Source organism: Pollutimonas bauzanensis, assembly GCF_040393045.1.
GTDB lineage: Bacteria > Pseudomonadota > Gammaproteobacteria > Burkholderiales > Burkholderiaceae_B > Pollutimonas > Pollutimonas bauzanensis_A.
Genome location: NZ_JBEBUX010000019.1, coordinates 1 through 40880, shown reverse-complemented (window position 1 = coordinate 40880; position 40880 = coordinate 1). Strand labels below are relative to the sequence as shown.

Sequence of the window (40880 nt, the reverse complement as noted above, 5' to 3'; positions counted from 1 at the left end):
GCGCGTGAAGCCGAAACAGCCCCCGACACACCCGCCTTTCTCAAGAACGAAAAACGACACGCACACCACGCCAGCCATCAAGAACAAAAAGCCTTGGCACGCTTGCACGTCGGCAAGCCCTGGAAACACCTTGACCAAAAATGCTCCAATCCGGCCATCGGAAATTATCGCTTCGTGAAGTAAAGGGGATGCGCTTGCCGTATCTGGTCAGCATATTCCAGCGTCCCCGATAAATGCATGCGCAAGCAATTCTGGGCCTCCTGCGGATTGCCGTTCTCTATCGCGGCAAGTATCTGACTATGGTCGCTGACAATGCGGCTCAGTTTTCCACTGGCGGGCAAATGCAAACGACGCAAGCGGTCAATATGGCCGCTGCGGCTGTGCACCAGTTCCCATAACGCCTCTTTGCCCACCGCCCTGTACATGCATCGGTGAAAGGCCTGGTCGGTTTCAGTGAACCCACCCAAATCCGGCTTGTCGCGCAAGGCCTCTTGCCGGGTCAGCAAGGCTTTCAGTTCGGCGATCAGTTCCACCGGCTTATTCATGGCCAGTTCGCGCACAATTTCGAGTTCAATTGCCTTTCGCAGAAAATGGGTTTCTTGCGCAAAGGGAATATCGATGAGGCTGACACGGGTCGCCGCTTGCGGAAACACATCAATCAATCTTTCTTCGGCAAGCTTCAACAACGCTTCGCGCACCGGTGTTTGGCTAATGTTGAATTCGGCCGCCAATTGCACGCGCGACAACGGTGCGCCGGGCAATAGATCCAGCGATACGATCTGAGCCCGTAGCAACTCGTACAACTGAGGCACGGCATGCCGGGCGCGATCCAACTCCGTTAGCGGCTTCATAGTTAAAAACCATCACATATTATTGTTGATTGAAACTTAACACTTCAACTTTCATAACTAATATATTAGTATATTTCACGTTGACTTGCAGCACCTTTACACCATAACCGTACACAACGGAGAGAGACATGAGACTGACAAGCAAATACGCAGCAGCCTTTATGCTGATTGCGTTTACTGGCATAGGCGCCAGTTCCTATGCCCAGGAAAAGACCGAAATCACCATTACCAAGCAGCCCAGCATCCTGTATCTGCCTGCGCTGGTAATGCAAAAACAAGAACTCATCGAAAAAAGCGCAGCAAAGGAAGGCATCAACAATCTAAAGGTGAACTGGCGCTCATTCAGCAGCGGCGGTGCAGCCACCGACGCCTTGCTGTCCGACAATGTCGAGATCGTCAATAGCGGCTTGGGCAACTTGCTGTTGTTATGGGATCGCACCAAAGGCAAGGTCAAGGGCATCACAACCCACTCAGCGCTGCCTCTTACGCTGATCAGCCGCGATCCAAAAATCAAGACCTTGAAAGACTTCGGCCCAACCGACAAGATCGCCGTCCCGACAGTACGTGTATCCACCCAGGCCATTCTGCTGCAAATGGCAGCCGAAAAAGAATTCGGTAAAGATAACTGGTCCAAGCTGGATGCCAACACCGTGCAACTGGGCCACCCCGATGCTGCGGCCATGCTGGCCAACCCCAAAGGCGAAATCTCTACTCACTTCGCCGCACCACCCTTCTCTTACAAAGAGCTCAAAACCGTTCCCAACGCGCATATTCTCATGATGTCGAACGACATTATCGATGGGGGCCTGTCCCAATCCACGCTGTTTACCACCACCAAGTTCGCCGAAGCCAACCCCAAAATCATCAAGGCGGTTCTTGACGCATCTAAAGAAGCCATCGACTTCATCAAAGCCAATCCGGAAAAAGCAGTCGATATCTATCGCGAAGTCAGCGGTGACCAGACCAGCCCTGCCGAACTGCTGGACATGCTCAAGCAGCCCGGAATGATGGACTTCCAAATGGCACCTGCCGGCTCCATGAAGTTTGCCGAGCACATGAGCAAGGTAGGCATTCTCAAGACCAAGCCCACCAAATGGACTGATTACTTTCTGCCGGAATCGGCGGAACTTAACGGCAGTTAACGCAAGCTTCTGGAGAAACGAATGTCATACTTGCTGGAAGTCGACGCCGTCACCCTAAGGTACAAAACCCCGGAAAGCATCATTACCGCTACGAACCAGGTCAGCTTCAACGTCAACAGCGGTGACCGGTTCGTCTTGCTTGGGCCATCGGGTTGCGGCAAGTCGACCTTGCTAAAAGCTGTCGGCGGCTATTTGACTCCAGAAGAAGGCGAGATCCGCATCAAAGGCAAGACAGTAAAAAAGCCTGGTGCGGATCGGATGATGGTGTTCCAGGAATTCGATCAGTTGCTTCCCTGGAAGACCGTGCTCGAAAACGTCATGTTTCCACTCCTGGTTGCGCGCAAAATGCCCAAGAAAGAGGCAGAAGCGCGCGCCAGGGCTTACGTGGAAAAAGTGCATCTGGGCCAGTTCGCCGATAGCTATACCCACACCTTGTCAGGCGGCATGAAACAACGCGTGGCTATTGCACGAGGCATGTCGATGGAACCCGACATTCTGCTCATGGACGAGCCTTTTGCCGCCCTTGATGCGCTTACCCGTCGTCAAATGCAGGATGAGCTCCTGCAGCTATGGGACGACACCCGGTTCACCGTCATGTTCGTCACGCACTCCATTGCCGAAGCCATACGCATTGGCAACCGCATTTTGCTGCTGTCGCCGCACCCGGGCGAAGTCAAGGCCGAAGTCAGCGACGTCGAGGCTGTTGCCAACGATGCCGCGGCCGCAGCGGAACTGGAGCAAGAAATCCATGACTTGCTGTTTGACCAGGAAGGAGTCCATCCCGAATGACGCGCGCAACCATCACCATGAAGAAGGACGCAGCCGCCGAAGACAATGGATCCAAACCGGTTGTCGTTATCCGGGAACTGCCATTGATACAGAAGGTGTGGGGCGACGCGTTTGTGCGCAAGACCGTCATCATCTTGCTGCTGGCCGTGGCCTGGGAAATATACGGCCGGCTCCTCGACAACCCCTTGTTGTTCCCCACCCTGTCGGACACGATTGCCGCCTTCATCGACCGCATCGGCGATGGCGTGCTGGTCGACAGAGCCTGGACCTCGATCAAGGTGCTGCTTATTGGGTACGGGCTGGGTATTACCTTGGCCGCCATCATTACCATCCTGGCTATTAGTACACAAATAGGCACCGACTTTCTTGAAGTCATGACGGCCATGTTCAACCCGTTGCCTGCCATCGCCCTGCTTCCGCTGGCGCTTATCTGGTTCGGGCTGGGCACCACCAGTATCGTGTTTGTATTGCTGCATTCCGTGGTGTGGGTGGTGGCGTTGAATACGCAATCAGGTTTTCTGGCGGTCTCGCATACCTTGCGCATGGTGGGCCGAAATTATGAACTCACCGGACTGCGGTATGTGGCCAAAATCCTGATCCCCGCTGCCTTTCCGTCCATTCTTACCGGCCTGAAGATCGGCTGGGCTTTCGCCTGGCGCACGCTGATCGCGGCCGAACTGGTTTTCGGCGTCGCCTCGGGCCAGGGCGGCCTGGGCTGGTTCATATTCGAGAACCGCAACCTGCTGGACATCCCTGCCGTGTTTGCCGGCCTGCTCACCGTCATCATCATCGGACTCATCGTCGAAAACTTCGTTTTTCGCCTTATCGAAAAGAAAACGGTGCGCCGCTGGGGCATGCAAGGCTAGCTTAAGAACAGAAGGAACACATGAAAAATCCAGACTCACTACGTAGCGCGCGATGGTTCGCGCCCGACGACCTGCGTGGTTTCGGGCACCGTTCACGCATCATGCAAATGGGTTATGGGCCGCAAGACTGGGCCGGAAAGCCGGTAATAGCCATCATCAACACCTGGTCCGACATCAACCCATGCCATGCCCATTTCAAGCAACGGGTCGAAGACGTCAAGCGCGGCGTACTGCAGGCCGGGGGCTTTCCCTTGGAATTGCCAGCACTATCGCTGGCAGAACAATACGTCAAACCGTCGACCATGCTTTATCGAAACATGCTGGCCATGGATACCGAAGAGCTGATCCGCTGCCATCCCGTCGACGGCGCGGTATTGATGGGCGGCTGCGACAAAACGACGCCTGCCCTATTGATGGGGGCCACGAGTGCCGGCGTGCCGGCCATATACTTGCCCGCCGGACCCATGTTGCGCGGCAACTGGGAAGGCAAAACATTAGGTTCGGGTTCGGATGCCTGGAAGTACTGGGATGAACGCCGCGCAGGCAACATCACCCCTGTGCAATGGCTAGGCATAGAAGGCGGCATTGCCCGTTCCCACGGACACTGCATGACGATGGGAACGGCCAGCACCATGACGGCCATTGCCGAGGCGTTGGGCATGACGCTGCCCGGGGCGTCCTCGATTCCAGCGGCCGACGCCAACCACATCCGCATGTCTGCAGAAACTGGGCGCCGCATCGTCGACATGGTCTGGGAAGACCTGACCCCTGCCAAGGTGCAAACGACAGCCGCTTTCCGCAATGCCATCGTGGTGGCAATGGCCATGGGCTGCTCCACCAACGCCATCATTCATGTAGTCGCCCAAGCCAGGCGCGCTGGCTGCGACATCAGTCTTGATGACTTCGAGCGCGCCAGCCGCAAGATTCCCGTCATTGCCAATGTCCGGCCCAGCGGCGACAAGTACCTAATGGAAGATTTTTACTATGCCGGCGGCCTGCGCGCGCTGATGTCGGAGCTAAAAGAATACCTCGACCTGAATGTGCTGACCATCACCGGTAAAACGCTGCGGGAAAACCTTGCCGACGCCCAGGTGTATAACAAGGACGTCATCCGCAGCGTGAGCAACCCCATCTATGCCGAAGGGTCGTTGGCCGTGCTGAAAGGAAATCTGGCCCCGAACGGCTGCGTCATCAAGCCGGCCGCCTGTGAAAAACGCTTGTTGAAACACACCGGCAAAGCCTTGGTCTTCGACAATTATCCCGACATGAAAGCGCACATCAACCGCGCCGATCTCGATGTCACCCCCGACCATATCCTGATCCTGCGCAATGTCGGCCCGCAAGGCGGCCCCGGCATGCCGGAATGGGGCATGATCCCCATTCCGCAAAAGCTGATAGAACAAGGCGTGCGCGATATGCTGCGCATCTCCGATGCCCGCATGAGCGGCACCAGCTATGGCGCCTGCATCCTGCACGTCGCGCCAGAGGCCTATATCGGCGGTCCTTTAGGCTTGGTCAAGACCGGCGACAGTATCTCGGTAGACGTGGCCGCACGCACCATACACCTGGATGTGTCCGACGATGAACTGGCCGTTCGCCGCGCCGCCTACCAGCCCCCCGAGCCGCGGTACGAGCGCGGCTACGGCTGGATGTTTACACGCCATATTCAGCAAGCCGACATCGGCTGCGACTTTGATTTCTTGCAAACCAGCTTCGGCAAGACTGCTGGCGAACCCGATATATTCTAGGAGAACGCATGTCCGCACTTACCGACGCCCTGCGCCAGCAACTTGAACAGGTCAGTGTTGCAACGATTACCACTGCGCTTTTCAAGCGTGGCTTAAGAAACCAGTTGATTCAGGGCGTCTACCCTGTCGGCCCGGGAAAAAAAACGCGCATGATCGGCCCGGCGTTTACCCTGCGCTACATGCCGGCCCGCGAAGACCTGAATCAACTCAGCGTCTTTCGCGATAGGGAGCACCCCCAACGCAAAGCCATAGAAGAATGCCCGCCCGGCTCGGTCTTCGTTATCGACAGTCGCAAAGACGGCAGGGCCGCATCGGCGGGCGGGATTCTGGTAACGCGCCTGCAACAACGGGGCGTCGCCGGCATAGTCACCGACGGTGGGTTCCGCGACTCGGCCGAAATTGCAGGCTTGTCCATACCGGCCTACCATCACAACCCGGCGCCGCCCACCAATCTTACTCATCACCAGGCCATCGACATCAATGTACCAATAGGCTGCGGCGACGCACCGGTGTTTCCCGGCGACATCATTTTTGGGGATGAAGAAGGCGTGGTGGTGATTCCCGCGCATCTGGTTGAGGAAATCGCCCAGGAAGCCTTCGAGATGACCGCTTTTGAGGATTTCGTGACCGAGAAAGTCAAGGAAGGCAGGTCGGTGCTGGGCCTGTACCCGGCCACCGACCCTAACACGCTGGATGAATTCGCCGAATGGCGAAAGGCCAACCAGCGCTAAGCTTACCCGCGCACCTTGGTGATGACTTCGTCCAGGCGCTTGAGCATCAGGTCGATTTCATCGGCGGTCACATTCAGGGCTGGCATGAAGCGCAAGAGGCTGGGGCGTGGCGCATTCAACAACATGCCTTCCGGCGCCCAATCGCGCGCCGCTTCAACGATGGCAGCGCCGTCGTCCCGATCGAGCAACAAGGCACGCAACAAGCCTTCACCGCGCTCACCCTTCATGCCCCACTTGGCAGACAAGGCCAGCAAGCCTTCGGACAGCTGTTTGGCACGTGCGTTGACCGACTCCATAAAACCCGGAGCCGCCAGTGCATCGAACACAGCAACGCCAGCTGCGGTCATTAAAGGATTGCCGTTGTATGTACCGCCCTGGTCCCCGTGTTCGAAACACGACACGGCTTCGCGCGCGCAGAGGGCAGCCAATGGAACGCCGCCGCCAATGCCCTTGCCCAGCGTCATGATGTCAGGCGTAATACCCGACAGTTCGTAGGCAAACATCTTGCCGGTGCGGCCCATGCCGGTTTGCACTTCGTCGACGATCAGCAGCAAGCCTTTTTCGTCGGCAAGCTTGCGCAAGTCTTGCATGAATTCACGGGTGGCGGGAATAACCCCGGCTTCGCCCTGCACAGGCTCCAGCATGATCGCCACCGTCTGGTCGTCGATAAGCGCGCGCACCGACTCGAGGTCGTTCAAATTGGCCTTGGGGAAGCCATCTACCTGCGGTGCGAAAATCGTATCCCAGCCCGGCTTGCCCGATGCCGACATAGTCGCCAGCGTACGGCCGTGGAAACTATGATCGAACGTAATGATCTTGAAAGCGCCCTTGCGATGCAGGCGCCCCCATTTGCGTGCCAGCTTGATCGCACCTTCGTTGGCCTCGGCCCCGCTGTTGGTAAAAAAGATGCGGTCGAAACATGAAGCACCGGTCAGCCGCTTGGCAAGCTCCATGGAGGGCTCGTTGTAGAAAGCCGGTGATGGATTGATCAGGCGGGTGGATTGTTCGTTCATGGCCTTGACGACGTCAGGCGGGCAATGTCCCAGACTATTCACGGCCCAGCCCTGAACGAAATCCAGGTATCGCTTGCCAGTGTGGTCTTCCAGCCACGAGCCTTGCCCGCGTACAAACACCAGCTCGGGACGCGAAGTAATTTCCATTAACGCGTTTACACCCGACCGATCAAATTTCATGTTGGCATCCTGTATTCAAAAGAGGAGGTGATCGCAGCACACGCTGCAAGAGACGAATTTTAACGCAGTCGCTACCCAGCATTGCGCAGGCGCAACCATACCTGCAAGCCAAACACATTAATGGCCAAGCCGAGCATGACGATAACACCACCCAGCCACTGTATTGCCGCCAAGCGCTCATCCAGGAACCAGGCGGATGACAACAGCCCAATCACCGGCACCAACAGGCTAAGCGGAGCGACCTTGCTGGCCGGATGCCGGCTCAATAAACGCCCCCAAAGCACATAGCCCACAATAGTCGCGACCATTGCCAGGTAAAACACCGCCAGTACGCCCACGTAGGTTAGCCCCGCCAGACTGGCCTGTATCATTTCAGGGCCCTCGAATATCCATGACAAGACGAAAAACGGTACCGGCGGAATCAACGCACCCCACACGACAAGGCTCAGCATATCGATCTTGCCGGTGCCTTTGGTGACTATATTGCCCGCAGCCCAACTGAGTGCCGCCAGCAAGGTCAGTACAAAACCCAGTATGGGTACGCTGCCCGGCGCCGCACCCTGCTCGATAAAGCACAGACCGATCACCGCCACCACCATGCCCAGCACGTTATGGCGGCGCACTTTTTCGCTCAGGAACAACGCCGCCATCAATACGGTAAAGAAAGCCTGCGACTGCAGCACCAGCGAAGCCAGGCCTGCCGGCATGCCTACATACATTGCCGTAAATAGAAATATGAATTGCCCCAGGCTGATCGTGGCCCCATAAAGAACAATAATGCGCCATGGCACGGCCGGGCGCTTTATGAAGAACACGGCCGGAAAGGCCACCAGCGTAAAACGCAACGCGCCAAGCAGCAGAGGCGGGATCTCGGTCAGCCCCTGTTTGATCACGACAAAATTCAGGCCCCACGCAATAATCACTACCAACGCGGCCAGCCAGTCTTTCCCGGGCATGAGGATTCCTTCGCTACAAAATTCAGGGCACGCTATTATGCGCCAGATACGCTGTCATTCTGATCTATCTTCTATTCTGGCACCCGATCATGACCATTACCATCCTGAGCCTGCACAGTTACCCCGTTAAATCCTGCGCCGGACTTACCCATACCAACATCGCCATCAGCGAAGCCGGACTGGCATTCGACCGAGAATGGGTCATTGTGGACCGGCAAGGCATTTTCATGACCCAGCGCCGCTACCCCCGGATGGCGCTCATTCAGCCCGGCCTCAGCGACGGCACATTGCATTTGCAAGCGCCCGGCATGCCTGCGCTCGCGGTCACCCCGACGCCTGAAGCACCTGTGCCGCCGCCAGTGTCGGTACGCATCTGGAGCAACGACACCTTGGGCGCCGACGAGGGCGACAACGCGTCGCAATGGCTTAGCGAATTCCTGGACACCCCCTGCCGACTGTTGCGCGTACACCCCAAAGCGCAACGCAACGCCAGTCCGGATCATGTCAACGCCTGGCGCCGCAAGCATCACGATACCGCGCCGGCCTTCCCGGCCCAGCATCAGTTCGGCTTTGCCGACGGCTTTCCTTTCCTGGTCGCCAACCAGGGTTCCCTGGACGAGTTAAACCGCCAACTGCAGGCCAAAGGACAGCCCGCTGTACCCATGAATCGTTTCCGGCCCAATATTGTGTTGCAAGGCCTGGACGCCTACGAAGAAGACTACCTGGCCGGCATGCGCCTGGGCGCCATGACATTCGCTTTCGTCAAACGTTGCGCCCGCTGCCCCATACCCAATATCGACCAGGCTACTGCCATTTCGGCCCATGAACCCGGCCTTACCTTGGCCGCCCACCGTCAATTTCCCGAAGGCGTATTGTTTGGGGTTAACGCGGTGGTGGCTGGCGCAGGTACTGATGCGCAGCTTCACATCGGCAACGAGGCAGAACCCGAGTTCGATTTATAAACAGCATCAAGACGCTGCCGCTGTGCGGCCATAATGCCTCTCGAGGCGACGCTGCACGTGCTCCAGGCACAGGCTGAGCATCCAGTAGATGCCGGCCGCCGCCAGATACAAAGGCAAGGGCTGAAAGGTCGTGGCGATAACGTCCTTTGTCGCCAGCAATAGCTCGGTGACGGTAATGACGGACACCAGCGAGGTATCTTTGATCAGGCTGATCAAAGTGTTGCTCATTGAGGGCACCGCCAGGCGCAGCGCCTGGGGCACGACAACGTAATACAGGTTCTGCCAATAGCTAAGCCCAAGGCTGTAACCAGCCGACCACTGGCCCCGCGAAATGCCCAAAATAGCGCCCCGCAGGCTTTCCGAGATATAAGCGCCCGCATTAAGGCTGAGCGCCAGCACCCCCGCAGTCAACGGATCAAACGAAATGCCGATGCTGGGCAGGCCATAATAAATAATGAAGACCTGCACCAGCAAAGGGGTACCGCGCATCATGCTGACATACACCGTGGCCGGCACTTGGCACCATCGGCTGGGCACAATACGCGCTACTGCCAGCACAAACCCGACCAGCAACCCACCGAACATGGCGGCAAAGGCGAAGACCAGCGTGTAGCCCGTTCCCTTCAACAAGATGGGAGCGGCCAAAGCCATCAGTTCAAAAAAATCCATGGTTTATTTCGGCTTTTGCACTTTGCTCACATCGATCCCAAACCATTTGGTGGAAATCTTGGCGAACTCGCCATCGCTGAATGACGACTCCAATGCCTTGTTCAATGCAGCCTCGAATTCCGGATTGCCTTTCTTGAAGGGAATACCGTTGAACTTTGGCTCGCCCACGATCGCTCCGCCCTTAATGGGAATGTTGGATGTCTTGACCAAGTAAGCAGTCATCAACTGATCGTTGAGGGCGGCATCAACCCGCTTGCTGACCAAATCGGACAAGTATTCGGGGGCGCCCGGGTAGCTTTTTACTTCGACACCTTCTTGAGCTTTGGCCAGGGCTTCATAGTTACTGCCTTGCGACACGCCCAGCTTCTTGCCTTTCAGATCGGCAAAGCTTTGGTAATTGCTGTCGTCGTTTTTACGCAGGATGAGCTGCGGACTGGACGCCACATAAGGCACCGAGAAATCGAATGTTTTCTGACGCTCGGGCGTAATGCCGACCTGGTTGAGAATAACGTCGAATTTGCCGGAAGAAAGGCCGGCCAATATGGCGCTCCATTCGGTTTTAACAAATTGCACTTTCACGCCCAGCTTGTCAGCAACCAGCTTGGCCACATCAATATCAAAGCCATCAAGCTCGTGGGTTTTCGTATCGACGAAATTAAAGGGGGGATAGGTGCCTTCGACGCCTACGATCAAAGTGCCGCGCTCTTTGACCGTATCAAGCAAATCGGCAGCATGAGCACCGCTGGCGGCTAGCGCCGAAAAAGCCGTTACACCTGCGGCAAGCATGCCGCGCACAAAACGAGAGAGTTTCATTTTTTTGCCTGGTCAAAGATGACGTAAAAAAACATACGTTGTGCCATAGCGGAGCAGCGGATGCTGCCTCGATTATCTGGCTGGAATGTCATGCTAGCAAGCTTTTATCCCGTTTATAACTATTAGATAATTACTTATATATATCTAAAAGAAATATACAAAGCGTTGATTTAATATTTTTGTTATTAAAAGCGGTGGCGAGTTATGTGTTGCGGCGCTTTGCGAACTAGATATAAAAGCTGAGTTGACGCGGTTCTTGCACCGTGTCGATTGTCGATACATCAGCACTGGGCAAAAGACTGCTGACCCGCACCCCAAGCAACCGTATTTTGTGATCCAGGGATACCCGTTTAAGGCACTGCCCCGCCGCGCGATGTATGACAGCCGCATCGGCCGTATGCACAGGCAAAGTCAGGTCGCGAGTCACGGTACGGAAATTATCAAACCGCAACTTGATACCTATCGTACGCGCCACGTAAGCTTTGCGCTGCAAGTCAGCCTCCAATTGCGTACACAATTGCACAAACACTTCCGACAAGGCAGCGCGATCGCGCTGCACATGCAAATCGCGCTCGAATGTCGTTTCGCGGCTAATCGATTTCGGTTCGGAAAAGGTAACGACCGGACGATCGTCAATGCCGTGCGCCACCTCAAGCAGCCAGCTGGCATAGCTAAGCCCGAAATGCGCTTGCAGCAAATCGGGGGCCGCCTGAGCCAAGTCCGCAATACTGTGAATGCCTATGGCTGCCAGCTTGGCATTCGCCTTGGGCCCTATCCCATTGACCTTGGCCACCGGCATGGGCCAAATGCGTTTCTGCAAATCGCCGGGTTCGATAATAGTCAGGCCGTCGGGCTTGTCGAGCTCGGACGCTATCTTGGACAACAGCTTGTTCGGTGAAATGCCAATAGAGCATGACAAGCCCGTTGCCTGCGTCACTGCCGCCTTGATTTGCAGCGCCAGTTGTCGCGTGTCATCGGGGTGATCAGTAAGATCGATGTAAATTTCATCGATACCCCGGTCTTCAATACATGGGGCCACCGCCGCTACCGCCGCCTTGAACAAGCGGGAGTGATGCCGGTAGGCCGTGAAATCGACAGGCAATAGAATCGCTTGCGGCGCCAACTGTGCGGCTTTCATCATGCCCATGGCCGAGAAAACGCCCAGTGCACGCGCTTCGTAGGTCGACGTAGTTACCACGCCGCGGCCCACATAACCTTGCAAACGAGAAAACACGCGCGTGCCATCGGCCAGCGTTCTGGGCTGCGTGTCGCGGCCACCGCCTATCACCACCGGCAAGCCTCGCAGTTCGGGGTAACGCAAAAGCTCTACCGACGCATAGAACGCGTCCATATCAAGATGGGCGATGCGGCGTTCAACAGCAGGAATGGCAAGCGGCTCGGAGTCCATGGCGGGCAGACTGTGTAAATACACAGCGAATTATAAGGCAGCGAAGTGCACAACTTTAGTGCGCTGCACAAATTCCCTGCCCGTTCGGAGTGCGCGCAAGGTTCTTGTGAGGGCGTGTCGTACCGCATACCCCCCCTTCTTATCTGTAAAAAAGTTGGCATGCTAGTTGCGTAGTTGTGAAGTAGCCTCTTTCATATGGACTGCCCATGACATCCGCCAAAAAGAACACCTCCGCCGCTACGCCCACCACGCTTGACCTCCCGACCTCGCCAGCCAACACGCAGCGGCGGCTCTGGATGGGAAACACCGCCAAGGCAGTCGCGGGCCTGGGCTTGATGTCGCTAGTCGATCCGCTAGTACGCGCAGGCGCCTGGGCCGCGGGTTCCGATGCTCCCGAAAAAACAGAAGTAAAAATCGGCTTTATTCCGTTGACCGATTGCGCTTCGGTTGTCATGGCCTCAGTCATGGGCTTCGACAAGAAACATGGCGTAAAAATCATTCCGGCCAAAGAAGCATCATGGGCCGGAATGCGTCAAAAGCTGTCCAACGGCGACCTCGATATGGCGCATGTTTTGTATGGCCTGATATATGGCATGCAAGTCGGCCTGGCCGGCGCCAAGCAAGACATGGCCGTCTTGATGAACTTGAATCAGAACGGCCAGGGCATCACCTTATCCCGGCAAATGCACGACGCCGGCGTCACCGACGGCGAGTCACTGCAAAAGAAAATGGCCAGCGATCCGCGCCAGTACACCTTTGCCCATACCTTTCCCACCGGCACCCACGCCATGTGGCTTTATTACTGGCTGGCCAGTTACGGGATCGATCCGCTATCCACCCGCACTGTCACCGTTCCTCCGCCGCAAATGGTGTCCAACATGCGCATCGGCAATATCGATGGGTTCTGTGTGGGAGAGCCCTGGAATGCGCGCGCCATCATCGACCAGCTTGGCTTTACCGCGGCAACATCGCAGGACATCTGGGCCGATCACCCTGAAAAAGTGTTGGGCACTCGGCTGGAATTCGTGCAACAGCATCCCAACACGGCGCGAGCCGTCACAGCGGCCATTCTGGAGGCCGGTCGGTGGATAGACAGCTCACCCGACAACATTCGCAAGACGGCGCAAACCATTGCCGCCAAATCCTATGTGAATACGGATGTAGATACCATCGTCGGCCGGATGCTGGGCCACTATGACAACGGACTGGGAAAATCGTGGGCCGACAAACATCCCATGCGTTTCTATGGAGACGGCGCAAGCAACTTCCCTTACCTGAGCGACGGCATGTGGTTCCTGACTCAACACAAGCGCTGGGGCCTGAGCAAGACCCACCCCGATTATCTTGCCGTGGCCAGCCAGGTCAATCGCATTGACGTTTACAAGCAGGCGGCACAGGCCGCGGGCACCGCCCTCCCCACCAGCGAAACGCGATCCAGCACCCTGATTGACGGCGTGGTGTGGGATGGCAGCGATCCAGCCCGATACGCCGACGGCTTCAAGATCAAAGCCCCATAAAAGGAATGCATCATATGACCACGATTGCAGCACGTCTTTCCGCATTCGTACGCGGGACAAGCTGGCGAGAAAGCATGGAGCGTATCGCCAGCGCCAGTGCAGGCCCGATCACAGGTTTTACCCTGCTACTGGTGATCTGGAAAATCATTTCCCTGAAAGTCGTCGAAATTCCCGGCCCCGAGCCTACGCTGCTGGCCGCCATAGAATTATTCAAATCCCCCTTCTATGACAACGGTCCGAATGATGTCGGCATAGGCTGGAACATCCTGGCATCGTTGGGACGCGTGGCCCTGGGCTTCGCACTGGCAGCCGTCGTCGGCATCCCCACCGGCTTTCTGATTGGACGCATGCCGGTGCTCAACGCCATTTGCTCACCCGTCATCAATCTGCTTCGGCCCGTATCGCCCCTGGCTTGGCTGCCCCTGGGCCTGCTGCTGTTCAAGGCGGCCAATCCGGCAGCAATCTGGGCGATTTTCATTTGTTCGATATGGCCCATGATCATCAACACCGCCGAAGGGGTCAGGCGCGTTCCGCAAGACTATCTGAACGTTGCCCGCGTGCTGGATTTATCTGAATGGAAGATCTTCACCCGCATTCTTCTGCCTTCGGTGGCGCCTTATGTCATGACCGGCGTGCGACTGTCCATAGGCACTGCCTGGCTGGTCATCGTGGCTGCCGAAATGCTGACCGGCGGCACGGGGCTGGGCTTCTGGCTGTGGGATGAATGGAACAACCTGAACGTTCAGAACATTCTGATCGCCGTACTTGTCATTGGCGTAGTCGGGCTATTGCTGGACCTGATACTTCTCAACCTGGCCAAGCGCCTGCACCATAACGAGGCTTGAAACCATGGAAAAATTCGTACGCATTGAATATGTCGGACAAACCTTTTCGTCGAAGAAGGGCGATTTCGTTGCCTTGCGCGACATCAACCTGAACATACGCAAAGGGGAATTCATTTCCCTGATCGGCCATTCGGGTTGCGGCAAGTCTACTTTGCTGAACCTGATTGCCGGCATCACAGCGCCGACCACGGGCGTGCTGCTGTGCGCCGAAAAAGAAATCAAGGGGCCCGGCCCGGATCGCGCAGTGGTGTTCCAGAATCATTCCTTGTTGCCTTGGCTGACATGCTTCCAGAATGTTTACCTGGCCGTAGAACGCGTTTTCTCGGCCACCGAAAGTGCCGGACAACTCCGGGCCCGGACGGCGGCAGCGCTGATCCTGGTGGGTTTACGCGACGCGCAGCATAAGCTTCCCAAGGAAATTTCTGGCGGCATGAAGCAACGCGTAGGCATTGCCCGCGCCCTGGCCATCGAGCCCAAAGTATTGCTGCTGGACGAGCCTTTCGGCGCACTCGATTCACTGACCCGTGCGCATCTGCAAGACGAGCTGCTGCGTATCGTGGCCAGCACAGCGACCACGGCCATCATGGTGACGCACGATGTCGACGAAGCGGTGCTGCTGTCGGATCGCATCGTGATGCTGACCAACGGCCCCGCGGCCACCATAGGCGAGGTTCTGCAAGTTAATCTGGCCCGCCCGCGCAATCGCCTGGCCTTGCTCGACGACCCCGAATATGCCTTGTATCGCGCAGCGGTTCTGGGCTTCCTGCACCAGCGCCATCGCTCTCCAGAAACTATTAACGACGCCAGCGGCGTGCTCCATGCCGATTCGGAACAAGCACAACTATTGATTGACACCGCATCATGAAAAAACTCAAACTCGTCGTCGTCGGCAATGGCATGGCCGGCATCCGGACACTGGAAGAATTGCTCAAGCTTGACCCGAATCTTTATGAGATTACCGTGTTCGGCTCAGAGCCTTATCCCAACTACAACCGCATCCTGTTGTCCCCCGTCTTGACGGGCGAACAAACCATCCAGGACATCATCCTTAACGACACCAGTTGGTATGAAGAAAACGGCATTACGCTGCACCTGAATAGCACCGTCGCACAGATCAACCGTGCTCGCAAGGAAGTGCTTGCCAGCGACGGCACCGTCGCAAAATACGACAGGCTGCTGCTGGCTACGGGCTCGAATCCTTTTATCCTGCCGGTGCCCGGCAACGATCTGCAAGGCGTCATTACCTTCCGCGACATCCGCGATGTCAATCTGATGATAGACGCCTCCAGCAAACTCAAGCATGCCGTGGTGATAGGCGGCGGGCTGCTGGGGCTGGAAGCGGCCAATGGCCTGGCCGTACGCGGCATGAAGGTGTGTGTCGTGCATCTTGGGTCGACGCTGCTGGATCGCCAACTGGACAGCGCGGCGGCCAGGCTGCTGCAGAAAAGCCTGGAAAGCCGCGGCCTGGAATTCCTGATGGAACACCAGACCGAAGCCATCATCGGAGACGAAACAGGCTCCATCAAAAGCATACGCTTCAAGGATGGCACCGAACTGGCCACCGACCTGGTTGTCATGGCTGTCGGCATACGGCCCAATATTGATCTGGCCGAACAGGCCGGCATCTATACCGAGCGCGGCATCATCGTCAACGATACCCTGCAGACGTATGACCCCAGCGTTTACGCGGTGGGCGAATGCGTCAGCCATCGCGGCATGGCTTACGGGCTGGTCGCCCCCTTGTTCGAACAGGCCAAAGTCGCCGCCAACCACCTGGCCTTTCATGGCATAGGCAGGTATTCCGGCAGCACTATTTCCACCAAGCTGAAAGTGACGGGTATTGATGTGTTTTCGGCGGGCGACTTCATCGGCAATGCCGACACCGAAGCCATCACATTGGCCGATCCGATAGGCGGTGTGTACAAGAAGCTGGTCATCAAGAACGACAAGCTGATAGGCGCCTGCCTATATGGCGACACGGCAGACGGCGCCTGGTATTTCCGCCTGATCCGCGAAGGCAAATCCATCGCCGAGCTGCGTGAACACCTGATGTTCGGTGAAAGTGCAATGGGCGACGCCAGCCATTCGGGTGAGAACAGCATAGCCAGCATGCCGGACGCCACCGAAGTCTGTGGCTGCAATGGGGTGTGTAAAGGCACCATCGTCAAGGCCATACGCGAGAAAGGCCTGTTCACTGTGGATGAGGTCAAAAAACACACGAAGGCATCGAGTTCCTGCGGGTCCTGCACGAGCGTGGTGGAGCAGATTCTGATCAACTGCATAGGCGGCGCCGCCGACATCAAGCCCAAATCGGAGAAGCCGCTGTGCCCCTGCACCGACTATACCCATGGCGAAATCCGCAAGGTCATCAAGGACCAGCACCTCACATCGATATCCGGCGCCATGCGCTTTCTGGAATGGCGTACGACAGACGGTTGCGCCACGTGCCGGCCCGCCCTGAATTACTACCTGATGTCCACATGGCCGGGCGAAGCCAAGGACGACAGCCAGTCGCGCCTGGTCAACGAACGCGTGCATGCCAATATTCAGAAGGATGGTACTTATTCCGTGGTGCCGCGCATGTGGGGCGGCGTCACCAACCCATCCGAACTGCGCCGCATCGCCGATGTCGCTGACAAATACAACGTGCCCATGGTCAAGGTCACAGGCGGGCAGCGTATTGATTTGCTGGGCATTAAAAAGGAAGACTTGCCTGCGGTCTGGAAAGACCTCGATATGCCTTCGGGCCATGCCTATGGAAAAAGCTTGCGCACGGTCAAGACCTGCGTTGGCAAAGAGTTCTGCCGCTTCGGCACCCAAGACTCGACCGGCATGGGCATTGCGCTGGAAAAGGACTTGGTCGGCATGCCCAGCCCGCATAAAGTCAAGCTGGCAGTATCTGGTTGCCCCCGCAACTGCGCTGAGTCCGGCATCAAAGACATAGGCATTATCGCTGTGGAGTCGGGTTGGGAATTATATGTAGGCGGCAATGGCGGCATCAAGACGGAAGTCGCCCAGTTTTTCGTCAAGGTACAGACGCACGACGAGGTCCTGGAATACACAGGCGCCTTCCTGCAGCTCTATCGCGAAGAAGCCTTCTACCTGGAGCGAACCTGCCATTACCTGAGCCGTGTCGGCCTGGATCACGCCAAGGCACGCGTCATCGACGACGCCAAGCATCGCGCCGAACTGTATGCGCGATTGAAATTTGCGCTGTCGTTCGAAGTAGACCCGTGGGCGGAACGCATCGAACCCACGCCTGCGCGCCGTGAATTTGAAACTCTTACAGTCTGAAGACCGCCATGAACTCATCCACTGTGATCCAGGAATGGACCCCCGTCTGCCACATCGAAGACATTCCAAAGCTCGGCTCGCGCGTACTGCAGCAAGCGGGCGCCGACAACATTGCCGTGTTTCGGGCCTCTGACGACCATATCTTTGCCGTAGTCGATCGCTGCCCCCACAAAGGCGGCCCATTGTCCGCCGGGTTAGTACATGGGCACGCAGTGACCTGTCCGCTGCACGGCTGGAACATAAGCCTGGAAAGCGGCCAGGCGCAGGCGCCCGATGAAGGCTGCGCCCGCAAGGTGGCGGTAAAGGTCGAAGCCGGCAAGGTATACCTGAGCCTGGCTGCGCAAGGCTGAATCATGAACCGTGTCATGGTGCCAGCGCCAGCCACCGCCATTTGTGCCGCAAGGCCACGTACCGTGGCTTCAATCTGTTGCTACTGCGGCACCGGCTGCGGCGTGAAAATCGACACCGATGGCGAGCGCGTCCTGAAAGTCAGCGGCGACGAACAACACCCTTCAAGCCTGGGCAAACTGTGCAGTAAAGGGCTGGCTCTGGGTGCAACGGTACGCCAGGACAGCAGCCGGGTCTTGTCGGCGCAATGGCGCAGCAACAAGGGCGAGCCGCGCCTCGACATCGGCCTGGAACAAGCCTGCGACATTGCCGCGGCCAAACTGGCACAGACCATCGCCACGCATGGCCCGGACGCGGTCGGCTTTTACTTGTCGGGACAGTTGCTCACCGAAGACTATGCCGTATTCAACAAGCTTGCGCGCGCGCTGGTGGGCACCAACAATATCGACACCAATTCGCGCCTGTGCATGTCCAGCGCCGTGTCGGGCTACAAACTGACCTTGGGTGCCGATGCGCCCCCGGCCTGTTACGAAGACCTGGATCATGCCAATACTGTCCTGATCGCCGGCGCCAATATGGCTTACGCGCACCCTGTGCTGTTTCGCCGCCTTGAAGCCGCCAAAGCTCGCAAACCCGATATGAAGATCATCGTGGTCGACCCGCGCCGCACAGACACTTGTGATATCGCCGACCTGCACCTGGCGATCGCGCCCGGCAGCGATGTGGCCCTGTTTCACGCAATGTTGAATGTCATGGTGTGGGACGGCCTGGTCGACCTGGATTACATCGCCCGCCATACTGAAGGTTATGCGCCGCTCAAGGAACGCATCCACGAGTTCACGCCCAAGTCCGTCCAGGAGATCTGCGGCGTGCCGGCCGCCGACATCATCCAGTGCGCCCGCTGGTTTGGTCAGGCCAAGTCGGCGCTGTCGCTCTATACCATGGGCCTGAACCAATCCAGCAGCGGCACCGCCAAAAATGCGGCGCTGATCCACTTGCACCTGGCCACCGGCCAGCTAGGCAAAAAGGGGGCCGGGCCCTTTTCCCTTACGGGCCAGCCCAACGCCATGGGCGGGCGCGAAGCAGGCGGCATGGCCACGTTATTACCGGGCCACCGCGACCCGAACAATGCACAACATCGTGCCGACATCGCCAGTCTATGGAACGTTGACCGCTTGCCCGATACGCCTGGCCATACCGCCATCGACATGTTCGATGCGGTGCTGGCAGGCAAAATAAAAGTATTGTGGATTGCGGCCACTAACCCTGCACAATCGATGCCCGATCAGGCCAAGGTGCGTGCGGCACTCAACGCTGCGGAACTCGTCATTGTGCAAGAGGCCTTCGCCAATACCGAAACGCTCGCTTATGCCGATCTGATCCTGCCGGCAGCCACGTGGCCGGAAAAAGACGGCACCGTCACCAATTCAGAACGGCGCATCAGCCGCGTGCGCGCCGCCATACAGCCGCCGGGCGATGCGCTGCCCGACTGGCAGCTGGCCTGTCGCATTGCACGCAAGCTGGCTCAGCGTATCGCCCCTCAAAAATCCCGCCTGTTCGACTATAAGAATCCATCGGATATCTTTGCCGAACATGCGCAATGCACAGCGGGCCGCGATCTGGACTACAGCGCACTGGATTACGCTCGGCTCGAGGCCGATGGTCCGCAACAATGGCCCTACCGGGGATCCACCGACGCCCCCCAACGGCTCTATGCAGATGGCATTTTCCCCACAGCCAACGGCCGCGCCCGGTTCATGGACGTAGGCTACGAGCCAGTGGCCGAGCCCGTTTCCGCTCAATACCCTTTGCGATTAAGCACGGGGCGGCTGCGCGACCAATGGCACACCATGAGCCGTAGCGGCCTGGTTCCCGCCCTGACCCGCCATGCCGAAGAGCCTTTCATTTATCTCCATCCTGGCGACCTGCGGCGCTACAAGATCAGCGCTGGCGCATTAGTTCGCATCAAAACCCGGCGCGGCCAGCTGGTGCTGCCTGTCAAAGGAGACGACGGCCTGAAAACCGGCCATGCCTGGCTGCCTATGCATTGGGGCAGCAGCTTCATTGCAGGCGACGGTGTGACCGCGCTGGCTAACAGCGCGCGCGACCCCATTTCGCACCAGCCCGAACTCAAGCACAGCGCTGCAGGTATCGAAGTGCTGAAATTCGAATGGCAAGCGAGCGCCTGGGTGCGAGGCTCTATCCCCATATTGCGGCAACGACTGGCAAGATGGCTGGCCTTGTTCCCTTATGCAGTACTGATGCCTTCTGCCATAGGTGGGGAAGGACTACGCCTGCGCCTGGCCAGTCCGACGAAACCCAGCGCCACCGTGCTGGCAGACCTGATGCGAGACCTGCAGCTGGATGAGGCCGACCTGGCCTTTGATGATCCTGCGCGCGGCGTTGTGCGACGCATTCTTCGTCACGACGGACAAGTGACCGCTTACTTACTGGCGGGCGATACGCGCGCTCAAGATGCCTTGCTGCAATGGATAGACAGCGGGCTTGCGCCCAACAGCATCGCACAGGTGCTAATGGGACGCGCCCCTGCAACGGCTCGCGCGCAAATCATATGCACATGCGAAAACGTAAGCGATCGAGCCATCAACAGCGCCATCGACGCCGGCCAACCGCTAGAACAAATCAAGATGACGCTCAAATGCGGCACTGCCTGCGGCTCCTGCCTGCCGCAGATCAAGCGCATGATCCAACACCGCAACACCATGGAGCGACAAGCATGAACACTGCCACACCCACATCTGAACCTCGACCCTCGGGCAAAGTATGGCTGATAGGCGCCGGCCCGGGCGATGCCGAACTTTTGACGCTCAAAGCAGCGCGAGTACTCAAAGCATGTACCGTATGGCTTGTCGATGATTTGGTCGGCCCCGACATCCTGGCCATGGCCGCGCCGCAGACGCACATCGTCAAGGTCGGCAAGCGCGGCGGCCGTGCGTCCACCTCGCAGCAATTCATCCTGCGGCTGATGGCCCGTTACGCCCGATCCGGCCATATCGTTGCGCGTTTAAAAGGCGGTGACCCGTTTATCTTTGGACGCGGCGGCGAAGAGATGGCCTGGCTCGATCGTCGCGGCATCGAGGTCGAAAGCATCAGTGGCATTACTGCCGGCCTGGCCATTGGCAGCGCGCTGGGTTTGCCGCTGACCCACCGTGGGGTGTCGCGAGGCGTCAGTCTGGTAACGGCCCATACTGCCGATGGCGCCAGCCCGGATTGGCGCGCCCTTGCACAGAGCGGACTGACAATAGTCTGCTATATGGGCATGAGCAACGCCGACAAGCTTGCTGCAGAGCTAATGGCCGCCGGCTTCCCCGCTGCCCTGCCCGTCGCAGTGGTTCAACATGTTTCCTGTACGGCGCAACGGCACGTTGCCACCACCCTGCAACACCTTGCGCGCGATATCGAAGCCTACCAGCTAGGCAGCCCGGCCGTGATCGTCTTGGGCGAAGTCGTAAACCACAGGCTGGATCTGGCCGACAGCGCAATACAAGCCGACCCCCTATCGCTGGAGCAAAGTTCTACTTACACTATTCCGATCCGGGCCAACCATCGAGGTGCCTCCTAGTGCCCGACACCGCCCTCCTTTCCACAGGAAAGCCATGAACCAGAACCTGATCCTCTACAGCAATAGCCAACACTCCAGCCCTTATGTTTTATCGGTTTACGCCACGCTGTACGAAAAGGGGCTGCCGTTCGAGCTTAAAACCATAGACTTGGGCACGCACGAAAACCACAGCCAGCATTACAGCCAACTGTCGCTAACCTCGCGCGTGCCTACCCTGGTTGCAGGTGACTTCTCCTTGTCGGAGTCCTCGGCCATCATCGAATATCTGGAAGAAGCCTTCCCTGCCCCCAACTACCCATCGGTGTTTCCGGCCGACATCCAGCAACGCGCACGGGCGCGCCAGATACAGGCCTGGGTGCGCAGCGACATGGCCGTCCTGCGTGAAGAACGTTCGACCGCTGTTATTTTCGGCGCAAAAAACCCAAACCCCTTATCCGAAGCAGCCCAAAAGGCTGCAGACAAGCTGCTGCGCGTTGCCGGCACGCTTATCGATGAACAAGGCAACAACCTGTTCGGCACATGGTCGATCGCCGATGTGGACCTCTCGGTCATGTTGAACCGCCTCTGCGCCAATGGCGATCCCGTGCCTGCAAACATACGGAAATATGTCGATCGGCAGTCCAGCCGCCCCTGCGTTGAAAAATGGTGGGCGCTTGCGAAAACATAAAGATCTATTTAATATATATCTTTATGGCTCGAATCAACGAGCCTGTCCACGAATTCAGGCTTTACGAATCTACCAGGAAGAACCATGCAAATAGGAATGCTCAAACTCGCCGGCCTTAAAGACGAATCCTGCGCCAACACACTGACCCAGGCTCTCAAAGCGGTTAACGGCGTCAACGACGCAAACGTGTCATTGGCCGACAGCAAAGCTACCGTGTCCTATGACGAAGACCTGGTATCCACTCAACGCCTGCAAGTCGCCATAAAAGACGCGGGCTTTAGCGTGGCCAAGCCTGCCCATGGCGAAGAAGGAAGCTGCTGCGGCGGCTGCGGTGGCTAAATTGCCAGGCGCCTCTGTCCAGCGATGCAACTGGTGCTCCAGCGACCCCGACTACATCGCCTATCACGATACGGAATGGGGCGTACCTTCGCACGACGCCCAGCATTTATTCGAAATGCTGCTGCTTGAAGGCTTTCAGGCGGGGCTGTCCTGGATCACCGTGCTAAGAAAGCGGCCCCGCTATCGCGAGGTCCTTTTCAATTTCGACCCAGAAAAGCTGGCAACCATGAGCGATGACTATATCGACACGCTTATGCAGGATAGCGGCATTATCCGCAACCGCCTGAAACTGACATCTGCAAGGCAAAATGCCCAGGCTTGGCTGAAACTAAGCGACCCGGTCGCGCTGATATGGTCTTTCGTTGGCGGCTCGCCCAAAATCAACCATCATCGACAGCACACTGACGTGCCCGCCGTTTCGCCTGAAGCCGAAATCATGAGCCGCACATTGAAGAAAGCGGGCTTCAATTTTGTTGGGCCAACCATTTGCTACGCCTACCTGCAAGCGGTAGGCTGCATCATGGACCACACCACAAACTGCCACCGATACGGGGCATTGGTACCTAACACCGAAACCGCACGCAAAACATAAACATTGTGACCAAACATCAAGCATTGTTAGGAAACGGGGGGTTTTGCATACAAACAATTACATTCCCGGTACCATGCAAAACATGTTACCCGCCCTCCATCCTGAAACCCACGCCGTATCCAAAAGGGCCAAAAAAAAGGCCCTGATGCAATGGTTCGTGCTCTGGCTTGCCTTGGCAATCCTCGGGGGAGCAATTGGGGCCAATTTATTCATTGACTACGGTCGTACAGCCGACCGCGAACAGACCAGCCTGTCGACGCAAGCGCGCATCGTCGCCCAAAACATAGAACTACAACTGGCTACCTGCAACCGGATGCTCGAAGAGTTGCTCGACGACTTGTCCATTCGACACATCAGTTACGACGCGCAAACCGGAACGCAATATCTGCAGGCTATTGCCAACGCCATGCCAGGCATTCATTCCATTGGCATCATTGATAGCGATGGAATACTGATTGCTTCTAGCCGGCCCGAAAGCCTGGGCGGTAACTTCAGCCATCTGGATTACTTCCAGACCACCAAGCGGCAGCCAAGCAGCCGGGCGATGCACGTGTCGGCGCCATACCGGGATCCCTATATTCCTCATGCGATCACCATCACCCGGGCCATCCGTGGAAGCCGAGGCGAATTTCGAGGCCTGGTGTACGCCACGCTCAATCCGGATTATTTCCACAGCCTGATGACATCGGTGCTTTCCGTGCCTGACATGTGGAATACCGCCATCCACGGCGACGGCCTGGTGTTTTTAAGCGCACCCAAGCGTGACCCGCTGAACGGCACTGACTTGGCTCAAGCCCCATCCTTCTTCACCGCCCATCGAGACAGCGGCAAGGCGACGTCAATATTCAAAGGCAAGGTGCTCAACAGCGGCAATACGCAAATAATCGCCCAGCACACCATTCAACCCGCCAGCCTGAACATGGACAAGCCGCTCATTATCGCGGTAGGCCGAGAGCGGGCGGCTATTTTTAACTCGTGGGTCAAAGCCGCGCTAGTACATGGCGGCCTGTATCTATTCATCTCCTTAATAGCGGTTCTCGGCCTCTATGCCTATCAGGCACGGCAACGCGAATTCGGCGAGAAGGAAACGCTGGCCAATGCAGCGCTTCGCGCCAGCGAAGAGAACCACAGGCTCATCGTTGAAAACACCATGGACCTTGTCGTCAAGCTGGATACCGACGGACACTTTACCTACGTCAATCCTGCCTATACGAAGCTCTATGGCGTCGATCTGGACCAGTTGCGAGACCGCGAACATGATCAGGATGTCGTGGACGACGACAAGCATTTGGCAGACATGTTCTTCAAACAATTATTTAACCCGCCCCACGCCGTGGCCTGCAATCTTCGCGAGAACACCGTCAAAGGCGTTCGCCACGTGCACTGGACGGCCCAGGCCATTCTTGACGAGTCAGGAAACGTCACAGAGGTTATCTGCATCGGACGCGACGTCACTCAGCAAATCCAGCATATGAACAAGCTAGAGGAACAGGCCCAACGAGACCAACTGACAGGCCTGGCCAACCGACGCCATTTCATGCATGTGGCAGGCGTCGAATTCGCACGTGCCCAGCGCTATCAAAACCCTCTTTCACTGTTGGCGCTGGATGCCGATCATTTCAAGAATATCAACGACACCTATGGGCACCAGGCGGGCGATATCGTACTGCAGAAATTCAGCCAGATTTTCCGCGAAGTGCTCCGTGAAGTCGATATTATCGGCCGCATCGGAGGAGAGGAGTTTTCTGTTCTGTTGCCTGAAACTGAACTCCTATCAGCCGTGGCAGTCGCAGAGCGTTTACTGGATGCAATTGTCAGCAGCAAAGTTGTACTGAGCAGTGGCGTAACAATACGCTATACGGCGTCCATCGGCGTGGCCACGCTAAGCACCACAACCGATACCCTGAGCGAGCTGCTGAATGAGGCCGATAGAGCGCTATACCAGGCAAAGAACTCTGGACGCAGCAGGGTCAATGTTGCCGGCGTATCAACAAACGTCACCGAAGAAGTACCTTTAGCCTAACAATCTGACCATATACGAAGACGCGGGCCCATAGCTGTGCAGGTTCGCCGTTTGGTTGACGCAAAGCTCTTCCATGACTTCATAGCCAAGTCTTTTCCAGAAATTGAGCGAGTCCTGAACAGAAACCAAGGCCGAATATTTCAAGCCTTCGGCCCGCGCTTTCTCCCACGCCATATCCACCAATTGCGGTCCCAAGCCGAAACCTTGGGCGCTCTTGTCGACAGCAAGATCATGGAGATAAAGGCTATCGGTTTGGGCCGGTATATCGAACGGACTACTCAATGGCGTTATGTTACCCACAACCGATCGATAACCAACCAGATATGCGCATGGGCGGTTTTTGTGTTCGGCCACCCACGCCGAATCAGGCGCGCTGTCCAGCCGAGCCCTGATGGTCGCTTCGTCTTCCAGAAGACGCGCTGGGTAACACTGCGCCTGGATATCAAGCACCTGGGCCACGTCGGCCTGAGTCATTAGCCGGAATTTATGCATAACTAGGGTTCGAAGCCCGCTCCATCGCTCGTTGCCATAACGGAGGGCTTCCAATATGTTCAATTAAATAATCAGAAAATGCGCGCAGCTTCACGCTTGCCCTTGGCAAGGCACGCAACAAATAGATGCCAGTTTCAGTTTGCGGCAACAAATCATCCAGCCGCAACTCTACTACCCGGCCGGCTCCGATGTCTTCGCCTATGGACCAATCCGGCACGAGGCCAATGCCAAGTCCCTGCAGCACGGCTTGCCGGCGCGAATCGCAATCATTGCATTGAAATGCAAAGGCCTGATCCTTCACCTGATCCTTACCAAACAACTCGCGCCAACCTCGCATGCTGGTTCTATGCCCACGGTCAATCAAACGATGGTGATTAAGATCTGGTACCGTCGCTGGCGTTCCATGATGAAGCAGATAGTCGGGCGAGGCACAAATAACGTAGCGCTGACTGGCAATGGTTTGGCTTATCAAGGAACTATCGGGCTGCTGCCCCACCCTCAACACTGCGTCCACACGGTCGACAACCGGGTCAACGATCCGCTCCGTAAGCTCCAACTCCACCCTCAATTTCGGATACTTGGCGAATAGGCCGGGCAGATGCGGTACAACATGCCTGCGCCCGAACGCAGGCAAGCAACTGACCCGAAGCATCCCCGAAACATTCTGTTCGAGGGAGATGAGTTCATCTCGTGCATCGGTCATATCCTGAAGAATTTTTATCGCCCGCTCTAGCAATAATTCCCCTGCATCTGTCAGCACCAGTGCACGCGTGGATCGCGTGAACAAACAGATGCCCAACTCCGCTTCGAGCGCATCAATCTGACGGGATACCGATGAGGCCGCCATGCCTTTGCTACGCGCCACAGCCGAAAAGCTGCAAGATTGAGCGACCTGGACGAACACAGACATGTTCTCGGCAAATTTTTCAGTTTCCATTTATGCGTACCTTGCAAAAGCATTTTGCATCCAAGCCCGATTGTGTTGGGGTTTAACAGGATATTAGACTAGAGCCTCCTTTCATCTTCGCAAAATTCACAAAAATAGACAAGCTGCACGACTCGGTTCCTCACAACATGGAGGGATCACCCGGCAGTCACGTCGTACTCGCCCGGAGGCAACCCTCATGTCCGCTACAACGAAAAACCTTTCCGTCAATCTGAAGCTGGGTCAACGATGGATCCAGGCAATTGCCGCTGCAAGCCTGAGCGTGACTTGCACCGCTACCGCGATGGCCCAGGACTATCCGTCGAAACAAGTCGTTGTTGTCGTTCCCTTTGCTCCTGGCGGCACGGTCGACAACGTAGCACGTCATGTGCAGGAAGCACTAAGCAGCAGTCTTAAACAAACGGTAATCGTGGAAAACCGCGCAGGTGCGGGCGGCACCATCGGCACCGGTACTGTCGCCAAAGCCCAACCCGATGGTTACCGCGTCGGCATGGTCTTCGACTCCTACGCGACTGAAGCGCATATTTACCCCGCCCTGCCATACTCACCTGAGAAGGATCTGACGGGTGTCTCCTACATGGTGCGCTCGCCCATGGTCTTGGTCGTACCCACTTCTTCCCCCTACAAAACGCTGCAAGACTACATCACCGCGGCCAAAACGCCCCATACCGTGTCTTACGCTTCAGTCGGCGCGGGCAGTTCCAATCATCTTGCCGCAGAGCTCTTCCACGAAACCGCAGGCACCAGCGCCTTGCATACGCCCTACAAAGGCGGCGGTCCAGCCATGACGGATCTGATGGGCGCTCATGTGGATTCCATGATCGCCAGCCTGCCTTTGGTATTGCCGCACGTCCAGGCAGGCAAGCTGCGCGCCCTGGGCGTTACCTCCCAGACTCGTGCCACGCAATTGCCCGATGTCCCGGCGATCTCGGAGACCTTCAATAATTTTGAGGTCTACTCTTGGGTCGGCATGATTGCGCCCGCAAAAACACCCGAGGCCGTCGTGAAGCGCCTGAGCGATGATGTCAACGCGGCTCTGAAAACGCCGGCGGTCTCGACCCGGCTGAACGACGCTGGATTCGAAATCGTGGCGGGCAGCCCCGAACAGATGAACGCACTGACCAGCAGCGAGTCGCAACGTTGGGGACGCCTGATCGCCGACAAGAAAATCGGTCAGCAATAACAGCAATCCCCGCTACAACCTACACTCTCGCCGCCGCCTACATGCCATGAAAAACTTTATCTATACCAGCCAAGCCCAGCGCATCCTTTTCGGACCCGGAAACCTGAAAAAGCTGAACGAAGAAGCACAAGCCCTGAGCATCAAGAAGGCTTTGGTGCTCTGCACCAAGCCTCAGCGCGGCCAGGCGGACATCGCAGCTGACCTGCTCGGTTCGTGCGCGGCGGGAGTATTCGACGAAGCCCGCATGCATGTGCCCGTTGAGACGGTCGCTGCTGCAAAGATTCGCTGCAGCGAACTGAAGATAGACGGCCTGGTCTCGATCGGAGGAGGTTCCACCGTTGGGCTTGCGAAAGCCCTGGCGCGGGAAACCGGCCTGCCCATCCTGGCCGTGCCCACGACCTACGCAGGATCGGAGATGACCCCCATTTACGGCATCACCGACAATGGGCTGAAACAGACGGGGCGCGATCCGCGTGTGCTTCCTCGCACCGTGATCTACGATCCCGACCTGACCCTTGACCTACCCGTTCCCATCAGCATCACCAGCGGGCTGAACGCGATTGCACATGCAGCAGAGGGGCTTTACGCCCAGGATGCAAATCCGATCACTAATCTCATGGCGCAAGAAGGCATCCGCGCCATCGCCCATGGCCTTACACTGATCCACACAGACCCGCATGACAACGAAGGCCGCAAGCTAGCCCTATACGGGGCCTGGCTATGCGGAACCGTATTAGGCAATGTGGGGATGGCTCTGCATCACAAGCTGTGTCACACACTTGGAGGCAGCTTCAATCTTCCTCACGCAGAAACCCATACCGTCATTCTTCCGCACGCCATGGCTTACAACGCCCCCGTGGCAGAACAGGCCATGACCGGCATTCAGGCAGCTTTAGGCGTACAGGGCACATCGGCCCCTGCCGCCCTGTTCGACCTTGCTCAGCGCCTGGGCGCACCCACCACACTGAAGGCGCTGGGCATGAAAGAGGAAGATCTGGATCGCGTCGCCGACATTGCGCTAGCCAATCCGTATTGGAATCCGCGGCCCATTGAAAGGCAGCCGCTGCGCCAGTTGCTACAGGATGCTTACGAAGGGCGGCGTCCTTCGTAAGCTTGCCAGCGTCAGCCCGTTACGACTGCGTCCTTCGTATACCCAAAATCGCGCTGGGCCCGTTCCAATGAAACCTTCCCATTGCGCACATCTTGTTCCACCAGTCCACGGGAGCGGCTTCCAGGTACACCAAAGCCGCCGCCGCCGGACGTTTCAATACGGACACTTGCGTATTGTTCGAGTGGCATGTTGGCCGTCTTGGAGAACAGTTCCTGCTCTTGTGGCGTGCCAAAGTTCTTTATAAGCTTGGCCTGACGCCCATCACCGCCCGATTCGACACCCAAAGCGCGGCCAACGACATGGTTATCCGACCGCGCTGAAAACGTGATGCCTTCTGCCCGTGCCCGAATCTGCTTGGCAATACCCAACCCACCGCGCCGGAGCCCGGCGCCGCCAGAGTCCGGAATGAGCGCGTACTCATCCACCAACAAGGGGTATTCATTTTCAAGCGCTTCAATCGGAAGATTGGAGGTATTCGTCATGTGCACGTGCACCGCATCCATGCCGTCCTTGTCGAACCGCGCACCGCTTCCGCCACCCAAGGTTTCAAGGTAAACGAAATCCCCTTCCCGCGTCCCCCAGTTGCCCGAAAATACGATTGCAGGACAACAATCATTGCTGGCCGCCATGATTTTTTCGGGCGGCAACAAGCCCTGGAAGGCACCAAATATCGCTCCGGCGACTTTCTGCGCTGTGATGCTTCGTGCGCCGACGGCCGCTGGCGGCCGAGGATTAGTGATGGTACCCGGCGGGGCATAAATGCTGATGGGCGCGAACAGCCCCGCATTAGGCGCTATGTCGGGATCCAGGATGGCCTTGACGGCATAGTAGACAGACGCCTTCATCGCGCTGAGCGGCAAGTTCATGGCGCCGCGGGCCTGCCCGCTGGATCCTGTGAAGTCAAAATGCAGACTGCCGCCATCGACGGTAAGGGCCACGCAGATGGCCACGGGATCACCGCCGCCCAGGCCATCGTCGTCCATATAGGACTTATAGTTATAGGTTCCCGGCTTCAGCTCTTCGATCCGATTCATCACCCGGCGCTGGGTGTAGTTGATGAAATCGTCGATTGACTGTTTGACTGCCTGTATTCCCATCTGCTCAATCAGCGACGTCAGGGCTTGCGCGCCGCGCGCGTTAGTTCCGATTTGCACGTTCAGGTCCAGCCGCCGCTCTTCGGGATCGCGCGTGTTGTTGCAAATGATGCGCAGCAAATCCTCATTCAACGTGTGCCCGGACACGATGCGGCACGCAGGAATTCGGATGCCTTCCTCGAAGATAGACTTCGATCCGCCCGCGATCGAACCAGGCACCGTACCGCCGACATCGGAATGGTGAGCAATATTGGCTGTGAAGAAGCTCAGTTCGCCCTCCCAGAATACGGGAGTAACAATATTGATGTCCGGTAAATGACTGCCATTGGACAAGTAGGGGTCGTTGCAGATGAACACATCGCCCTCTTTAATATCCACGATAGGGAAGTCATTCAACACCGACTCTACCGCTCCGTTGAGCGAGCCCAGATGCAAGGGAATTTGCGTTCCCTGCGCCACGAGCCTGCCTTGCACGTCGAACAAGGCGACCGAACAATCCTTGCGCTCTTTAATATTGGTCGAGAACGACGAGCGAATCAGCGTATTGTTCATGTCTTCCGTAATCGTCAGAAGACGGTTGCAGAACACTTCCATGCCAATAGGATCGGCGATCTTCAGTTCTGTATTCTTACTCATCGTCCTTTGCCCCTAGTCGTATGATTAAATTTCCATAAGCATCAATTTCAGCTTTGTGGCCAACGCCTATAAGTGTCGTAGAACTCATTTCCTCGAGGATCGCGGGGCCATCGACAATGGCATCCGAAGGCATCAAGGATCGGTCGTAAACCTTGGCCTCGACCCACCCGTGCTCCCGGTTCACGTACACCTGCCGGCTATGGAGATACGCGTCGGCCAGGGTCGTGTCCACTTTCCGCTCGGACAAGGACACCTTGACCACTCGTCCGACGGCCTGCAGGCGCAAGTTGATGATGTGTATCTTGCGCGCCGGGAGCTTATAGCCGTACTCTCGGTGATGAATCTGCTGGAACTCCTCCAGGAAATACGCATAGGTCGGATCCGTGCCTTCGGGGAAGGGAATCTGAATTTCGAAGTTCTGGCCTTCGTACCGGGCATCGATGGAAAGACGAAGAACCCGATGCTCGGCATCAATGTTTTCAGAGTCCAGCCAATCGTTCGCCTGCACCACCAGGCCGGAGAACGACGCCATGACCCTATCCCACAATTCCGCTGAAGCGACGCTGATATCGCTCTTCACGAAGTCGAAGGAAATGTCAGCCAGCAAGACGCCCCGCGCGCACATGGTCCCAGGCTCCTGCGGCACGATGACGACCGGAATGCCGCACTCTTCGGCCACTTCTACCGCGTGCAAAGGCCCCGCACCGCCATAGGCGAATAGCGCAAATTTGCTAAGGTTGTAGCCTTTCTCGGTCGACACGGACCGAATAGCGCGACTCATATTGGCCGTCGCAATACGCAGGATTCCCTCGGCCGCCTCTTCAATGGACAATGACAGGGGTTCGGCCACCTGTTTCCGGATGGCCTCCTTCGCCTCCGCCGCAAATACCGGCATTTTTCCGCGCAACAGCGTATGGGGGTTCAGGCGCTGTAGTGTGACCTCGGCATCCGTGATGGTAGGCTCCTGCCCGCCACGCCCGTATGCAACCGGGCCAGGTACGGCGCCCGCACTGTGAGGCCCAACTTTCAGCGCCCCCGCATCATCGCGCCAAGCGATGCTTCCGCCCCCTGCGCCAATGACATGAATGTCCACCATGGGTGTCTTCACCGGATAACCGGCAACATTCCGGTGCGAGGTAAAAACGGCACGCCCCTGCTGAATCAGCGAGACATCAGTACTGGTACCTCCCACGTCGAAGGTCACCAGATCGGGGTGGCCGATGGCAGCGCCAATAATCGCCGCGCCCACTACGCCAGCGGCCGGCCCCGATAAGCACGTACGCACGGGATAGTTACGCACCGACTCCATCGACATCAGGCCGCCGTTCGAGTGTACGGTTCTAGGTTCATTGGCAATACCCAACTCGGTCGCGCGCGACAGGAAGCGATCCAGATAGCGCGACATCTTCGGACCTATCGTGGCGTTCAGCACCGTGGTGGACAGGCGCTCATATTCGCGGAACTCCGGCAAAATATCGCTGGACAGGCTGATGTATGCCTCGGGCATGATCTCGAGCACGAGCTCTTTCGCCCGACGTTCATGATCCGGATTCTTGTAGGCATGGAGAAAACAAATCGTGACCGCGCCGACGTTTTTTTCCGCTAGAAAACGGGTTGCCTGTCTGACTTGATCCTCGTCCAGGACCTCCAACACATTCCCGTCCGAATCCACGCGCTCAGAGACTTCCATACGCAGCTCACGCGGGACCAGCACGTCGGGCTTCTGGACGTTGTAGTCGTATAGATGGGGCCGAACCTGCCTTCCTATTTCCAGAATATCCCGGAAGCCGCGGGTGGTAATCAGACCGACTACGGCGCCTTTCCGCTCGATAATAAGATTAGTCGCCACCGTGGTGCCATGGCCAATATGAGAAACTTCAGACGGTGACACCCGCTGCTCTTGCAGCATTTCCGCCATGCCCGAGATAATGGCTTCAGACGGGTCGTGAGGAGTCGATGGCGTCTTGTAGAACGACACCTCGCCGTCCTCGCTGATCATCGAGAGATCGGTGAAGGTTCCACCTACGTCAATACCTATGCGATACATGTGAGTTCCTGACAATATGCTCCGCTGGCCCTGCGCAATGGCGCAAGACCCAACGAACATGCTTTAAGGGGATTAGTTAATCAAGCTTGATGTTGGCCTGCTTGGTGACACCGCACCATTTCGCGACCTCGCTGGTCACCATAGCCTTGAAATCGTCGCCGACGATATCCGAGGGCTCGGCACCCTGATCCAATAGATATTGCTTCAACGGACCGTGGTTGATCGTCGCGGCCAACGCTTTTCCGAGCCGTTCAGTGATCTCTGGAGGCAAGTTGGCCGGGCCGAATATACCGAACCAGACCATGGCTTCGAAACCGGGATAGCCCTGCTCTGCGACGGTTGGCACATCAGGCAACAACAACGACCGCGTGCTGGATGTCACCGCCAGCGCCTTCAGCTTCTTGTCTTTAATGTAGGGATAAGACGTCATCACTACATCCATCATCGAGTCCACCTGTCCGCCAACCAGATCAATCAAGGCCGGTCCCGAACCTCTGTAAGGCGCATGGATCATCGTAATACCCGCCGTCGAGAGGAATAGTTCAGCGGCAAGATGATTCGACGTCCCTACCCCGTTCGACGCGAAGGAATACTTTTGCGGATCCTTTTTCACCAGATCGACAAATTCCTTCAGCGTATTGGCCGGCACGGATTGATTCACCTCAAGCACATTGGGAATGGTCGCCACGACCGCCAACGGCGTGAAATCTTTCACCGGGTCGTAGGCCAACGACGGGTAGACACAGGAAGCCGAGGCATTCGTGCTGACGGTGCCCATCAAAATGGTATAGCCGTCCGCCGGCTGCCGGGCGACATAGGCCGTTCCGATCGTGCCGCCTGCGCCCGCCTTATTCTCGACAATCACGTTGGCCTTCAGTTCTTTGGCGACACCCTCGGCGAGCTTACGGGCGACGAGATCCGTGGATCCGCCCGCAGCAAAAGGAACCACCATTTTTATAACTTGATCGTCGGGCCATGCGGCCTGAGCAGGCACGGCCAGCATAAATGACGCGGTGCCGAACGCGACGATCAGAAAACGCTTAAGTCGATATTTCGTCATGAGTTTGCTCTTCAGGTGTTGGGTTTTCACGCTGCATGGTGAAAATGATACGGATAATCAACCAGATATACATAGACCATGTCTATTGTTCTATTGATTACAAAAATACTAAAATACGATCTCGTTCGTAAGGAGACATGGCATCGTGGCGAAACCAGACCTGAACCTTTTGGTTCAATTCGATGCATTAATGCAGACCAAAAGCGTATCGAAAGCCGCCGACAGGCTTGGGCTTACTCAACCGTCAATGAGCGCGGCATTGATACGTCTGCGTGCATTGTTCCATGATCCATTGCTGAGTCGGGAAGGGTCGGTGTGGATACCGACCCAGAAAGCGATCGAGTTGCACCAGGACATGAAGCCTTTGCTCGACAAATGGTCGGCACACACCTCTGTTGAAGAGGAGTTCCATCCGCTTTACTCGCATCGAACGCTCGTTTTGTATGCCACGGATTATGTGCAATTCAAGATGGTGCCCAAGCTCGTTGCCGGACTGTCCAAAGATGCACCCCATTTTCATCTGAAGGTGGTGCCGGCCAAGCCTTTGCATGGCCTCAATATGCTGGACACCAACCATGCAGAACTGATTGCCGGATACTTTCCGGCGGCCACGCCAGAATTAAGGACGCGCTTCCTGTTCAACGAGCCCGTCAAATGCATCGTCAGAAACGGACATCCTTGCCTTCAACAGAAATGGACACTGAACGAGTACCTGAAACATGGCCACATCGACTTGTCCGCCCACACAGGCTTTTTTAGTCGGGAGATCGAGTCCCTGCTCACTGACCAGCCCAAAAAGCGCAGAGTCGTCGCCACACTGTCCAGCTACCTGGTGTGCCCCCATGTCGTCGAGCAATCCGACCTGATCGCCACAGTCCCTGGCAGCATCGCGGTGGAAGCAAAAAAGACACGAAAAATTCAGATCCTGGATGTTCCGTTCAAGATTCCGACGCTGTCCATTTCCCTGTACTGGCATGAACGTCACCAGACGGATTTAGCTCATGGATGGTTGCGCCAATATATTTCCAGTTTGGATCTGACCTAACGAAAGTACCAAGGCAGCGCCTTAGTGAAAACCCCAGCTTTTGTAAAGAGGGCGCATAGGTAGTAACCCGGATGCCTAGCGGCAGCGTCCTAGGAGAACACCTCTTATCCCGCTACCTCATAACCTTTAGGAATACATTGGTTCAATAAAGGACTTTGACGTCACTTTGCTACCTGTCTAGGATTGGCTTTGTTACAGCCACATTAAAACCAGGGGCAACCATGAAACTAAAAACGCTGTCTGTCTTAACGTCCACCGTGCTGGCCTTGAGCGCAAGCTTGTCTTCTTCTGTCTACGCACAGGACCCAGAACGACCCATGCTGCGAATCAGCTCGGGCGCAGCCGATAACGCCACGCTCGACCCACATCGCGCCACCTCCACGGCAGACAAGGGCGTCGCGAGCCAAATGTTCGATGGCCTCGTTCGCTTTGCACCGGGCAGCGCCGATCCCACCAAGCTGGAGGCTGATCTGGCCGAAAGCTGGGAAGCGTCGAAAGACAGCACCGTCTGGACGTTCAAGCTGCGCAAAGGCGTCAAGTTTCACGGGGGCTACGGTGAGGTCAAGGCCGAAGACGTCGTCTATTCCCTGGAACGCGCGGCAGACCCGAAGCGCTCGAGTTTTGCCGCGACCTTCAATGGCGTCGAAAAATTTGAAGCGGTTGATGATTACACGGTGCGCGTGACCCTAAAGTATCCGGACTCGGGCTTCCTTGGACGCGTGTCGGATTATCACGGCGGGAATATCGTCAGCAAGGCGGCAGCCGAGAAGCTGGGCACCAAGTTCGGCGCATCTCCCATCGGCACGGGTCCTTTCGCCTTTGGCAAACATGTGACCCAGCAGTATGTGCAGCTGGTCGCCAACGACGAGTATTACCGCGGCAAGCCGAAAATCGCTGGCATCACTTACCGCATGATTCCTTCCGATAGCGCACGGGATCTGGCTTTCTCATCGCAAGAAATCGACATCATCCAAGGTAAGCGCGAACAGCGCTGGGTGGAGCGTGCTCGCAAGCGGGACGTGAATGTCGACATTTTCGAACCGGCAGAATTTCGGATCCTGCATCTGAACCGCAACATTAAGCCACTGGACAACGTCAAAGTACGCCAGGCGATCGCAGAGGCCGTCAACGTGGACGAGATCATTCGTTATGCCGGCAAGGACGTAGCATCCAAGGGTTGCTCCATCGTGCCCGAAGGCTATCTGGGCCACGATTGCGGCTCAGGCGCCTACAAACACGACCCCGAGCACGCCAAGGCCTTGCTGGCCGAGGCGGGCTTCCCCAAGGGCATAGAGATCAAGTCCATCGTGTCAAATATCTCGGCCCAACTGCCCATTATGGAAATCGTGCAGTCGCAGTTGGCCAAGTCCGGCATCAAGCTAGAGCTGGAAGTGGTGGATCATGCAACGTATCAAGCGCGCAGCCGTCAAGATCAGAGCGCAATCGTGTTCTACGGCGCGGCCCGCTTCCCGAATGCCGATGCCTACTTGTCCGAGTTCTTTGACTCAGCCGCGGCGATCGGTTCCCCCACTGCCATGTCAAACTTCTCGCACTGTGCGGTGGCCGATGAAAGCATACGGGCGGCGCGTGTTGAGCCTGATGATGCCAAGCAGTTGGCTCTGTGGAAAGACGCACAAGCGAAGATACACGCAGACGTGTGCAGCATTCCGCTCTTCGGCCTGAAACAGGTGTGGGCACATGGCAGCAATGTGGACTATGGCTACAAACTGGATGGTTCGCTGAACTTGTCGCCACCGATCACGGAAAAGACCTCCGTGAAGGCCCAGTAAGCCGCGACGGCCGGATCATTGTCCATGAAGCAGTTCATTCGACACTTCTTGAGCCACCACTCGGGCCTCATGCATGAACGCCTCGATGAGGCGGGCATTGCGGGAGGTCCGCATGCGGCACAACTGAAACTTGAAGTAGATCTCAGGATCGAACCGGCGCAGTGCGATACGGCCCTGCGTGCCTTCGGCAAACAGCGGATGAATCAAAGACACGCCCATGCCGGCCGCGACAAATTCGCATACCGTTGGCGCGGTCACCGTGTCGAGCACGTAATTCCGTGTAGCACCGACCGCATCGAAGGCCTTCTGGACCAATTCGTCGGTCTGGCTTCCTGTCGCAAACGACACGAAAGGCACACCGTCCAGGTCAGACGCGCGGATAACCCGTTTTTTGGTCAATACATGATTCATCGGCATGGCACAAAACAGCGGCGAGGAAATCAACGGTTCGCGGTCGATGTAGGGGTTCTCTACCCGGCTGCCAACCAACGCCACGTCGATCTGCCGCGTGACAAGCCAATCGGCCAGGAACTGCGAGCCTCTCGTCTGGATCGATACATGAACATTGGGATGGGACTTGATGAAATTCATGGTGACGCGGCGCACGAACGAACCCGACAAGGCGGGCATGACGCCTACCGTCAGTTGCCGCTGCTCGTCGCGGCGTATCGAATCAACGGCTTGTTCAAGCTGGCGCAGGCCGGTGAAGACCCGGTCGATCTCTTCATACAGGCGCATCCCATGACTCGTGGGCGCAAGCTTGCCTCGCACCCGGTCGAACAGGTTCAGGCCCGTATCTTCTTCCAGTTTGCTCAGCAGCTTGCTGACAGCGGGTTGGGACACAAACAGCGCATCGGCCGCGCGGCTGACAGTGCCCAGCTCGATCACCGCCTTAAACGCCTCGACCTGTCGAAGGTTGAGCGACTTATTCATACTTTTCCATCAAATCAACATGCCAATATCTGAATCTTATGACGTAATTGTCATCGGCGCTGGCATGGTGGGTGCCGCCATCGCTTATGGCCTGGCCAATGACCACACTCGGGTGCTGGTTCTGGACGGCGGCGATGCAGACTTTCGAGCCGCCAAAGCAAATTTCGGCCTGGTATGGGTGCAAGGCAAAGGTTACGGTAACCCGGCATATCAACGGCTTTCGCACGAAGCCGCCCAGTTGTGGCCCGTCTTCGCCGACCAGTTGATGGACGAGACCGGCATATGCCTGGACTACGAAAGCAAGGGCGGCTTGAATTTCTGCGTGGGCGAATCTCAACTGCAAGCACGCCGGACACGGCTGTCGCAATGGCACGAAGAAACGCCCGAACATGAGCCCTGTACGCAGATCCTGGATCGGACGGATTTACAAAAGCTGTTGCCTGGCGTGCGCCTGGGCAACGACGTAAGCGGGGCGAGTTTCGGTGCCACCGATGGGCATGTCAATCCGCTGCGCTTGCTGGCGGCTTTGCAGAAAGGCCTGGTTCGGCACGGAGGAACTTTACTGGGTAACCACGCCGTGGATCGCATAGTACCGTTGAGCCAGGGCGGTTTTTCGGTACAGACCCGTCATCGGCAGTTCGACGCAGCACAAATCATCATTGCGGCAGGGCTGGGCTCGTCCGCCTTGGGTCCCATGGTCGGGCTGGATGTGCCCCTGCGCCCGCAACGCGGGCAGCTGATGGTTACCGAGAGGCTGGCACCACTATTGCCGCTGCCAGCCAGCGGCCTGCGTCAGACCCGCGAAGGTACGGTGATGATAGGGCTGACCCAGGAAGACGTAGGCTTCAATCTTGGCACGACCTCATCGGCCGCCGCCCAAATGAGCCGGCAGGCGCTACAAGTACTGCCCGATCTGGCCAGCGCCCGTCTGATACGGCAATGGTCATGCTTGCGCATCATGACGCCCGACGGCTGTCCGGTTTATGCGGAGTCTGCTGAATACCCTGGCGCGTGGATCGCGCTATGTCACTCCGGCGTCACGTTGGCGTCCTTCCACGCGGGACCCTTGGCGAATTGCCTGCACAACGCGAAGCTGGAGTCCCGTCTGAATTTTTTTCATCATGAGCGATTCAATGTTTCATCAATTGAGTAATCCCGGCGCGCAAGCGCTTACCTTGACCATCGACGGCCAGCGCGTCACGGCCAGTCCCGGCGAGACCGTTGCCTCGGTGTTGTTGCGGCAGGATTCGCCTGTGGCCCGCAGTACGCCTGTGCACGGCAACCCGCGCGCCCCTTACTGCATGATGGGTGTCTGCTTTGATTGCCTCGCCACGGTGGACGGGGTTGCATCCACACAGACCTGTCTGGTCACCGTCCGTGACGGCATGGCCGTCGAACGCCAGCATGGCAAGCGGAGCATCACAGCATGACGCGCAAATACGATCTGACGATTATTGGATCCGGCCCCGCCGGTATGAGCGCTGCCATTCGCGCTTCGAGTCTCGGGCTGAAAACGTTGGTAATCGATGAGCAACAAGCTCCCGGCGGCCAGATCTGGCGCGCTGTAGAAGCGGTTGCGGACACAGAAACCGGCAAACTGCTGGGCGACGAATACCGCGCCGGACAGGCCGTGGCGCAAGCGTTCAGGCGCTGTGGCGCCGAGTACCAGCCCAACACGCAGGTATGGCAGCTGGAGCCAGGCTGGCATATTTACATGAGCTCGGCCCAGAAAGCCGAAATCGTGCAAGCCGACAACGTATTGCTGGCGACGGGTGCGCAAGAGCGGCCAGCGCCCTTTCCTGGCTGGACCTTGCCGGGCGTGATGACCGTCGGCGCAGCCCAGATTACCTTGAAGGTGTCGCAGCAGATTCCGACAGATCCGGTCTGGATAGCAGGAAGCGGACCATTGGTGCTGTTGTACATGACGCAGTTACTGAAAGCCGGCGGAAAGATCGCTGGCTGGCTGGACACGGCACCTGCAAGCAGCTGGCGCCGCGGTATGCCGCACTTTCTGGCGGCTATGGGAAGCTGGCGCGACATGCGCAAGGGATATCAATGGATCAAGGGGCTGCAAGCTGCCAAGGTACCCATTCTTCGCGGTGTGCGCCAGTTTCGTGCGGAAGGTGAAGGCCGACTGACCCACGTCGAGTACGAAAGCAGCGATGGCGCGACGCATCGTGTGCCCGCCAAATTATTACTGGTACATGAGGGTGTCGTGCCGTCCATACACATCACCCGGTCTCTTGAGTGCACCCATACATGGCTGCCTGCGCAGGCATGTATGGCGCCCAACGTGGACAACTGGGGCCAAACCAGTCAGGCCGGCGTGTTCGCGGCCGGCGACGCGACAGGCATCGGCGGTGCGCGTGCCGCGCAAGTACGCGGTGAGATTGCGGCGATCGGTGTGGCGCTGCGCCTCAAGAAGATATCCGAACAGCAAGCCGAACAGCTCGCCCTGCCTCTACGCAAGAAACTGGACAAAGAACTTGCTATACGGCCCATGCTGGACGCCATGTATCCTCCGGATCGGCGCGTGTTCCAACCCTCCGACGACACTATCGTGTGCCGTTGTGAAGAGTTGACCGCAGGCGACATCCGGGCAGCAGCCAAAATAGGGAAACCCGGTCCGAATCAGATCAAGTCGATCACACGGGCCGGCATGGGACCTTGCCAGGGTCGCCAATGCGGCTACACCATCGCCCATATCCTGGCGGCAGAACAAAAGTGCGACGTCAGCGAGGTGGGCTTCTACCGCATTCGACCGCCTCTGAAACCATTGACACTGGGCGAACTTGCCTCGCTGGATATCGGAGACGACCTGCCATGACGAGCCATATCTATGACGTCGCCGTGATCGGAGGCGGCCTGCACGGTTTGTCGTCGGCCCTCCATCTGGCGCGTGCCGGTAAGCGCGTGATCGTGATAGAACGGGCCTGGGTCGGCCGCCACGCCTCAGGCGCGACCGCCGCCGGCGTACGAACCCTGAACCGCGACCGCGGAGAGCTCGACTTGTCTCTGGAATCCATGGAGATGTGGCATGGGCTCCAGTCGCTGGTGGGTGACAACTGCGGCTTTAATCCCAGCGGCCAGATCTGCGTTGCCGAGAGCCAAGCCTCGCTGAATAGCCTTGAGTCGCGCGTGGCCTCCTTGCGCCAGGACGGCTATACCCACGAAGAATTGATCGGCCCCGACGAACTGCGTCGCTGG

General features: G+C 57.3%; 38 protein-coding genes. 26 read left to right on the top strand and 12 right to left on the bottom strand.

From position 1 onward, the window contains the following. Positions 1-183, top strand: a 183-nt coding sequence (locus ABWO67_RS04995; protein WP_353148386.1) for a hypothetical protein, incomplete at its 5' end; no start/stop codon positions are given. Here the strand turns inward: ABWO67_RS04995 and ABWO67_RS04990 are convergent. Continuing rightward, complete coding sequence (locus tag ABWO67_RS04990; RefSeq protein ID WP_353148383.1) at positions 165-851, bottom strand: GntR family transcriptional regulator; 687 nt, start codon at positions 849-851, stop codon at positions 165-167. The genes ABWO67_RS04995 and ABWO67_RS04990 overlap by 19 nt on opposite strands. A 128-nt stretch (positions 852-979) precedes the next feature. On the opposite strand from ABWO67_RS04990, the gene ABWO67_RS04985 reads away from it, so the two are divergent. From ABWO67_RS04985 to ABWO67_RS04965, 5 genes are read left to right on the top strand one after another with little or no spacing between them, the layout of a single operon-like run. After that, a complete protein-coding gene (locus tag ABWO67_RS04985) occupies positions 980-1993 on the top strand; it encodes an ABC transporter substrate-binding protein (protein ID WP_353148380.1) in 1014 nt (337 codons plus the stop codon). A gap of 21 nt (positions 1994-2014) precedes the next feature. Next, a complete protein-coding gene (locus ABWO67_RS04980) occupies positions 2015-2782 on the top strand; it encodes an ABC transporter ATP-binding protein (RefSeq protein WP_353148377.1) in 768 nt (255 codons plus the stop codon). Continuing rightward, a complete protein-coding gene (locus tag ABWO67_RS04975) occupies positions 2779-3648 on the top strand; it encodes an ABC transporter permease (RefSeq protein ID WP_502929969.1) in 870 nt (289 codons plus the stop codon). The genes ABWO67_RS04980 and ABWO67_RS04975 overlap by 4 nt, the downstream gene beginning before the upstream one ends. 20 nt (positions 3649-3668) lie before the next feature. Further along, the gene (gene araD / locus ABWO67_RS04970) at positions 3669-5396 is read left to right on the top strand and encodes an L-arabinonate dehydratase (protein ID WP_353148374.1); all 1728 of its coding nucleotides are present in this window, start codon (positions 3669-3671) and stop codon (positions 5394-5396) included. An 8-nt stretch (positions 5397-5404) separates the two neighbouring features. Continuing rightward, positions 5405-6127 carry a ribonuclease activity regulator RraA gene (locus tag ABWO67_RS04965; RefSeq protein WP_353148371.1) on the top strand — a complete coding sequence of 241 codons (723 nt, stop codon included), beginning with the start codon at positions 5405-5407 and terminating at the stop codon, positions 6125-6127. A 2-nt stretch (positions 6128-6129) separates the two neighbouring features. Here the strand turns inward: ABWO67_RS04965 and ABWO67_RS04960 are convergent, their stop codons facing one another. Together ABWO67_RS04960 and ABWO67_RS04955 are read right to left on the bottom strand one after the other, a co-directional pair. Then, the gene (locus ABWO67_RS04960) at positions 6130-7320 is read right to left on the bottom strand and encodes an acetylornithine transaminase (RefSeq protein ID WP_353148368.1); all 1191 of its coding nucleotides are present in this window, start codon (positions 7318-7320) and stop codon (positions 6130-6132) included. A 71-nt stretch (positions 7321-7391) separates the two neighbouring features. Continuing rightward, a complete protein-coding gene (locus tag ABWO67_RS04955) occupies positions 7392-8276 on the bottom strand; it encodes an EamA family transporter (protein WP_353148365.1) in 885 nt (294 codons plus the stop codon). Positions 8277-8365: 89 nt separating this feature from the next. On the opposite strand from ABWO67_RS04955, the gene ABWO67_RS04950 reads away from it, so the two are divergent. Then, entirely contained in the window at positions 8366-9238 is an 873-nt protein-coding gene (locus ABWO67_RS04950; protein WP_353148362.1) for an MOSC domain-containing protein, read from the top strand. Positions 9239-9244: 6 nt separating this feature from the next. Here the strand turns inward: ABWO67_RS04950 and ABWO67_RS04945 are convergent, their stop codons facing one another. The 3 genes from ABWO67_RS04945 to dinB form a co-directional block, all read right to left on the bottom strand. Then, positions 9245-9907 (bottom strand): amino acid ABC transporter permease, encoded by a 663-nt coding sequence (locus ABWO67_RS04945; protein ID WP_353148359.1) that lies wholly within the window; start codon positions 9905-9907, stop codon positions 9245-9247. A 3-nt stretch (positions 9908-9910) separates the two neighbouring features. After that, entirely contained in the window at positions 9911-10720 is an 810-nt protein-coding gene (locus ABWO67_RS04940) for a cystine ABC transporter substrate-binding protein (protein ID WP_353148357.1), read from the bottom strand. A 226-nt stretch (positions 10721-10946) separates the two neighbouring features. After that, a complete protein-coding gene (dinB, locus tag ABWO67_RS04935) occupies positions 10947-12128 on the bottom strand; it encodes a DNA polymerase IV (RefSeq protein WP_502929968.1) in 1182 nt (393 codons plus the stop codon). A 206-nt stretch (positions 12129-12334) separates the two neighbouring features. On the opposite strand from dinB, the gene ABWO67_RS04930 reads away from it, so the two are divergent. From ABWO67_RS04930 to ABWO67_RS04880, 11 genes are all read left to right on the top strand, one after another. After that, on the top strand, positions 12335-13645 hold the full coding sequence (locus ABWO67_RS04930; RefSeq protein ID WP_502929967.1) for a CmpA/NrtA family ABC transporter substrate-binding protein: 1311 nt from the start codon (positions 12335-12337) through the stop codon (positions 13643-13645). A 14-nt stretch (positions 13646-13659) separates the two neighbouring features. Beyond that, positions 13660-14490 (top strand): nitrate ABC transporter permease, encoded by an 831-nt coding sequence (gene ntrB / locus ABWO67_RS04925; RefSeq protein ID WP_502929966.1) that lies wholly within the window; start codon positions 13660-13662, stop codon positions 14488-14490. 4 nt (positions 14491-14494) lie between these two features. After that, positions 14495-15355 carry an ABC transporter ATP-binding protein gene (locus ABWO67_RS04920; protein WP_353148355.1) on the top strand — a complete coding sequence of 287 codons (861 nt, stop codon included), beginning with the start codon at positions 14495-14497 and terminating at the stop codon, positions 15353-15355. Further along, complete coding sequence (gene nirB / locus ABWO67_RS04915; protein ID WP_353148352.1) at positions 15352-17784, top strand: nitrite reductase large subunit NirB; 2433 nt, start codon at positions 15352-15354, stop codon at positions 17782-17784. Before ABWO67_RS04920 ends, nirB begins: the two co-directional genes overlap by 4 nt. Before the next feature lie 8 nt (positions 17785-17792). After that, positions 17793-18134 carry a nitrite reductase small subunit NirD gene (gene nirD / locus ABWO67_RS04910; protein ID WP_353148350.1) on the top strand — a complete coding sequence of 114 codons (342 nt, stop codon included), beginning with the start codon at positions 17793-17795 and terminating at the stop codon, positions 18132-18134. Positions 18135-18137: 3 nt separating this feature from the next. Continuing rightward, a complete protein-coding gene (locus ABWO67_RS04905) occupies positions 18138-20873 on the top strand; it encodes a nitrate reductase (RefSeq protein WP_353148348.1) in 2736 nt (911 codons plus the stop codon). Further along, positions 20870-21715, top strand: coding sequence for a uroporphyrinogen-III C-methyltransferase (cobA, locus tag ABWO67_RS04900; RefSeq protein ID WP_353148346.1), 846 nt, complete (start codon positions 20870-20872; stop codon positions 21713-21715). The genes ABWO67_RS04905 and cobA overlap by 4 nt, the downstream gene beginning before the upstream one ends. Positions 21716-21749: 34 nt before the next feature. After that, complete coding sequence (yfcF, locus tag ABWO67_RS04895) at positions 21750-22382, top strand: glutathione transferase (RefSeq protein ID WP_353148343.1); 633 nt, start codon at positions 21750-21752, stop codon at positions 22380-22382. 84 nt (positions 22383-22466) lie between these two features. Then, positions 22467-22721, top strand: a complete 255-nt coding sequence (locus ABWO67_RS04890; protein ID WP_353148340.1) for a heavy-metal-associated domain-containing protein — start codon at positions 22467-22469, stop codon at positions 22719-22721. Further along, a complete protein-coding gene (locus tag ABWO67_RS04885; RefSeq protein WP_353148337.1) occupies positions 22681-23313 on the top strand; it encodes a DNA-3-methyladenine glycosylase I in 633 nt (210 codons plus the stop codon). Before ABWO67_RS04890 ends, ABWO67_RS04885 begins: the two co-directional genes overlap by 41 nt. Before the next feature lie 82 nt (positions 23314-23395). Then, entirely contained in the window at positions 23396-25336 is a 1941-nt protein-coding gene (locus ABWO67_RS04880; protein WP_353148334.1) for a diguanylate cyclase, read from the top strand. On the opposite strand, the gene ABWO67_RS04875 is transcribed toward ABWO67_RS04880, so the two are convergent. Both ABWO67_RS04875 and ABWO67_RS04870 read right to left on the bottom strand, forming a co-directional pair. Then, positions 25328-25828 (bottom strand): GNAT family N-acetyltransferase, encoded by a 501-nt coding sequence (locus tag ABWO67_RS04875; protein WP_353148331.1) that lies wholly within the window; start codon positions 25826-25828, stop codon positions 25328-25330. The genes ABWO67_RS04880 and ABWO67_RS04875 overlap by 9 nt on opposite strands. After that, positions 25821-26765, bottom strand: a complete 945-nt coding sequence (locus tag ABWO67_RS04870) for a LysR family transcriptional regulator (protein ID WP_353148328.1) — start codon at positions 26763-26765, stop codon at positions 25821-25823. The genes ABWO67_RS04875 and ABWO67_RS04870 overlap by 8 nt, the downstream gene beginning before the upstream one ends. 187 nt (positions 26766-26952) lie before the next feature. Between ABWO67_RS04870 and ABWO67_RS04865 the strand changes: the two genes are divergently transcribed. Together ABWO67_RS04865 and ABWO67_RS04860 are read left to right on the top strand one after the other, a co-directional pair. Continuing rightward, entirely contained in the window at positions 26953-27957 is a 1005-nt protein-coding gene (locus tag ABWO67_RS04865) for a tripartite tricarboxylate transporter substrate binding protein (RefSeq protein ID WP_353148325.1), read from the top strand. A gap of 46 nt (positions 27958-28003) precedes the next feature. Next, the gene (locus tag ABWO67_RS04860; RefSeq protein ID WP_353148322.1) at positions 28004-29068 is read left to right on the top strand and encodes a maleylacetate reductase; all 1065 of its coding nucleotides are present in this window, start codon (positions 28004-28006) and stop codon (positions 29066-29068) included. Positions 29069-29079: 11 nt separating this feature from the next. On the opposite strand, the gene ABWO67_RS04855 is transcribed toward ABWO67_RS04860, so the two are convergent. From ABWO67_RS04855 to ABWO67_RS04845, 3 genes are all read right to left on the bottom strand, one after another. After that, complete coding sequence (locus ABWO67_RS04855; protein WP_353148320.1) at positions 29080-30798, bottom strand: hydantoinase B/oxoprolinase family protein; 1719 nt, start codon at positions 30796-30798, stop codon at positions 29080-29082. Continuing rightward, positions 30791-32845: a hydantoinase/oxoprolinase family protein gene (locus tag ABWO67_RS04850; RefSeq protein WP_353148317.1), complete on the bottom strand. Its 2055-nt coding sequence runs from the start codon at positions 32843-32845 to the stop codon at positions 30791-30793. The genes ABWO67_RS04855 and ABWO67_RS04850 overlap by 8 nt, the downstream gene beginning before the upstream one ends. Positions 32846-32921: 76 nt before the next feature. Continuing rightward, positions 32922-33905, bottom strand: a complete 984-nt coding sequence (locus ABWO67_RS04845) for a Bug family tripartite tricarboxylate transporter substrate binding protein (protein WP_353148314.1) — start codon at positions 33903-33905, stop codon at positions 32922-32924. A 145-nt stretch (positions 33906-34050) separates the two neighbouring features. Here ABWO67_RS04845 and ABWO67_RS04840 point away from each other — a divergent pair, with 145 nt between their 5' ends. After that, complete coding sequence (locus ABWO67_RS04840; RefSeq protein WP_353148311.1) at positions 34051-34950, top strand: LysR family transcriptional regulator; 900 nt, start codon at positions 34051-34053, stop codon at positions 34948-34950. Positions 34951-35171: 221 nt separating this feature from the next. Beyond that, positions 35172-36740 carry an ABC transporter substrate-binding protein gene (locus ABWO67_RS04835; protein ID WP_353148308.1) on the top strand — a complete coding sequence of 523 codons (1569 nt, stop codon included), beginning with the start codon at positions 35172-35174 and terminating at the stop codon, positions 36738-36740. Between the two features lie 15 nt (positions 36741-36755). Here ABWO67_RS04835 and ABWO67_RS04830 read toward each other — a convergent pair whose 3' ends face one another. Next, entirely contained in the window at positions 36756-37673 is a 918-nt protein-coding gene (locus ABWO67_RS04830) for a LysR substrate-binding domain-containing protein (RefSeq protein WP_353148305.1), read from the bottom strand. Between the two features lie 19 nt (positions 37674-37692). Here ABWO67_RS04830 and ABWO67_RS04825 point away from each other — a divergent pair, with 19 nt between their 5' ends. The 4 genes from ABWO67_RS04825 to ABWO67_RS04810 all read left to right on the top strand — a co-directional run. Beyond that, entirely contained in the window at positions 37693-38826 is a 1134-nt protein-coding gene (locus ABWO67_RS04825; protein ID WP_353148303.1) for an NAD(P)/FAD-dependent oxidoreductase, read from the top strand. Next, entirely contained in the window at positions 38807-39103 is a 297-nt protein-coding gene (locus ABWO67_RS04820; RefSeq protein WP_353148300.1) for a (2Fe-2S)-binding protein, read from the top strand. The genes ABWO67_RS04825 and ABWO67_RS04820 overlap by 20 nt, the downstream gene beginning before the upstream one ends. Further along, positions 39100-40500 (top strand): FAD-dependent oxidoreductase, encoded by a 1401-nt coding sequence (locus ABWO67_RS04815; RefSeq protein ID WP_353148297.1) that lies wholly within the window; start codon positions 39100-39102, stop codon positions 40498-40500. The genes ABWO67_RS04820 and ABWO67_RS04815 overlap by 4 nt, the downstream gene beginning before the upstream one ends. Before the next feature lie 23 nt (positions 40501-40523). Then, on the top strand, positions 40524-40880 hold a 357-nt coding region (locus tag ABWO67_RS04810), incomplete at its 3' end, for an NAD(P)/FAD-dependent oxidoreductase (protein ID WP_353148294.1).

Coding starts and splice junctions, on each gene's coding strand:
- ABWO67_RS04830 (WP_353148305.1), bottom strand. CDS start 37,673: ATGAATAAGTCGCTCAACCTTCGACAGGTCGAGGCGTTTAAGGCGGTG.
- ABWO67_RS04835 (WP_353148308.1), top strand. CDS start 35,172: ATGAAACTAAAAACGCTGTCTGTCTTAACGTCCACCGTGCTGGCCTTG.
- nirD (WP_353148350.1), top strand. CDS start 17,793: ATGAACTCATCCACTGTGATCCAGGAATGGACCCCCGTCTGCCACATC.
- ABWO67_RS04985 (WP_353148380.1), top strand. CDS start 980: ATGAGACTGACAAGCAAATACGCAGCAGCCTTTATGCTGATTGCGTTT.
- ABWO67_RS04880 (WP_353148334.1), top strand. CDS start 23,396: ATGTTACCCGCCCTCCATCCTGAAACCCACGCCGTATCCAAAAGGGCC.
- ABWO67_RS04855 (WP_353148320.1), bottom strand. CDS start 30,798: ATGAGTAAGAATACAGAACTGAAGATCGCCGATCCTATTGGCATGGAA.
- ABWO67_RS04990 (WP_353148383.1), bottom strand. CDS start 851: ATGAAGCCGCTAACGGAGTTGGATCGCGCCCGGCATGCCGTGCCTCAG.
- ABWO67_RS04885 (WP_353148337.1), top strand. CDS start 22,681: ATGGCGAAGAAGGAAGCTGCTGCGGCGGCTGCGGTGGCTAAATTGCCA.
- ntrB (WP_502929966.1), top strand. CDS start 13,660: ATGACCACGATTGCAGCACGTCTTTCCGCATTCGTACGCGGGACAAGC.
- ABWO67_RS04860 (WP_353148322.1), top strand. CDS start 28,004: ATGAAAAACTTTATCTATACCAGCCAAGCCCAGCGCATCCTTTTCGGA.
- ABWO67_RS04950 (WP_353148362.1), top strand. CDS start 8,366: ATGACCATTACCATCCTGAGCCTGCACAGTTACCCCGTTAAATCCTGC.
- ABWO67_RS04930 (WP_502929967.1), top strand. CDS start 12,335: ATGACATCCGCCAAAAAGAACACCTCCGCCGCTACGCCCACCACGCTT.
- dinB (WP_502929968.1), bottom strand. CDS start 12,128: ATGGACTCCGAGCCGCTTGCCATTCCTGCTGTTGAACGCCGCATCGCC.
- yfcF (WP_353148343.1), top strand. CDS start 21,750: ATGAACCAGAACCTGATCCTCTACAGCAATAGCCAACACTCCAGCCCT.
- ABWO67_RS04940 (WP_353148357.1), bottom strand. CDS start 10,720: ATGAAACTCTCTCGTTTTGTGCGCGGCATGCTTGCCGCAGGTGTAACG.
- ABWO67_RS04870 (WP_353148328.1), bottom strand. CDS start 26,765: ATGGAAACTGAAAAATTTGCCGAGAACATGTCTGTGTTCGTCCAGGTC.
- ABWO67_RS04865 (WP_353148325.1), top strand. CDS start 26,953: ATGTCCGCTACAACGAAAAACCTTTCCGTCAATCTGAAGCTGGGTCAA.
- ABWO67_RS04975 (WP_502929969.1), top strand. CDS start 2,779: ATGACGCGCGCAACCATCACCATGAAGAAGGACGCAGCCGCCGAAGAC.
- ABWO67_RS04960 (WP_353148368.1), bottom strand. CDS start 7,320: ATGAAATTTGATCGGTCGGGTGTAAACGCGTTAATGGAAATTACTTCG.
- ABWO67_RS04825 (WP_353148303.1), top strand. CDS start 37,693: ATGCCAATATCTGAATCTTATGACGTAATTGTCATCGGCGCTGGCATG.
- ABWO67_RS04920 (WP_353148355.1), top strand. CDS start 14,495: ATGGAAAAATTCGTACGCATTGAATATGTCGGACAAACCTTTTCGTCG.
- ABWO67_RS04890 (WP_353148340.1), top strand. CDS start 22,467: ATGCAAATAGGAATGCTCAAACTCGCCGGCCTTAAAGACGAATCCTGC.
- ABWO67_RS04820 (WP_353148300.1), top strand. CDS start 38,807: ATGTTTCATCAATTGAGTAATCCCGGCGCGCAAGCGCTTACCTTGACC.
- ABWO67_RS04955 (WP_353148365.1), bottom strand. CDS start 8,276: ATGCCCGGGAAAGACTGGCTGGCCGCGTTGGTAGTGATTATTGCGTGG.
- cobA (WP_353148346.1), top strand. CDS start 20,870: ATGAACACTGCCACACCCACATCTGAACCTCGACCCTCGGGCAAAGTA.
- ABWO67_RS04905 (WP_353148348.1), top strand. CDS start 18,138: ATGAACCGTGTCATGGTGCCAGCGCCAGCCACCGCCATTTGTGCCGCA.
- ABWO67_RS04980 (WP_353148377.1), top strand. CDS start 2,015: ATGTCATACTTGCTGGAAGTCGACGCCGTCACCCTAAGGTACAAAACC.
- ABWO67_RS04965 (WP_353148371.1), top strand. CDS start 5,405: ATGTCCGCACTTACCGACGCCCTGCGCCAGCAACTTGAACAGGTCAGT.
- nirB (WP_353148352.1), top strand. CDS start 15,352: ATGAAAAAACTCAAACTCGTCGTCGTCGGCAATGGCATGGCCGGCATC.
- araD (WP_353148374.1), top strand. CDS start 3,669: ATGAAAAATCCAGACTCACTACGTAGCGCGCGATGGTTCGCGCCCGAC.
- ABWO67_RS04815 (WP_353148297.1), top strand. CDS start 39,100: ATGACGCGCAAATACGATCTGACGATTATTGGATCCGGCCCCGCCGGT.
- ABWO67_RS04945 (WP_353148359.1), bottom strand. CDS start 9,907: ATGGATTTTTTTGAACTGATGGCTTTGGCCGCTCCCATCTTGTTGAAG.
- ABWO67_RS04850 (WP_353148317.1), bottom strand. CDS start 32,845: ATGTATCGCATAGGTATTGACGTAGGTGGAACCTTCACCGATCTCTCG.
- ABWO67_RS04875 (WP_353148331.1), bottom strand. CDS start 25,828: ATGCATAAATTCCGGCTAATGACTCAGGCCGACGTGGCCCAGGTGCTT.
- ABWO67_RS04845 (WP_353148314.1), bottom strand. CDS start 33,905: ATGACGAAATATCGACTTAAGCGTTTTCTGATCGTCGCGTTCGGCACC.